This window comes from Paenibacillus sp. FSL R10-2782, from assembly GCF_038592985.1.
Classification (GTDB): domain Bacteria; phylum Bacillota; class Bacilli; order Paenibacillales; family Paenibacillaceae; genus Paenibacillus; species Paenibacillus terrae_C.
The window spans coordinates 980,072-1,037,742 of the sequence record NZ_CP151951.1; the positions used below are offsets into that span (position 1 = coordinate 980,072).

Below are 57,671 nucleotides of genomic sequence, written 5' to 3' on the forward strand. Positions count from 1 at the left end.
CTTATAATTTTTAAATATTTCTTTGCGGAATTCCGGTTTTATGTAGTGTAGGACACCACTTGAAAAGATAACGTCAAAATGCGTATCCAAACGATAATCTAAAATATCTGCCTTGAATACATTAACATGGACACCGATATTTTCAGCAAGTCTCTTGGTTTTCTCTATACCTGCGTCCGAAACATCAAATGCAGTAACATCATATCCATTTCTAGCAAAAAATACGGCGTCTTTTCCCTCACCACATCCAATATCCAATAATTTTATGTGTTTATTGGGGGGCATAAACTGCAAAACCTGATAACACACTTTATTAGGTTCAGTACCCCAGTAATATTCTTGTGTTTTATATTCTTCCTCGTAAATGGTAATCGGTTTATCCTGTGATACATACCCAAGAAGCTTGTCTATGCTTACTTCTAAAGTTCTTGATAACTGAGGTAATAACGAAATATCAGGCATTGTCTGAGCATTTTCCCACTTGGAAACGGCCTGAAATGAAAGTCCAAGTATTTTTGCGAGTTCTTCTTGTGTAAGTCCTCTTTCTTTGCGGTATATGCTTATGTTTCTTGCTAATTTTTCCTTCATGGATCCTCACGCTCCTTCATGTAATCCAATTCTATTGGAGTTTGTTGGCACGAACAATAACTTCATATTTGATTTTTTATAATATTCAACCACCAGTTGAGCAAAAAATTTATAACCAAGTTTATAACTTATTACTAATATGTTCTCTACGACTCCTTGTTTTTTTGTAGAACACGAATAGTCTCGGTCTTCTCTTAAATTAGAAGATGAAATGAGTTAGGCCCTTTGTATTATTTAAGGGCTTTTTTTGTTCCATATATCTCCATTAATATGCTATAGTGTATTGAATAAAGAATATTTATGCAGGATTTAGTAGAATAATGGGCGAGGTTGTTTCGTTAGTCGTGGGTATATCGTCCTTTGGTATAAGTTGAGATATCTCAATGAAGTGAAAGCGAGTGGCTAAAACGTATTATGCAGAAGGAAGGCAAGTTGGATTGTCAACAGTAAATCAGACAACTTTTTTAAGGGCTTCTTGGCGATACTGAACAGGCGTCATATAGTCTAAGGTTCCATGGATGCGATGCTTGTTGAACCCGTTGACGTAATCGTATAGTTCGAGTTCCAAGTGACGAAGGCCCTGGAAGTTCATCTGGTTCACAAACTCTGTTTTCATGATCTTGTAGGTGGCTTCAGCCACAGCGTTGTCGTACGGACAGCCTTTCATACTTAGCGATCGACCGATTTCAAACGTCTCCAGAAGCTCGTCCATCTTTTGATTTTTGAACTCACTGCCACGGTCGGTATGAAGCCATTGAATCTGATGTAGATCACCCTTAACGGTCGCGAAGGCACGGGTAATCAGAGCAGCGTCCTTGCTCGGGCCTGCACTATGACCCATGATTTCTCGATTAAACAGATCCACCAGCACACAAATGTAATGCCATCGGTTCTGGATTTTCACATACGTCAAATCACTGACGACGAAGCGTTTAGCTTCCGTTTGCTCAAACTCCCGCTTCAAAACATTCGCCGTCATTGCTTCGTTACATGCCGTTTTATGGGGCTTATATTGTGCCACCGTGTAGGTGGAAACGAGCCCTTGCTCTTTCATGATGCGGCCAATGCGGCGTCTGGAGACGATCAACCCACGCTCATGGAGCTTCACTTTGATCTTGCGTGTGCCGTAGGCTTTTGGATTCTTGTGAAAGATATCCACAATAGCTTCGGTGACATCGTCTTCAGTGGCTCGTTCTTGGGCGTCATAATAAAATGTACTTCTTGCGATTTGTAGGACGTCACACATGGCTGATACCGAGTATTTATCCCGATTATTCTGGATGATAGCTACTTTCGTCCCATGATCAGCGCGGCTTGCTTTAAAATATCCACTTCCATTTTCAGACGCTGGTTCTCTTTTTGCAAAGCGATCAGCTCATTTTCTTCTGATGAGCGATTGTCCTTCTCTTTGAAGGAACCTGTCGCCTGAGCTTGTTTGATCCAGCGGTCTAAAACTGAGGCTGTGAGGCCATATTCCTCCACAAGGGCTGCTCTGGATTTTCCATTTTCATAGAGTCCCACCATTTGTTTTTTGAATTCTGCTGTAAAGGTACGTCGTTGTTGTTTTGGCATTGTAGAGATTCGCTCCTTAACATGATAGGTTTATTCTACAAGCCCTTATTTTTTCTGTCCAACTTAGTGTTGCAGATCTATGTAATAAAGTTCATTTGAATGGGGATATTTAATTATATACGGAAAATAAAACTGACAAGTAATCAAATTTAATAAAACCGAATGTTGTTGCAAAATAGAATAGTAGTAGTTATACAAAACAAGATATTTATAAAATATTGAGGTTTAATGAAAGATGAGGGTTCATGTAATGCCAAAAAACGATAATATGCTGGCAATTCTATGGATGCTGAATTCGGGCGTAAAAATGACCGCAAAACAAATATCCGAAAAGTTAGAAATAAATATAAGGACAGTTTATCGGTATATTGATGCACTATGTGCCAGTGGAGTGCCTATAATATCCGACACAGGTCATAATGGCGGGTATAGCTTGCTGAATAACTTTATCAGAGCACCTCTGCTATTTGATATTGAGGAAAAAAAGGCACTCCTTCATGCTGCTGTTTTTGCAAAAGAAGCCGGATACCCTTTGAGTGAGGCATTAGGCAATGCGACATCAAAATTGAAAATGTATTCGAATCAAGAGCAGGAAAGTATACTTAGCCGTCATTTAGCCGGATTTGAAGTTATAAATCGTATGGGAGACCCTTCTGTTCAGCCGGTATTGGCGGAATTGGAGCAGGCTGTAGCAAACGAATTCTCTGTAGAAATTGATTATCGCACAAGCCGTGAAGAACAACCCAAGAATAGGGTGATAGACCCCTATGGAATGGTTTACTGGAACAATAAATGGTATACTGTTGCATTTTGCCAACTAAGGAATGAGATCCGCAGCTTTCGGGCAGATCGGATTCTACAAATCAAGCGTACTCAAATCATATTTAAGCGTCCCGAAGCTTTTTCGGCCCGTGAATTTTTTATGCAAAATCTGTTACCTGATTTAGTGGGCAAAGACGGGTTAATTTCTTTAATTATCGGAGGCAGGTCAGAGGCATTGGATGACTTATGCCTGCATTGGTTTTTGGGGCATCATCTGAAAGAGCGGACATCAAATCAAGCAATCTTTTTACTTGAAGAAAAATCAATTCATATATATGTCCCTTATTTTCTCCTATCCTACGGGAAATCCATTCAAGTAATCGAACCACAGAGTTTGAAGGAAAAACTTGTTGCGTTGCGTCGGAGCTAATGGAATATTATCAACTTTAATAGCTTCACTGACAGCAGATGTCAGTGAAGCTATTTTATAATGATGATAATCATTGATTACCGATGGATGGTTGGTATCACTTGATGAATTATAAAATAAGGAGAACTTGTAAATGAATAATACGGTATACCTTTATGTGTTTGACACAATGTCAGACTGGGAAATAGGTTACTTAACTGCCGAACTGAACTCGGGAAGATATTTTAAAAAGGGGGTGGCCCCATCAAAAATAGTTACCGTGGGAATTGAAAAGACTCCTGTAACTACAATGGGCGGATTAAAAATACTGCCTGACATCAAATTGGATGAGTGCAGCATTGAAAGCCCGGATACATTGATTTTACCCGGTGGAGATACATGGACAGAAACCATTCACCAACCCATCTTAAAAATCGTTGAGAGGTGTTTAAAGGAAGGTATATGGGTTGCAGCGATTTGTGGTGCTACAATAGGAATTGCCCAGACAGGATTGCTGAATTCACGTGGGCATACAAGCAATGATCTGGAATACCTTAAAATGATCTGTCCCACCTACACGGGCGAAAAGTATTACAAAATGGAGTCTGTTGTAACTGATGGAAAACTGATCACTTCATCTGGAATAGCTCCGTTGGAATTTTCCGTACACGTCTTAAAAGCTCTGGGTGTATTTTCTTCAAAAACATTAGATGCCTGGTATAGTCTTAATAAGACTCAGGATTCTAAATATTTCTATGAGTTGATGAATTCAATCCAATGAAGGTATAAGCATAAAATTGATATGTTATGATCATTTAAAGGAGGAGTAAAAATGACTGAAAGCAGAGAATATATGGGGGTATCAGGTAAATATACAAAGAATGGAACGCCCAACGGCTGTACATCTATTACCCCATTTATAACAGTGAAGAATCCTTCTGAGGCAATAGAGTTCTATAAAACTGTTTTCAATGTAAGGGTTAAAAATATTATTGAATATCCTGATGGAAATGGGGATAAAATGATTGCTCATGCGGAATTAGATTTTGGAAATGGTTTTTTGCAGCTAGGAGCAGCGAATCCGGCATATAAATTGGTCTTGCCGCCAGATGAAGACAATGCGTGTTATTCTTTAGGAATTTACGTAATGAATGTTGATCAGGTACTTGAAAATGCGGTAGCAAGAGGAGCAAAAGTAAGGGAACCGGTTATTAGCTTTGTTTCAGGTGATCGATTCGCAAGTATATTGGATCCTTTTGGAGTAAGATGGTCTATTATGACTAGGATTGAGGATTTGTCAGAAGAAGAAAGTAGTCAGAGGGTTGCTGAATGGGCCAAAAGCTTTAGTGGAGAATAAATGCAATAACTGTCTTAATAAAAAGTGTTAAATTTTGAAGGTTGAAAAAACAATCCTTCGAAAATATATCGTGTCGCCAAGGGGCTACCAGCTTCATACGGCATCATGATCACCGCCACAAGGAATGTGGAGAGCATCGCACGTTTGGTATATAAGGGTGTAGAGTGAGTAGAGGGGTTCGTTGGGGACGAAAAGAGGGCGTGAGCTATTCACGTCCTCTTTTTTATGTTTATAAGATGGTTCGAGATATGAAGAAGACCTGCAAGTATGTTATATTTAACAAACGGCAATCATGATGAACATCAAATGTTTAGTAAAGTCACAGAGTTGAAGAACAGGTGAACAAAGCGTTCTGATGGTGGAACCGTTATAGGATCGAATATAGATTGACTCAGATATAGAAAAGGATGAGATTAATTTGGAAAACAACGAAACTCAACAGGAATTTACAGAAGTATATGAGCAGCTTAAAGTAGCCGTAAACCGAACCTCCGATTGGAAAGCGCGTCTAGCTGCGGTGAATGATTTGAGTGCATGGAAGAACCAGCAGACGATTGACGTGCTGACCCACCGATTGAATAATGATACGGTATATGCTGTTCAGGAAGCCGCTTACCGCAAGCTTCAGGAATGGGGCGAGAATGTACAGCCGCCTGTTCGCAAAGAGGGTGAGCTTGTTAAGGGCTTGACGAAGATCCTGGTACGGATTAAAAAAAGCCTGCCAGCCGACCATACCTATACCGATTTTCGGGAGAAGCTGCACAAGATGAGAGTCGATATTTTTGACATCTATGAAGGTGACAAGGGTGCTGAGTTTGATCAGTGGCTGGAGCAAAAATGGGCTTCGTTATCCACAAGATAATGTCGGAATCCTACAACTGAATGTATTTTAAGGATTGTTACTGGTAATGCAGACAAAACCTTAACAGGGATAAGGGGGTATCTTTGTTAAGGTTTTTTTTACTTATGATATTGGGAGTTGGTATGTTTGTATCTTTTCCTCGTTTGTGTGATTTTTAATGTGTTACATCTTTTTTAATTGCCGAATTTCTTTGAAATATGGGTCACATTCATTGGAGAATTGCTCAAGTATGTGAAAGATACAAACCCATAAAATTTCTATTCTATAACGTTAAAGGAATACTTTTTGAGCAAGCTATGAAATACATATCAGGAATGCAAAGAAAGCAACTAAGAATTATCTGTAGATAAATTGTAGGAAATTGATCATTTTTGATGGGGCAATAGTGAAGTTTGTCGTTGATAAACACATTTTCGTGAAATATATTAACTCTAAGCGTGGTCATAGTGAATAAGCTGTTGCAACGACAAATTTGGTCCTCTATTTTTTACCATTATTATTTAACCATTGTCTAATTAACAAATGTTGATTTTCCGTTTTTTTTGTCATACAATTCTTTCATTGCTACAGGGTCGGACTCAGGAACAGCAAGGCTTGATTCATAATTGGACGTGATTTCCTTGTACGCACTCGGATGATAAGTATCAGTATATTGGCAAAATCAGCATCAAGGCAGCCTGATATCTCGATATCCTTTTTGGGATAGAGGCTGTTTTCCATATCTTTCAGTTTGATGATGAACATATACGAAGGGGAGCGTTTTTTTGGAATCGAAACAATTAACGAGAGGGCTAAAGCCACGGCATGTTGAGCTAATTGCGCTTGGGGGCACCATTGGCGTTGGCTTGTTTATGGGGTCGGCAAGTACGATAAAATGGGCGGGACCTTCTGTGCTGCTGGCCTATCTCTTAGCAGGGATTATTATGTTTTTTGTCATGCGGATCATGGGAGAAATGCTGATTCTCGAACCGGTGACAGGCTCATTCGCTACTTTTGCTCATAAATATATCAGCCCTTTGGCCGGTTTTTTGACCGCTTGGAGCTATTGGTTCTTATGGGTCACTGTAGGGATGGCGGAGGTTACTGCGATTGGAGTGTACGTAGGCTATTGGTTCCCTGACATTCCGCAATGGCTACCAGCCTTGGCAGGTGTCATCATTATTGCGTTAGCCAATTTGGCGGCTGTGAAATTTTATGGAGAATTTGAATTTTGGTTTGCCATGATTAAGATTGTTGCCATTATCTTTATGCTGATTGTTGGTACGGGCATGATCTTCTTTGGACTAGGTAACGGTGGGCAACCGATTGGTCTCTCCAATCTGTACAGCCATGGCGGTTTTTTTGCAGGTGGTTTAAAAGGGTTTCTATTTGCGCTCTGTATTGTAACGGCCGCTTATCAAGGTATAGAGATGGTTGGCATTACGGCGGGTGAAGCAGAAAATCCGAAAATGACGCTGCGGAAAGCTATTAAAAATATCATCTGGCGTATTCTGATTTTTTACGTGGGTGCGATCTTTGTTATTGTTACGATCTATCCTTGGAACCAAATTGGCGAGATCGGCAGTCCTTTCGTTCTAACCTTTGCCAAAGTTGGGATTGTGGCCGCTGCGGGTATCATCAATTTCGTTGTTCTCACAGCCGCGATGTCAGGTTGTAACAGCGGGATTTACAGTGCGGGAAGAATGCTATATACATTGTCTAAAAACGGACAGGCCCCCAAGTTTTTTGGGAAAGTATCCAAAAGCGGTGTTCCCAGAAATAGTATTATTGCGACCATTTCCTTGCTGCTAGTGGGTGTTCTGTTTAATTACTTAATCCCCGACTCCAAACTGTTCCTGTATATTTATAGCGCCAGTGTTCTTCCAGGCATGGTACCGTGGTTTGCAATGGCGATCAGCCAATTTAATTTCAGAAAAAAGTGGAAGAATGAAATGGAAGATCATCCCTTCAAGTCTCGTTTTTTCCCGATCAGCAACTACATCACCATTATCTTCTTGTCCCTGGTGATCGTTGGAATGTGGTTCAATCCAGACACACGTACGTCACTGATTGTCGGAGCATCATTCATGGCAATCGTCATTGTGGGCTATTTTGTCTTTGGCATAGGAAAGCGGCAGAGAATTGAAGAATCAGATGAGAAATAGAAGGCTTCTAAAATGCAGAGATCACGCCGAGCGAGATTCAGGGTACTCCCTGAGTTCGCTCGGTTTTTCTTTTGCCAAGGTAAAAGAAACTTATTCGGAAACGGAAAAACGGCTCAAGCTTTAACCCTATACCAATACGTATAAACTTCCGAGTATCCTAGTTTGTCATACAGCCGTTGTGCAGGTTTATTATCGGCTGCAACGGCTAAATAGCTGTGTTTGGCCCCATGCTCTTGTCCCCATTGGAGCAAATGTAATATCATTTGTTCCCCGAAGCCCTGATTTCTGTGATTTAAATCGGTCACAATATCGTACAGACCTAGATACTCTCTTTCGATAATTCCAAGACCGCAAGCAATAACTTGATTGTTGTCATAAAGCGAGATAAACCCTTTCTTCGTTATGATATTAGATAACATACGTTCCATGATACCCTTATGATGATCTTCCACACGATTAAGTCTGCAAAAATGCTCTACCCATTCTTCATTCATATGTTCATCTATTTTTACCGAATTTAGTTGGGGGCTGCTTAGGTTATCCAGCTTCAAGGTTTGAACACTCGTCGGGTCAATGAGGGAATAGCCCTTCTCCTCTAAAATGCGATCTAAATGCTCAGGATGGATAAAGGGAGTGACTTTATAGGTTGCGGGCAAGTTACGATCTGAAAATAAGTTCTCACACTCTTCAATTTTATGATCGAGGTCAAAGGTTGAATAATGAATCGGGTTAATCGAGTTGGCACGTTTGGTGTAACCATCTGCAAAGCGTAAAATCCATCCATCGTAAAGTAAAGTGGACAGGGGCTGCCAGTTGTTCAAGGATAGCTCTTCAATCATTTTAAGGTTCATAGGTATCCTCCATATAAATGAATAATAATACATACAAACGAATAATAAACCAAAGATAAATAGAAAGAAAGCACTAATTTTATTTAGGCCAAGCCAATATACAAAGGGCATAAATTATCTATATTTTCTTCTAAATTTTAACTGTTAATAGAATTTTAGAGAAGCTATAATTTTATTAAATAATTGGAGTGCAAATGGAGAGGGGTTAAGGGGAAGATGTTGAAAAAATGGTCATTGCTCTTGATGTTAGCCTTGCTAGTAGTAGCATCATTGGGCTGGAACGGCGGGGTATCTTACGCAGCTACCACAGAATATACTTGGGACAAGTACAAGGGTACTGAGGTGAAGACATATAGATTGACTGTAGTACCTGGAAGAATAGAGTATATGGATCAGGAAAGGTTTTTTGCCGCTTTAAGCCAAACCCCAAATGTGTATGGAGATTTTAGCGGCTATAAAACGGGGAAAACAACTGGAGTTGTAACCGAAAGCATAACGGATGCGGTTTACAAATTTACAGTTACTGATTTTCTTCGCGATCAAGAGCCTGAGGTTGTAGAGTATATCAATCCCAGAGGTGGAATTCCTCATAGATGGAATGGAACTAGTGATATTCGAATTTTTATGAGAGGGTCAGAAGCGACTTCTTTGTCTGAGTTGTTTTATGAGGGGACACCAAGTGAAGGACGCTTTCAATTTAATCCTGACGATATATATTTAGTTACATTCTGGTCCAGTACCGTAAGGCCTATCAGTGGTATGTCTGCTGAAGCGCTAATAGAGGAAGGACCTCACACGTTTATAAATCGGGAGCTTGTAGGTCAAGTAACAAGCGAAGATCCTGCAGCTTATCCACAAGATGGGATTTCAGAGAGTTACTATTATGTTTATCAAGGTGCTACTACAAAAGAATAACCCAGATGATATAGGATGGCTAATAAGTGATCTAAATAAGTAAGTGAGTGTGATCTGCAATAGTAGAGATAACATAGTGTATACCCATCCGGGACTATATACATGATGTTATCTTTTTTATTTCTACGCTGGCAATGAGAACATACATTGATGGAAGGAAAGGGTTGGAAATTTGATTTCCAATGAAAACCATTTTAAATGATCGGGATATATGGCTTTAAAATAATGACGATTTAACGGATAATACAACATACCAAAAGCGACTTTTTTTACTGTCTTTATTCAAACCTAGGGAGATTATTCCGATAATTCAAGTATATACAGTTTGGTGTCACTGGTTATGAAAATTCGTTTGAAAACAAAAGAGAAAATTTTCACAAATGAAAAGGAGTACAGGGGGAAGTGATCTGGTATTACTTCATAAAGGAGGGGAAATGCTCTAGAATCTTATGAAATGTAAAGAGGGATTACAACGAATAAGGCGGTACATGGCTGGTTTACTAGCTGTTTGGTTGTTCTGCGTACATACTGTACCTGTTTTTGCAGACAGGGCCTTTAACGATATTGAACATTCCTACGCTGCTGATGCGATTGAAGCCATGGCTGCTCAAGGGGTTGTTACTGGTTATCAGGATGGCAGCTTCCGGCCCATAGATTTTATTTCGCGGCAGGAGTGGGCGAGTATCTTTGCTAAAACCGTAAAACGAACGTCGAACACCAGAAGTGTTGTTCCTTTTACAGATGTGTCGCCGTGGGCTCTATCTTATGTGCGGACTCTGCAGGAAGAGAACATTACCAAAGGAATTAGTGATCAGTTATTCGGTGCAAAGCACAATATGACTCGCCAGGATATGGCAGTTTGGTATGCCAGATATTTCGGTGTTTCAGAAGATATCCGCGCTTCCGGTATATCCAGTTTTGTGGATCAGTCTGATGTATCAGACTATGCACAAACGAGCGTATGGCTGATGGAACGGTTGGAGCTGATGGTAGGGGATACAAATCACTATTTTCACCCCAAAGAGTCTGTGAGACGGCAGGATGCTACACTGGTTGCTTATCGGATATGGCTAGGCGGTGACGATCTGAGAGAACGTGCCAAGCGTTTGCTGGAGTCACTAGGAAGTGGAGCCGCAACGACGAATCAGCCGATCAGCCTACCAGAATTGAAGAAGGTAGTGGTCGACCTGGCGCCGGAAATTAGTCACCAGCGTGCGAATCCGGAAATCGAAGAGCCCCGAAGCCATAGTCCAAGGCCGGATCCACCGGTAGCTCCGGTAACACCAACAGAGCCGAAGCCGGAACCACCAGTTAAACTATCAGATCCTAGTCCTAGACCACCAGTAATACCACCAGTAACGCCGCCACTGCCACCAGGACCGAAGCCGAAACCACCAGTGATTCTACCGGATCATCCTTCGGATTTTGTAGCAGATGAGGTAATGATCAAGGCTCCGGAGCTGGTAAACCAACCGGAAACGTATCCTACGTATCAGCTGTCCTTTCAGCTATACAAGGAAGGACGATTGGTAAGTATTCCCAATCTCAGCGTTACAAGTGTCACTTACACATTTAGTGATGAATTAGGTGTCTTTGATGAACAAGGAAAAATCGCGCGTTCCGAAAATATTCCTGCTGCTGATGGTTTCATCCCTGTAGAGATAGAAGTCACAATTGCCAAACCCTATCGGGTGCTTAAAGCACAGACCAAGCTGATCGTGAAAGGGAAGACTCCTCCAGTAGAGGACCCGAGTGTAATCAGATCCGTATACTTGGCGACATACACCATTTCACAGGCCACTACTCTAGACCCTGCAGTCTGGAGTATGCCCTATGTATTTCAAAATGCAAAGGGAGAGGTCATACCGTCAGGTTTGTTGCCGTCAGACTTGAAGCTTCGGATAGAGGATTCCAGAGGGATATTTGATGAGGCTGGACATATTGCCAATCTGCATCTGATTCCTGCAGTGAACTCTGTCATTCCATTCAAGATCGAGGTTGAATCACCATCTCAGGGAATTCACTTCATATCCGATGCCGAGTTAACGGTAGTACCAGGAGAGCGCAAAAAGCAATATTTTGCTGTCTCGATGATGCTACAGGGACAAGATGCGGGCAGTACGACCACGGTAGACCAAATTGAGCAGGCTCGCCAATTGCTGATGGATCACTTTGGCCCCAACTTAAAAGTGACCTGGGCCATGGAAAACAGATTTATTTTTGTAGAAGCGAATCGCCCGCAGCTTAAAAAGGTTCTGGAATATGTGGATCAGTATGGTGATGAAGTCGGGATTTTGGACGGGTATCCGAATAATCTGTACGAGCTCTCTGAATGGGAAGCACGGATGAACGAGTGGTTATATATGTATCGTTATAATGCACTCAATGAGTTGCACCAATCCGGTTCGTTGGGATCACCTTCGGTGTTTGAAAGCATGGATACAGACCAATATCGGAAGTATCTGCCTAAATCATTGACCAGTTTTACGGTGAACCCTGAGCAGGCCCAATGGCTTAAAGATCATTTTAAGATCACTTCAGCGATGGGATGGTCGGCTACACAGTATAATGTGAATAGCATGTATGGTGAGGGTTCGCCTTTGATGCCTTACTGGTCCAATAAGGATAATCCGATTGTTCCGGCACAAGGGCCTACAAATAATAGCGGTATCGTGTTTATGAACTCGATTACAATTGATCCCATTGGATCACGCTATACAAAGGATTCCTCACGCTGGACTCTCCATCCAGGTGACCCATATATGACTGAAACGGATGCGGCACCACAACTGTATATAGCACAGCAATATTTAGATAACCCGTATCAACGTTTAAATACGGTAAACTACATGTCCATTATTTTGGACATCAACTGGCTTGCCAAGAACCATAACATGTCTCAAATATGGGAGAACTTTGTGAATCACTTCCCTGCTGACCGCGAGGTCGAGATTGTGGGAGTGGATGGGCTGAAACAGATTTATGAATCGTTAGCTGGATCGAATAATGATCATACGGAATTTTCGCTCATGTTTAGGGGTTCCGGCATTAAGGCAGTTATGGACTCCAATAATTCACCGGCCAATCTGCGTTACTTGTGGACTGAAAATGCTTCACAGCGGATCATTTTATCCAAGGAGGATGGAGATACGGCATGGTCCATTATTGATTTTACCGACTATACTCGAAATTCGGTTCCAAAGCTGCCATACAACCTGGACCGGAAGACGGATGTAAGCTATATCACGGGAAGGAACTTCAAGCTACATCCTACGGCTCCATTAACAGCAGAGGAAATTCAGCGCATAAAGGATCGTTTGAAGGAGATTTACTTCGCAGAAAAAGTGAACTATCAGTAGGAGTTTGGAGCAACAGCATATTTTAAAACCTGAGGTTTTATGAAAAATGGGGCGCCCGAAAGCTACGGAGATGGCTATGGGGCGCCCTTTATTTTAGAGAAAGATATGTTGGTTTAAGCGAAAAAAGGTTTTACACCCATTCAATAACCTCTTCTACAGATTGTCGGGTTTTCCCGCGCGGCTCATTCAGGCGGTACCCAAAAGCCACCATGCAGGAAATACCGAAATGCTCGGCATCCATGATGCCTTCTTCAGAGAGGATACGTTCGATCTTCTGTTTATTAAAACCTTCGATTGGACAGGAGTCAATTCCGATTTGAGCTGCCGCTGTCATCATATTGCCTAGTGCGATGTAGGTTTGCCGGCAGGCCCACTCGAACATAGCTCTTTCATTTTCTTCCAGTTCAAAATCTGATTTTAGGAAGGCGTCATATACTTTCTCTTTGCCTTGAATAACTTCAGCAGGCAATTGCTGCACGTTAACCATCATATCCTTGATGTAATCGGATGAGGCCACCATATCTTTAGGCAGCCTGGAGAGAATGAGTACGAAATGGCTTGCTGTTGGCAGCTGTTTTTTGGCCCCCCAAGAGTAAGGCAGCAGCTTCTCACGTATGGCTTTGCTTTGGACGACTAAGAACCTCCAGGGTTCAAAGCCGAACGAACTGGGGGATAAACGGCCTGTTTCGAGAATAAAATCGAAGTCCGAATCGCTGATTTTTTTATGGGTGTCAAATTCTTTGGTAGCATGTCTGAACTCATATGCAGATAAGATTTGATGTTTAGTGGTTGTTAAGTTTTCCATTGTTTTTACACTCCTTATGGATATGGATTAGAATTGACGCTTACCAAGTGGCATGCTTAATATTAGAATATACATGACTGTTTTTGAAGTACGCACATTAATGTGCTGTAGTATACAAAATGATACCAGGAGGAGAATTGCTTATGCGTAATCGGAAAGGCGGCTTTGGAGAATGTCCCGATGGAAAGGACCAGGCCTGTCCCGTGGAGTACACCTTGGATGTGATTGGAGGCAAATGGAAAGGAGTCCTTTTATATCATCTAATGTATGGAACCAAGCGTTTTAGCGAGTTTCGGCGGATCTGTCCGGGGATTACTCAGCGCATGCTCACGCTCCAGTTACGCGAGCTGGAAGAGGACGGTGTAGTTCACCGTGAAGTCTATCAGCAGGTTCCTCCCAAAGTCGAATATTCTCTAACCGAATTTGGAAAAACTCTGACTCCGATTATTAATTTAATGAAGGATTGGGGAGAAGAATATAAAGCCAAGCATCGTTCATCTGAAAGCTGCATGGAGCCATCCAAGCTCGACTTGTAGAGTAATGTTCATCTATAAGAACCTTCTCCAGTTCCCCTCTTTTTGAGGCTTCGATTTTAAGTTGACAGTAGAGAGGTTGCCTGATATATTTCATACGATATTGATAATCATTATCATTATTCGATGAATAGGTCATTTTTACAGTATAGGGGGCTAACATGTTGAAGAAAAAATCGTTTTTTATTTTGGCTGCTATGATGCTTGTATTGTCTGTATTCATTAGCGCTTGCGGCGGAAACAACAATGGAAGTAATTCTGCTTCATCTTCAGGAGATCAGCAAGAGTCAGCTTCCACTGGAGAGAAAAATGCTGATACGACAGACGGGCAGACGAGAATCTTTAAAACGGCCAAAGGGGATATTCAAATTCCAGTCAAACCGCAGCGCATTGTAACGGATTTTTATGGTGGAGAATTACTGTCCGTAGGAGCTAATGTGGTAGGTGTGGAGCCGACTGCCTTTCAAAATCCTTTTCTAACTGATTTGCTTAAGGAAAAGGGGACCAAAGAGGTGGGTGACCCAACCAATTTGGAGAAGACGTTGGTGCTCAAACCCGATCTGATCGTGGTGATGAAGGATACCAACTATGAGGCGCTGTCCAAAATTGCACCTACACTGTATATTCCATACGGAACGACTACGAATATTTACGATACGGTCAAGCTGTTTGGAGATATCACCGGGGAGAAAGAGAAGGCAGAGCAATTTATTGCTGCATTTGATAAAAAGGCTGCCGAAGGCCGCGAACGTCTTAAAGGCGTCATTGATCCCAAGGCTACCTTTGGTCTGTATGAGCTGACGGACAAAAACGCTCTTTGGATTTTCGGTGACAATGCAGGTCGGGGAGGACAAGCGGTATACAATGCACTCAAGCTGCACATGCCGAAAAAAACGACCAACTCCAAGGAACAAACCGTACAGCTTTCGCTGGAGGTATTGCCACAGTATGCAGCAGATTATATGTTCCTGACAACCTATGACCCGGAGAACAAGGGAGATGCGCTTAAGCAGCTGAAGTCGTCCGCTGTGTGGGGGAACCTGCCTGCGGTGAAGAACAATAGAGTATTCTTTAACGATTTTGATACGTACTATCGCTATGATCCGATCGCTATTACCGGACAGATTGATATGATCGTGGATATGCTGATTGAAAGAGAAGCAGAGAATAAAGCGAAAAAATAAGTATATGATCCACATTCGTAAGCACTTCACTACATGGACAGTATGGACGTGGGTGGGGTGCTTTTGTGTGAAGAAGTTTTTTCTTGCAATCGGTTACATTCTAAGATATACTCATTCCCAAAGCTTCCGAAACGTTTTGGAAGATGGGTTAGGAGCACAATGATGACGACAATTAAAGATATCGCGCGCGTTGCCGGGGTTTCCGTCACTACAGTCTCCAGGGCTCTCAACGGGTACGAAGATGTCAATGAAGGGACCCGCCGCAAAATTATGCAGGTGGCCAAAGATTTGAATTACAGCCCCAATATTCTAGCGAGAGGACTCGTCATGAATAAGTCCAAGACGATTGGACTGCTTGTATCCGGGTTGAATCGGCAAAGTGCCAAGGACCATTTTACATTCGAGGTCTTATCAGGGATTAACGAATGTGTGTCGGAAAAAGACTACGATCTGGTCCTGTTCAGTACCAACTCGACGAAGCAAAGAGAAAAGACGTATTCCCAGCTGTGCCGGGAGCGGAGAGTGGATGGAGTCATTTTATCGGGAATTAAAACGGATGACCCATATCTTCAGGAGGTGATAGATAGCGATATTCCCTGTATCCTGATTGATATCCCAATTTGGACGGATACGGTAGGTTATGTGACGACGGATAATGTGCTTGGTGCAAAAAAAGCAGTGGATTATTTGATAAGGCTCGGTCACAGCCATATTGGGATGATGAATGGGCATAATCAGGCTTTTGTAAGTGAGAGGCGGCTGGAAGGATACCGGGAGTCACTGGAATCGGCAGGATTAACGTTCAATCCGGAATGGGTTGTCAATGGGGCGTATGATGAAGACACCGCCAAAGAGGAAGCCGTTAAACTGTTAACACTTTACCCCGAAATGACGGCTATCTTTTGTGCGAGCGATCTGATGGCGCTGGGAGTTCTAAAAGCAGCGAAGCAGCTTGACAGGAAAGTGCCCGAACAGTTGTCGGTTGCCGGATATGATGACATTCAGCTTGCGTCTTACGCGAGCCCGCCTTTGACAACCGTATCACAGGATAAATTTCAGCTCGGCTATCAAGCGGCCACGATGCTGATTCAAATGCTGGAAGGCAGCGGACAGCCACATGCCATGACCCTGGAAACACAACTGGTTGAAAGAGAATCGACAATGAAACGATAAAAAAACAAAAAAACCACGATATGTGGTTTTTCAATTACATTTTTTCCGAAACGTTTCGGATAGAAAGAGGGACTTATGGAATACAGAGTAATTAAAGAAAATGACCTGTTTTTATTGACAGATACGAAAGGGAATATTCCCGAGGATCACCCCTATGGATTGGGATTGTATACGAAGGATACCCGATTTCTCAGCAGGCTGGATCTGAGAATTAACGGTCAGGAACCCGTTTTGCTATCCTCGGATGCAGCAGAAAATTACATGGCCACCATTTTGCTGACCAATGTGCAAACGGAAATCGATGGCAAGCTGGAGTTATGGCGTGAATCGGTTGAAGTAGAACGGACCCGTTTTATTTATGATGATGTACTGTATGAGCGCATTAAGCTGACGAATTATTACCCGAAGCAGATTACATTCGAGCTGAGTGTTCATATGGATGCCGATTTTGCAGATATGTTTGTCGTTCGTGGTTTTCAGAGCGGTGAGTTGGGGAAAAGAACCGGAACGAAGGCCGCGAATCAGTCTCTAATCTTTAGTTACCAGGGAGCTGATCAGGTTTGCCGGGCCACCGCTGTTACATGGGACCGGCCAGAACAAGCCGCTGATGCAAACGGAGATGTCTTTTTTCGAATTACTTTGGACCACGGAGCATCTGAAGTGATTACGTTCACAGTGCAACCACAGATTGGAGAAGCCGTCGTAACGAAGCCGATGAAGCCGGAGGATGCGTTAAAGCAGCTCAAGCAGGTTTATGAGGTATGGGATCAGCAAACCGCTAAAGTACAGACAGATCATGATCTGATTCAGCGGCTTGTGGACAGGGGCTTGAAGGACTTGAAGGTGCTGCTGACGGATTTGGGCTATGGCGCGTTTCCGGTCGCTGGACTTCCCTGGTTTGGTGTCCCATTTGGCAGAGACAGCCTCATCGCATCCTTGCAAATGCTTCCCTTTAATGCGCAGGTCGCGAAAGGTACTATTCGCACAATGGCTGCCCGGCAAGGGGAATCTGTAGATCCTTGGCGTGACGAGCAACCGGGGAAAATCATGCATGAAATCAGATACGGTGAGCTTGCGAACACGAATCAGATTCCGTTCACTCCATACTATGGCACCATTGATGCGACTCCGCTGTTTCTGATGCTGATTACAGAATACGCCAGATGGACTGGGGATTTGGAATTTGTGCAGGAGCTAGAACCCAATATTATCAGGGCGCTGGAGTGGATCGATCTCTATGGTGACCGGGACGATGATTTGTTTGTGGAATATCATCAGGAATCAAGCAAAGGCATAGCCAATCAGGGCTGGAAGGATTCCGGCGATTCCATTGTTCACCGCAATGGAGAGTATGCCAAAACGCCGATTGCTTTAAGCGAGGTGCAGGGCTACGTCTTTCAGGCCAAAATGGGCATTGCTGATTTGTATGAAGCTCTTGGCCGCAATGAAGAATCCAGTAGGCTCAGAGAGGAGGCCCGGCGCCTGAAAAACAAATTTGATGAGGCTTTTTGGATGGAGGAGCATCAATATTATGCTATCGCTCTGGATGAAAACAAGCATCAGGTGGGCACCATTACATCAAACCCTGGACACTTGCTGTTGTCGGGAATGCTGGACGACTCCAGGGCGGATGCGGTAGCCAACATGCTGGTCTCACGCAAAATGTTCTCCGGTTTTGGGATTCGGACGATGGGAGAAGGAGAAGCCGCCTACAATCCGATGAGCTATCATGATGGAAGCATTTGGCCGCACGATAACAGCATGATTATCCTTGGACTCAGCAAAACTGGTCGTCAGCAGCAGGCGAATCAGGTGATGAAAGGGCTGATTGACGCTGCTGCTCATTTTGAATATGAACGATTGCCTGAGTTGTTCTGCGGTTATGACAGCTCAATCGGGAAGGTCGTCCCTTATCCGGTGGCTTGTTCTCCACAAGCATGGGCGGCGGGAACGCCTCTCATATTTATCCAGTCCCTGCTTGGCCTGTTTCCAAACGGGATCAAAAAACAAATCCATCTCTCACCTGTCTTGCTTGACGGGATGAATGAGCTGACGGTTTCCAATATCGCTATCGGCAGCGGCGTGCTGTCCATCCGTGTAGAAAGAAGCGGTGAGCGTGAAATATCCTGGTCCGTGCTGGAGAATACAACGAATTATAAAGTTATTACTGACTAAGCCAGCAGAAAGGAAGGGGAGAACGAGGATGAAAGCGATCAGATGGTTCGTAATTGTGGCCGTGATGACCGCCCTGTCCGCCAGCTTGCTGGCGGGCTGTGGCAGCGGACAGAAGCAGGGTGCAGGCGGAAAGGTAGAAATTACTTTTGCAGGCTGGGGCTCTACCCCGGAAGAAACCAAACTGTTGGATCAGGTGCTCGCTGACTTTGAACAAAGCCATCCGAATATTAAGGTGAAACATGAAGTGATCGCCGATCAGTATATGGATGTGATCAAAACCCGTTTAATTGGCGGCAAAGGCCCGGACGTATTTTATTTGGACGCTATTGAAGCCCCGGGACTGATCGAAACTGGGGTTTTAGAACCGCTTAACCATTATGTAACCCCTGATTTTGATATGAATGATTTTGAAAAGCCAATGATTCAGGCATTCCAAAAGAACGGAAACATATACGGCTTTCCGAAGGGATATTCGACGCTTGCGCTCTTATACAATAAAAAGATGCTGAAAGAAGCGGGTGTGGAAGTTCCGACAACATGGGACGAGCTGCGGGCGGCTTCACGTAAATTAACGAAAGGAACCAAGGTGTACGGTTTCGGACAAAATCCGGAGCTTGCGCGCACATTTTTTATTGCCCAATCGTTAGGTGGACAGGTGGTTAAGAACGGCAGAGCCAACTTCACCACTCCGGAAGTGCTAAATGCTCTTCAGCCTTATGTGGATCAGCATCTGATCGACAAGACGGCAGCCCAGCCCAGTGATGTTGGCGCCGGGTGGACCGGCGAGATGCTTGGTCAAGGGAAAGCGGCCATGGTGCTGGAAGGGAACTGGGCGATCCCATTCTTGAAAAGCACCTTCCCGAACATTGATTTCGGGACAGCGGAAGTGCCGACGATTCATGGTAAAAAAGGGACAATGGCCTTTACGGTTGGATATGTGATGAATGCGGCTTCCACCAAAAAGCAGGCTTCCTGGGAGCTGATCTCCTATTTGACCGGCAAACAGGGGATGAAAACCTGGACGAGCAAAAGATTTGAGCTTCCGACCCGCAAATCAGTCGCCAAGGAGCTGGGATATGATAAAGACCCGATACTCGGACCGCTCGTTGCAGGTGCCCCTTATGCGACTGTCTGGTCAGAGGGTTCTACGCTTCCAACGATATTTAATAACTTTAACAACCAATTTGTAAGCGCTTATATCGGGGAAAGGCCGTTGAAGGAGGCGCTTCAGGAGGCACAGGACCAGGCCAATGGGGAAATTGGATTCCAGCTCTATGACTAAAACAGGAACGGAGGGTACTTATTATGAACCGGGGTGTTTCCAAAAGAGCGTTTAAAGAGGCGGCTCAAGGGTATTTGTTTCTACTACCGACCTTGTTCGTGCTGCTCTTTTTCATTATTGGACCGATTTTTTACGCCATTTATCTTGCATTTCATAAAGTGCAACTACTTGGCGTTTCCAGCTCGGAATTTACGGGTATGCGAAATTTCACCCGTATCATGGTGGATAACCGGGCTCATATAGCCATTTGGAATACGGTGAAATATGTCATTATCGTCGTTCCGATTCAGACTATTCTGTCGATGGTCATGGCCGCCGTTTTGAATGCGGGCCTGAAAGGACAGAAGATATTCCGGGTCATTTATTTCCTTCCCACATTAACATCATCCGCCGTACTAACGCTCATCTTTATGTGGATGTTCAATCAGAGTGGTCTCATTAATGAACTTTTGAGTGCAGTAGGGTTGCCAATATATAACTGGCTGGGTGATCCGAGGGTGGCGCTTAATGCCATTATGGGGATGAATATTTGGTCGACGGCTCCCTTTTTTATGGTTATTTACTTGGCGGCATTGCAGGATATTCCGAGCTCTTTATACGAGGCCGCCGAATTGGATGGGGCGAACGCTTTCCAAAAATTTTGGAACATTACGATGCCCAGTTTGAGGCCTGTGACCTCTTTTGTCGTCATTATGGGATTAATCGGAACATTCCAACTGTTCGACCAATCCTATATTTTCTCGGCGGGATCAGGCGGTCCGAACAACTCGACGCTTACCGTCGTTCTGCTAATCTATCAATATGCCTTTAAAAACCTGGGTACGATGGGGTACGCCGCTGCGCTGGCGATGACCTTGGCCGTGATCATTTTGCTGGCAACGCTAATCCAACGCAGATTTTCCAAGGAAGAATCTTTGAACTAAGGAGGGGCATCATGAATCGTCGAATAGGCATCGGGAAAATCATATTGTATTTGATTCTCATCGGTTACGCTGCCGTTACGCTTGTCCCGTTTTTTTGGGCGCTGTCGTCGTCATTCAAACCGTTGGAAGAAATCGTGAGTGGAAAAATCAGTTTTATTCCCAAGGTGTTTACCTTGGACAATTATAGAATGATATTTATCCAGCAGCCCTTATTCGGTCGCTGGCTGTTGAACAGCCTGATGATCGGTGTAGCGATTACTGCGCTGAATCTACTGTTTAATTCTATGGCCGGCTATGCGCTTGCCCGCCTGAATTTTCCGGGAAAAAATCTGTTGTTCATCATCATCCTGGGTGTACTAATGATTCCGGCTCAGGTTACGATGATACCGAATTTCTTGATTCTGAAAGGCTTTGGTTGGCTGGATACGTATCAAGGAATGATCATTCCCTCCATGATCAGCGCGACGTATATTTTTATGATGCGCCAGTTTTTTGTCAGCTTTCCGAAAGAACTCGAAGAGGCCGCCGAGATTGATGGTTTAGGGAGGTTTGGCGCTTTTTTTCGCATCGTTCTTCCGTTGGCTCGTCCAGCATTGGCTGCGCAGATCATCTTTGTGTTCATGGGGTCATGGAATGACTTTATGAAGCCGCTGATTGTGATGTCCAGTCCTGAAATGTTTACCTTGCCGCTTGGACTGAATACGTTCAAAGGCCAATATATCAGCTATTGGAATTACATTATGGCGGCTTCCATGATATCTACGCTGCCGATCCTTGTTATTTATGCATTCTTTAATCGTTACTTTATTAAGGGAATCACGTTTACGGGCGGCAAATAACGAAGGTAAGGGATATCGAACCCGAACAGGGCAGATATCCCTTTTTTGATAATCCAAGAGGTTAGCCAAATCTGCATGAAGAATGGAGATAAGTTAAGTGCAATCCTGGATTTTGACTGATCAGGTTATGACTATTCACAGTTGGACGTTTGGCTTTTTATTTACGATTTCGTCGTAATTACGATAGTATCTTCTTTTTGAATCCAATCTACTTTGGCCCCTAGCGTCTCGCTGATCAGCCGGAGCGGAAGATAGCCAATGCCGTTTACAGTGAAGGGAGGATTTGTGAGTTTCACAACTTTACCGTTCATCGTTGTCTGCCCGTTTTTAAGATTAATTTGCAGAGAGACGGGATTGGCTCCTGTTTTAGACTGATTAATTTCCGCTATTTTGCTGTTAAAATCATAAGTGACCTCGGCCCCCAGCTTGTCAAAAACAGAACGAAGGGGAATAAACGCCTGCTCGTTGCGGGTAATGACACCGTTACTTAGGGGGACAGGTGTATCATTGAGAAGGACGAGAATCGGCTTTTGTACAGGAACCGGCGTACTGTAGAGAAATTCATAATCCCCTATGCCAAGCTGCGCATGTTTGTTGACCCCCCAGCCCCATAGGGTGCCGTCTGTTTTTTGCATGATCACATGCCGTAATCCAGCCTGGATGCTTTGAATATTTTTGGCGAGTAATTTAAAAGGGACAGTGGACGATAATTTCTCACCTTCCAAGGACGCTTCATATACATTCCCGCCTGTCGTCAGTGCAAGGATAGAGCGTTCAACGATAAAGACGTCTTTAACATCCTTTATACCTGTTAACAATACAGGGTTATTTTCGTTGTGATAGGTTGTACTATCCGAGTAACCTGTGACCGTTTCACCCCAGAACCATAACCGTCCTTGTCGATCAATCGCGAGATTGGAACTCCCATTGGTCTTAATTATTTTGATGTCCGATAAGGCTTGAATCTGCGATGCAGATAAAGCTTCGGAGGGGGTAGCATTTTTTTCAAATACCTTGGGCCATGTCCATACAGTACCGTCTTTCTTTAAGGCTATGTTTTTGGAGATAGCAGTAGTATCCTTTAATGATGGAACAGGCTCGAAGCCCTGCAAGGACCTTGTATTTTTCCATACACTTCCGTCCTTCTTCAAGAAGAGCCAGCGTTCCTCATATTGCGGTCTTTCTTCATAGTAACTATCCAATTCTGTAACCTCGTCGATGCCGGATAGGGTTTGAAAAGGAGCAAAGTTGCTATCATTCTCGATTCGATCAGCAGATGATACGGTTCCTTCGGCGCTTAGGGCGAGTACATGATCATTCAAGCTACGCACATCTACGATGTTCTGTAGTCCTTCCAGAGAGTTGAATTTTACGGGTTCAGAAATATTATTTCTTGGCACATACCAGGCGGAATGATCCTGTAAGGTAAATACCAGATCGCCTTCATGGATTATATTCGAATATGTTCTGACGACGTTTGGCTTATCCTCTACACGAGTCGGTACGGATTGATTATAGCCCCATAACCACAAGCTCCCATCGGATTGAATCAGACTCCCGGAATCATAGGAGCGAATACGGGACGTCGATTCATCTTCGGCCGCCCATGCACTGGAACTGAACAATAACAACGCGATCATACTGATTAACAGAGTACGTCTTTTCATGCGTTTTCCTCATTTCTTCATCAATGTATATAAGGTGAAAATAACGCCTTGGGGAATATCTCTTTATCAATAGACGAAGAATATATAGAAAAGTTTTCCAAAACACATCTATTCGAATAAAATAACCTCCAGAAACCCACGCTTAGTGTGGATTTGGAGGTTGTTTTTTAGCCCGTTATTCGGCTGCGTACGATCAATAAGGTTTGCGCTTTGATTTGTCCAATTTCATGGATGAGCGCAGCCGTTTTCGCTTCATAGGCGAGTTTGGCATCCAAATCTTTCAGTGAAGCAAGGTTGATTTCAACGGTGAGCAGGGCGGATTGGGCGGCAGCCTCGAACAGAATCGCGCCTATGCCGAGATCAGAAATGACATTTTTGTTGGACAGTTCCACAATACTGTAGGCACGCTGCATTCCGTCCCGGCATACTTCCAGTAAACGCATCGGCACCTCAATGGCGGCGATCACCGCGGTCTGTAGGGAATGGGTACGATAGCGTTTTTCTTCGTCTGTTTCTTTGGGCAAGCGCAATACGGTCATGTATTGTTCAAAGGATTGAATATCTGCGGTCATCAGTTCCTCACAGCGCGCAGACAGATTTTCCATGCTATGAATCACTTCAGTGATTTGACCATGAACATGCGCGTACTTTTCTCCTTGGGTAAGGCTGGCGGTCATGGAGGTCATAGCCGCGCCCAGTGCCGCTGCCAGTGCGGATACACTTCCTCCGCCGGGAGTAGGTGCTGCACTTCCAGCCTCTCTTAGAAAATGTCCGATGGAATCGCTCCACGACAGTTCACTCATGAATAGGCCACCTCTCTGGAGTATTGTTGCAGATCTATTGCTTTGAGCAGATTCTTGTACAAAATCGCAGTTGTTAATGTGCCGACACCGCCGGGAACCGGAGAAATGGCATGTACCTTTTCCCCAACGTCTAAAGCAGCATCCCCCACTATTGTTCCCTCCAGCGTCTCGTTAATTCCCGCATCTACCAAAATCAAACCGGGATGAACCATATCCTGTGTAATCACATCAGGGCAACCGACTGCAACGAAGGCAATGTCTGCATGGCTCAAATGCTCCGCAATATCACGTGTGCCTGCATGACAGGCGGTAACGGTGGCATTTTCTCTTTGCAGCATGTGAAAAAGGGGAAGTCCCACCGTCTGTCCTATGCCGACAAGGGTGACATTTTTGCCTGCCAATGTGTGACCGTAATGTTTGAGCAGCTCAATGCAGGCTTGAGGCGTAGCGGGATACAATCCGCTTTCACCTGTAACGGTAGCCAGCTTGTTGCCTGGGGTAATTCCATCAATATCCTTGTACGGGGCGATGGATTGTTTAATCGCTGAGGCGGATAGATGCTGGGGAAGAGGCAATTCCAGCATAATACCATGAACATGAGAGGCTTCGTTCAGGCTGCCGATCAGGTGAAGGAGTTCAGCTTCGCTTACATGGCGGTCAAAGGTATGAAGATGAAAGGAGATGCCCAGCTTCTCCGCTATTTTTTGCTTGGTCCGGGCGTAGTAGGCAGAGGCCGGATCACCTTCTACCAACAGTGTTGCCAAATGAGGGCGATGCCCTTGCTGTTTCATTTGTTCTACTTTGTTACGGATCGATGCATACACTTGCTCAGCTGCTTCTTTGGATTTCATAATGATAGCCATAGTCTGAACCTCCTCTGAATTTATCGCATGATGGAATCAACAGGGTGTTTATGGTCTTGTAAAACGAAAAAAAGTATTTGCACAAGGTCGTCACGACAGACGAATCCTCTGCAAATACTTCTCCCAGGCGAACGGCACGCTTTCATTGTATGCTCCCTCGTGGTTGATTCCACTGACTTCGCCAGTCACATACAGCGTTATTTATCTTATATTTTAACAAATAATCTTCCGAAAAGAAACCCGTGAACATTTGGCAAAGAGGTCATGTTATTTGCCTATATGACAAATGTCATATTCCTGAACTGACGTTTATGACTACATCGAACACAGGTATCCCCTTATACTGAGGTTAGACCAACATGTACGCCTGACGAGATCAAGGTATGGGCGTCATTTTAAAGGAGGATCAACATTAAGTATGACACAACTCCCATTAGCCCAATTGAAAAAAAATATGGCTCCCTACGAGAAAATAAACACAAAATCCAGCGTTCTGCAACTCATTAACACTCTGGGTCCACTGATCCTGCTATGGTATGCCGCCTATCTCAGTCTGTCGGTATCGTATTGGCTGACCCTTCCGATTACGATTATTGCTTCCGGGTTTGTCGTACGGACGTTTATCATTTTTCATGATTGCGGTCATCAATCGTTCTTCAAAAGTCGCAAGCTGAATGGCATTGTGGGCACGATTACAGGTATTATTACGCTTTGTCCGTATGATCAATGGAAAAATAGCCACGCGATCCATCATGCAACCAGCAGTAATCTGGACAAACGAGGCACAGGTGATATGTGGGTGCTTACGGTGGAAGAATATGCAGAAGCTTCTGTATGGACACGGCTGGCTTATCGGATATACCGGAATCCATGGGTTATGTTCGTACTCGGTCCGATCTACACTTTTTTGATTTCCTATCGCTTTAATACAAAAACGGCGAAACGTAAGGAAAGAATAAATACGCATGTAACGAATATATCTCTAGTTATCTTGTACGCACTGTTGTGCTGGGCCATCGGCTGGCAAGCTTTTGTTTTGGTACAGGCACCTATCTTTTTTGTATCGGGTGCGCTCGGTATCTGGTTGTTCTATGTACAGCATCAGTTTGAGGATTCGTATTTTGAGCATGATGAAGACTGGAGCTATATTAACGCAGCCGTAGAAGGCAGCTCTTACTATAAGCTTCCTAAGGTATTACAATGGATTACGGGCAATATCGGCTTCCATCACGTTCATCACTTGAGCCCGAAGGTACCAAATTACAATTTGGAGAAGGCACATGAAGCGACACCGTTGCTGCAAAAAGCGACCACCATCACAGTGAGTAGCAGTCTGCAATCCCTGAAGTTTCGTCTTTGGGATGAAAGCACGAAAACCTTTTTGACCTTTAAACAGGTGAAGCCGTTGCTCAGCAAACGTGTTGCTGTTACGAAACCCGTCCCCACACCTGTTGTGAGTACGGAAAGAAAATAACTTTGTACGAAACACGGTATGATAAGATAAGGGATATAAGCTAAATAAGTGAAATGATAAAGGGTGGGCAGGATGCAAAAATGGTATCAGATTTTTCAAAGAAATACGGGACTTAACCCGTATGTATGGGTTGTCTTTTATATCCTGCCCTTCTATTATTTTAGCTCCTCATCTACAAGCCATATTGTGCTGGGTACCATCATTATTTTAGTGTTTTTTGCTTGTTATGTACTGGCTTTTGTCTCTCGGGGGTGGCTGATCTACTTCTGGACGAGTGTACAAATTGCGATATCCATTACCATGACGTTGCTATTCAGCTATATGTATTTCTCGATATTTATCGCTTTTCTGATCGGTAATATCAAAAGCAAGGCCGCATTCACTACACTGTATATTGTTCTGATGGTCTGTACCATTGGATTGATCAATTACGGCTTCGTAGCCCAAGATCCTGTTTTTATTAAGCAGCTTCCTTTTATTCTGCTGAATCTGCTTGGTGTAATCTTGATTCCGATAACCACTTTTAACCGAAATAAAAGTGATCGGCTTCAAGTGCAATTGGAGGATGCCAATAAGAAAATATCGGAATTGATTAAGCTGGAGGAGCGGCAAAGAATTGCGCGCGACCTGCATGATACTCTCGGTCAAAAGCTGTCACTCATCGGGCTGAAAAGTGATTTGGCTGGCAAGCTGATGGATCAGTACCCGGAGCGGGCTCACGCTGAAATTAACGATGTTCGTCTTACGGCGAGAAGTGCGTTAAAAGAAGTGCGGGAAATGGTCACACAGATGCGAGGTATGCGATTAGAGGATGAATTACTGCGTATTCGGCAGATTTTAAAGGCAGCTCACATTGAATTCACCTTGGAGGGCGATCCGAAGCTGGAGCATACGTCTTTAATGAACGAGAATGTGCTTAGTATGTGTATGAAAGAGGCGGTGACCAATGTGGTGAAGCACAGTGGCGCTACAGCCTGCTCCATTACCATTGAGCCCTCTCGTAAGGAGCTGACCCTTCGGATTCAGGACAATGGAGTCGGCGTTACGGGAGAAAGTGCAGCCTTTCGGGGGAATGGTTTGCAAGGGATGAAGGAAAGGCTCGAATTTGTGAACGGCTGTATGGAACTGCGTTCAGATCAGGGAACGGCCCTGATCATAAAAGTGCCGAATATCACTGAAAAGCCAAATGAGGAGGTGGGGCCATGATTCGAATCGTCATTGCGGAAGACCAGCGTATGCTGCTGGGTGCTTTGGCCTCCCTGCTGGACTTGGAAGAGGACATGAAAGTAGTCGGAAAAGCAAGCAACGGGGAAGAGGCTTTAGAGCTGGTCAAGCTGCATCAGCCGGATATATGCATCATGGATATCGAAATGCCAATCAAAAGCGGATTGGATGCGGCTGAGGAACTCAAAGGCTTGAATTGCAAGGTGCTGATTCTGACCACGTTTGCCCGTCCCGGATATTTTGAACGGGCTATCAAGGCAGGTACGCACGGTTATCTGCTCAAGGACAGTCCCAGTGAAGAACTGGCTTCCTCGATTCGAAGTATTATGGCAGGCCGTCGCATTTATGCTCCAGAGCTGGTCGATGATGCTTATGCCGAAGTTAACCCGCTGACTGAGCGTGAGAAGACCGTCTTGGCGCTCATTGCTGACGGGAAGAACACTAAAGAGATTGCCGGTGAGCTGTACCTGACGACAGGGACGGTGCGTAATTACATTTCAGTCATTCTGGATAAGCTGGGTGTCAGCAATCGAATTGAGGCGATTACGCGTTTTAATGAAAAAGGCTGGTTTAAATAAGCGTAAGGCATAAATGTTCAAGGAGAAACAGGGGAGCTATGAAGGAAGATATAGCGTCTCTGTTTTGTTGTTTTATCGGAGGATACATAAGAGAAAGTATATGCCTTTAGCCTACTTCCTTGTGATACAATAGGATAGCTATCCATGGGATGGACCGAAGTACAAGGAGGAACGGAACTACATGAAACAAGCCCCATTTATAGCTGTTGAAGGGCCGATCGGAGCAGGGAAAACGACGTTGGCTTCCATGCTTTCAACGGAGCTGCATATGCCGATTATTAAAGAGATTGTCGAGGAGAACCCGTTTCTCAATAAATTTTATCAAAATATAGATGAGTGGAGCTTCCAACTGGAAATGTTCTTTCTCTGCAATCGGTACAAGCAACTGGAGGATACCGGCCTGCAATATATCGAGAAGGCACAGCCTGTTATTTCCGACTATCATATTTATAAAAACCTCATTTTTGCTGAGCGGACCCTAAAGGGTGTGAAACTTGAAAAATATCGCCAAATCTATCATCTGCTCACCGACGATATGCCTAAGCCGGACGTGATCATATACATTAAAGCCGATTTGGATACGTTGCTGGGCAGAATCCGCAAACGGGCGCGCTCCTTTGAACAGGAGATGGACCCGGCATATCTGGAGCAGCTCATCACCGATTATGATAATGGCATACAATTTCTCGCCAAACAGGCTCCTTTTCCCAAGATATTGACCGTTAACGGGAATGAGATTGATTTTGTAGAAAACCGAGCACAATTTGAACAGATTGTTTCTGATGTAAAGGAGCTTATTCAATGAATAAATACAGCATTCCCGCGAATGCCCTGATTACGGTAGCGGGCACGGTAGGTGTGGGGAAATCCACACTAACGGCTGCTTTGGCTGAACGCCTGGGCTTTAAAACCTCCCTGGAGAAGGTAGATCATAATCCATATCTGGAGAAGTTTTATCACGATTTCGAAAGATGGAGCTTTCATCTGCAAATTTATTTTCTGGCCGAGCGCTTCAAGGAGCAAAAAAATATTTTCTTATCCGGTGGAGGCTTTGTGCAGGACCGTTCGATTTATGAGGACACAGGAATTTTTGCGAAAATGCATGCCGATCAGGGGACGATGAACCCTACGGATTATGAAACGTATACCAGTCTGTTTGAGGCGATGGTGATGACACCGTTTTTCCCGCACCCGGATGTGCTGGTCTACCTGGAAGGCAGCTTGCCATCCATACTGAGCCGGATCGAGGAGCGCGGTCGTGAAATGGAAATCCAGACCGAGCGATCTTATTGGGAGCAAATGTATCGCAGATACTCCAACTGGATCAACGAGTTCGATGCCTGTCCTGTGCTGCGTCTAAACATTGATGAATATGACGTGCATGATCCCGCTTCTATGGATGCCATTTTGGTAGAGGTAGGCAAGGTAATTTCTAAAAAATAAAAATTGTTGACCGTCCGTGAGGACGGTTTTTTTTGTGGTACACATTTCTAAAAGCCTTGCACATCTGTGCAGGTAAGCACGCTGAAAATGATCCATTAGGAATATGGATTGGCGGTCATGAAGCTGGTATATTTTGATTGATGGATATGAGAACGTATGTTCTTTATTGTACTTTCTTATTCATTGTCGTGGTATAATATGAGCAGATGGAGCTGATTCTAGTGGTAGAAATGCTGGACCCCCGCAATGACTTTTTGTTTAAGCGCATTTTCGGAAGCGAGGAAAATCGTGATGTGCTTTTAACTTTTCTAAATCGTACCTTTGAGGAAGCGGGGAAACCTCCATTAACGGAAATTGTACTTTTGAATCCGTATACGGATAAGGACGCACCGCGTGATAAGCAGTCTATTTTGGATATTCGGGCCAGAACGTCGGAAGGTCAGCTCATTAATGTGGAGATGCAGCTTTTCAATAAGTATGACATGGATAAACGAACTTTGTTTTATTGGAGTAAGCAGTATGCAGGACAATTGTACGAAGGCCAATCCTATAAGCTGCTGAGAAAGTGTGTAACGATCAACATTTTGAATTATTCCTTCCTACGGAACAGCCGTTATCATAATGTGTTTCATTTGGCAGAGGACCGTACGGGCATCCCGTTTAGTGATGATATGGAGTTGCATTTTTTGGAACTGCCCAAACTGGATGAGCACGAGATTCCGGCTGGTAGCGGTGGCTTGGTCAACTGGCTTCTGTTTCTAAAGGGAAGTAATCCATCTCAATGGGAGGTACTAGCCATGAATGAACCCGGTTTGAAAAAGGCGATGACTACGCTGGAGTTTCTAAGTCAGGATAAAGAGGCGCGTTTACAGTATGAAGCCCGACAAAAGTACCTGCATGATGAGGCTTCCATGATCGAAGGCGCAAGGGAGGAAGGCTTGAAACTAGGTAAGGCAGAGGGGAAGGCTGAAGGTAAAGCAGAAGGTAAAGTTGAAGGAGAGCGCCAGAAGGCAATTGAAATCGCACGAAATATGCTGAATATGGGGCTTGAAATTGAAGTGATTGTAAAAGCATCTGGCTTATCCGAGTCAGAGGTGCGTTCGCTGAAAGTATAAATCAGAAACAACATACAAGGACTGTGGTACAATCAGAATGAATTGGCTGATGACCGCAGTCTTTTTTTGTCGAATAGATTATCTCTAAGGACGAAGTATGCTTAACTGTATAGTGGACAAGCTTAGGCTAGAATGCGAGAATGGATACATATTTTAAATGTAAATTACTCACGGGGAAGGATGGGATACTGTGATACGTTTTGGTATTGTTGGAACCAACTGGATAACGGAGAGGTTTATTCAAGCCGCGGTAGAGACGGACGAATTTGCCCTGACGGCGGTATACTCACGAACAGAGGATAAAGGCAAAGCTTTTGCCGCCAAGAACAACAGCCATCCGGAGGTATTTACAGACTTAGCGCAAATGGCTGCAAGTGATCAGGTGGATGCCGTATACATTGCCAGTCCCAACTCCTTGCATGCGGAGCAGGCGATTGTGTGTATGAATCACGGAAAGCACGTACTGTGTGAGAAGCCGTTTGCCTCCAATGCAACGGAGGTGCAGAGCATGATTGAGGCTGCGCGCAACAATGATGTTTTGCTAATGGAGGCCATTAAATCTACGCTTATGCCAAACTTTAAAATTGTTAAAGACCATATGTATAAAATAGGCCGTGTTAGGCGTTATTTTGCAAGTTATTGTCAATATTCATCACGTTTTGATGCTTTTAAGCAAGGAAAAGTGTTGAATGCCTTTAATCCGGCTTTTTCGAATGGTTCATTGATGGACCTTGGGGTTTATTGCTTGTATCCTATGGTGGCATTGTTCGGCAAACCGGAGGAAGTTCGTGCGGTTGGCGTGCTCTTGTCTTCTGGTGTAGATGGGGAAGGCAGCATCGCTATGCGATATCCGGATATGGACGCCGTCGTCATGCACTCCAAGATTACCGATTCATATTTGCCTGCTGAAATTCAGGGTGAGAATGGAACGATGGTGATCGACAAAATAAGCCAGCCGTATGAGGTGAAAATTCATTATCGGGACGGCACGATTGAGGATCTGACGAAAGCACAGACCCGTGAACCGATGTATTATGAAATTCAGGAGTTTATTGATCTGATTAAAAGCGGAGAACGTAATAGCTCCATTAATTCACTGGAGTGTTCACTCGCAGTCGCCGAAGTGATGGAGGATGCAAGACAGCAGATTGGTCTTCGATTTGAAGCGGATTTGAAAAATACGTCTGCACATTAGTCTGTTAAATACTTCCACCTAAAAAAAGATATCCTACAGCCTTATTGGCTGCATGGATATCTTTTTCATTTTCTTACGGGACATCTGTTGCTGTGCTTGTAATACTTTCACCCTGTTCGAAAGCTGGTAAAACATACATAATGCTAATAACAAGTTCAACGTTTGAATATGAAGTTAAATACAGGAGGATGAAACGGTGGCTTATCAAGAAATCAATGGAGTACGAGTATGGGGAGCACCTGATGCAGGAGCATTATCTCAAGCCCGTATTTGTGCCGAGAACGGTAATGTGATTCAGGCGCTGCTGATGGCGGATCATCATAAAGGCTACAGTCAGCCGATTGGCGGCGTGATGGTATATGACGGACAAATTTCACCTTCAGGTGTCGGGTATGATATCGGATGCGGAAATAAGGCGGTTAGAACCAAGCTGTTCGCAGCAGATGTTTTGCCGCGTATTTCATTCATTATGGATGAAATTGCACGTCATATTTCCTTTGGCGTAGGCCGTATAAATGCGGTTCAGGTAGATCATGAGCTGTTCGATGACCCGGATTGGGCGGTATATGCTGCGATTGGGAAACGGGAGCATGACAAGCTGAAATCCTTGGCAAGAGACCAGTTGGGTACGGTGGGGAGTGGTAATCATTTTGTTGACGTATTCGTGGAGGAAGCGACAGGTCAGGTCTGGATTGCGAACCATTTTGGAAGCCGGGGCTTTGGACATAAAACAGCAAGCGGATTTCTAAACTTGGCGGCAGGACGGGAGTTTCTCGGAAAAGCGCCGGGAGAGCATATGGATCAACCGCCAGTGCTGCTGGACATGAATAGTGAGTTGGGGGATATGTACTACCGTGCGATGCGGCTTGCCGGACGTTATGCTTATGCGGGACGGGATTATGTGATAGATCAGGTGCTTGGTATAATGGGCACCGAAGCGGACTTTGCCGTGCATAATCACCATAATTACGCATGGAAAGAGCAGCATGATGGACGTGACACGATTGTAGTCCGCAAAGGTGCTACTCCCTCGGCTCCTGGCCAAACGGGTTTTATTGGTGGAAGCATGGGTGATATTTCAGTGATTGTACGCGGTAAGGATACGGTAGAAAATCGCGATTCCTACTATAGTACAGTTCATGGTGCAGGACGCATTATGAGCCGTACGCAGGCAGCCGGTAAAATGAACTGGAAAACCCGTACGCGCAGCGGCGGGCAGATTACGGACTTGCAGATGAAGGAGGCCGTACAGGACTATGGTGTCGAGCTGCGCGGAGCGGGTACGGATGAAAGCCCGTTCGTTTACCGCAGGCTGCGCGAGGTGCTGGACGCTCATGCTGAGACGGTGGAGGTTCTGCATGAGCTCAAGCCTATTGGAGTATGTATGGCGGGGGCGAATGAGTTCGATCCGTATAAGGACTAATGAAAAGATTTAGTAATAAAAAGAGACTATATCCGGCAGAAACGATCATTCGCCGGATATAGTCTCTTTTGAGTATTATAGTCTCTTTCATTCTTACAATTGGTCCGCAAACAGCTGTTCTTTGATATAAGAGACCGGCATTTCCTGGCCTGTCCACAGCTCGAAAGCAAGTGCGCCCTGCCACAGCATCATGCCCAGACCGTTAATGGCGGTTGCACCTACGGATTCGGCTTGTTCCATCAGCTTGGATTTAGCCGGGCTGTATACTACATCGGTCACGATCAGATCGGAACGAAGCATGGACACATCTTCAATCACACTTTTGCCTTCCAACGGTTTCATGCCGACGCCTGTACCGTTAGCGAAGATATGACTTGTGCGGATCTCTTCACGTAATTGTTCTTGATCCTCCAGAGGATATATATTTGCTTTGACTTGGGTGTGTTTCATATCTTCATTAATAATACGGACATTTTCTTCCGCACGGGCAAAGAACTGATCATTACGGGCAAAGATTGAAATTTCACCCAGACCTGCTTGAGCTGCTTCAATAGCAATGGGTGTAGCTGCACCGCCAGAGCCGACGAGTGTCATTTTTTTGCCTTTCAGATCAATACCGTGTTCACGCAGGTTGCGAACATAACCAGATCCGTCTGTGCTGTAGCCTTTCAGCTTGCCATCCGTGTTCACGACGGTGTTGACGGCACCTGTAAATTTAGCGCTGTCGTCCAGCTCGTCAAGGTACTGCACAATGGCTGTTTTGTTTGGCATGGACACGTTATAACCGCGTATGTTCAGAGCACGCAGACCGCGTACGACTTCTTCCAGCTGTTCATTTCCTACTTCAAAGGCCATATACGCGTTGTTCAGGCCCAGTTTTTCAAACGCGAGATTATGCATAGCCGGGGACAAAGAATGTCCGATCGGTGTAGCAAGCAATCCGATTAATTGTGTTCTTCCGTCAATACGTCCAGCATTTTTCATGATATAAGCCTCCAAGTAATCTTTGTAGTTTAATGAAACACTTTTTTATATCGATAAGCAACAAACACGGCCAGCAAAATACTGACTACGGCAATCGAAATATCCAGAATGAACACGGAAGTAATTCCGAGGCTCTTGGACATGCCCCCGGTAGCTAACGGCATCAGGATGAACGAAAGACTGGCTGCAATGTTCACGAGAGAAGTCGTAGTCCCTTTGTTTTTGCGGAAGAATTCCGTCATAACGGTGAGAGCAATTTGGAATATACCTGCGGTAGACAATCCGATTAAGAACGAACTGATTATCGTAGCGGCAGGATTGTGCCAAGTAATTAAAGCCAGCAAGGAAAGCAGGGCAATAAACGGATATACAATCATGACAGTAACCGGTTTAATGAATCTGCCAAGTACCACGGCTAACAGAATAACGGAAACCAGCGAACCTATACTATAGTAGCTCAGCAGTTTAATAGCATTGGCTTTCTCCATACCCAAAGCCTCTTGCCCAAAGGTAGGAAGCCATAGCTGCACGACCATGAACAATACAGTGGAAGTAAACCCGATAATGATCAGGGACAGACCCTCTTGCCAAAACTTAGGCTCGGTGCGGAATGTATCCACTGATTGGGCAACCTCGGTTGGAGCTTTTTGTTCCTCAGCCTTGTGATTAGGGAAGGCTGTCATCGACAAGAAGATACCGCTCAGCAGATAAATACCTGCCGGAATAAAGAAGGAGTAGCCATAGAACATATTGTGATCGATAAAGAATGCAATCATGAACGGAATAACAATGGCACCGATAGAAACGGATGCTTTGACCAAGACCGTTGCAGATCCGGCTTTTGTTCCGAACCCTTCAATTAATGCGGGATACGTTCCCGAATCCATCATGGAGTTACAAAGCCCTGCGATAATAGCAAATACGAAAGCCAACGTATAGTTGGGTGCAAGGGGAATACCGATCAGGAAAATTAAATAAGCAAATGATGCAATCACAACGAGCGGCTTTCTTCCATACTTGTCTGACATTTTCCCGGCTACCCCGAGCGCCAGCAGCTTACCGATCCCGATCGCTGACACCAGATAACCGATGGCAGCCTTATCCGTGTTCAATTGCACGGTCAGGAAGCTCATATTCGAGGAGAGAATAACATTGATCATACCCAGAAGAAAATAGTTGATGTAAAGCCCTGTTGCCATTCTGATGTAAGGATTTTTCATGAGTATAGCTCCCAACTTAAGTTTTAGATCCATCGTCTAATAGTGAAAAAATTCACATTGTTTCTATGTCTTTATTATATAAGGAGTGTTATTATAAATCCAATGCATATTTCTATTGCTTTTCATAGTTTAGGTCTATAATTTAAAATATAAATTAAAGAAGGGAACGGCATAATTATGAACCTGAAGCACTTACAATATTTTCGTGTACTTGCAAAGATGGAGCATTTTACCCAAGCAGCTTTACGACTATGTATTACTCAACCCAGTTTAAGCCATGCTATTTCAGAATTAGAAAAGGATCTGGGGGTTCATTTGTTTGAAAAGCAGGGGAGGAATATTCGGCTTAACAAATACGGACGATTTTTCCTGAAATATGTGGAGAATGCCATGAGTGAATTGGAGAAGGGAGAGCACAACTTGCGTGAACTGGTCAGTCCTAACCACGGTAATGTGGATCTGGCGTTCATTTACACGTTAGGCTCGCACTTCATTCCAGCGATTATTCAGGCCTTCTCCGCCTCGGATGCCCGCAAAGATATATCTTTTTCTTTTCATCAAGGGAACACGAACGATATTATCCAGGGCTTGAAGCAGGAGCATTACGATGTGGCTTTCTGTTCTCACATGGAAAATGAACCGGACGTTGAATTCATTCCGTTGGCTCAGCAGGAGCTGGTCGTTATTGTTTCACCAGATCATCCGCTGGCTTCGCTGGACCAAATCGATCTCAAGGATACGGCGACATATCCTTTTATCTTTTTTAACAAGAAAAGCGGTATACGTCCCATTATTGAAAATCTATTCGCCAGAGTAGGAGTTACTCCAGAGATTATTTGCGAGATTGAAGAGGACACGGCGATGGCAGGGCTGGTATCTGTGAATTACGGAATTGCGGTCATGCCCCGAATTTCATCGTTGGATTATTTTAACGTCAAAACATTGCCTATTGTTAATCCTGAATACGAGCGTTTTATCTATCTGGCGAGCATCAAAAACAGGTATTTATCCCCGGCTGTAGTGGACTTTCGGAACTTTTCGCTCAGCTACGGTGAGGAATTTTATTTAAAAACGCATCAGCGTGTCTAAATGTGTGTCTCGCAATATTTAAACTTGATAAATTTAAAAATGTGTTCTATACTTCATCATCGACACACATGATGTGAAATGATTCACATTAGTGGCATCACAAGACTTACTCACAAAAGTTGGTGAATTCACGATGAAACGTTCTTCTTTTCCAGTGGCGTCCGGCCTTTATGTAAACTATCTTCTGTTTGGTATGTTTAACATTATGCTGGCGTCACACATGTCCTTTTTAACCGAGCATTTGCATACAGATCAGGCGGGAATCAGTCTTCTGGTATCCGCAATGGGATTTGGCAGGCTGTTTACGCTGTACCTATCCGGGGTGCTTTCCGACCGTTATGGTCGCAAGCCGTTTATTGTGGTCGCAGGGCTATTAATGGCCGTTTTCCTGGTCGGTATACCGTTAAGCCCCAGCTTTGAAATGGCGATGGTGCTGGCTGTGCTGGCAGGCGTAGCGAATTCTTTTCTCGATTCAGGCACTTATCCAGCTCTGATCGAAGCTTTTCCCCAATCCTCAGGTTCGGCTACCGTGCTGGTGAGAGGTTTTATATCCATCGGAGCGGCGTTTTTACCGTTAATGATTATCTTTTTTATGAATCACGATATTTTTTACGGGTTCTCGTTCTTTTTACCAGCACTCATATTTGGTCTGAATGCGATTTACCTGTTCAAAATGAAGTTTCCAGACATGCGGGTTCAGGCGCCCAAGGAGCCAGTTCACGATACATCTGTATCTAACGTGGAACAAACGGTAGAGCTAACAGCAAATGACCGGAGCAAGCCGCGCTTCTGGCAGGAAGGGCTTTGCCTTATTGTTCTCGGCTTTACCGGGCCTACCTTGCTGTATATTGTTCAGTTGTGGCTACCTACTTTTGGACAGCAGTTTATCGGTATGACTGAATCAGAGTCCCTGAGATTATTAGTCTATTACAATGTTGGTTCTCTCGTCTCCGTATTTGTATTGGTGGTTGTGTTAAGAAAGTGGATCAAACCGGTTCACATTATTCTCATTTATCCATGCATTTCTTTGTTGGCCTTTGGAGCATTGCTCCTTTTCAAATCACAGGCTGCGGCCATTATTAGCTCATGTGTCATCGGATTTTCCATTTCGGGTGTGCTTCAACTGACCTTGACCGTAATGAGTGAGTTTTTCAGTCAACGAAAAGGACAGATCACCGGGTTCATTTACACAGCAACTTCAGTATCGTACACGGTCATCCCTGTGTTTACCGGCTTTCTTTTGAAGCATTCTCAAATATCCAGTGTTTTTATGCTGGCTCTGATTGTGAATGTGGTGGGTATTGTGCTGGCCGTGTTTGTTAATTTCCGGTACAGTACCGTTTTTCCATCAAGTCGCAAATTGTCCCCTAAAATCGCGCTTGATCCAGAGTAAGCCAACAATCGGGGACTAATCATCAGCTGGCTTATTCAGAATGCGTTATACTATGAAATATTGTAAATGCTCGACTTAAAACTATGATTTGGGAGTGAGTTTGATATGGCAAAAATCGTTAAAGTGAAAGATGTTCTGATCGGTGAAGGTGCGCCTAAAATCTGTGTTCCGATGGTGGGAGAAACGTTGAAGCAACTGAAGGAAGAAGCTGCCCATTTGCGTACACTCGATCTGGATATCGTGGAGTGGAGAGTCGATTTTTTCGAGCATGTAGAGGATTTGGAGAAGGTTAAGGCTGCCTTGATTGAAATCCGGTCCATCTTGGCGAATATTCCGCTCGTCTTTACGTTCCGCAGCGCTCGGGAGGGCGGGGAAAAGGAAATCAGTACGGCGAGTTATGTGGAGTTGAATCGTACGGCAGCCGAAACGGGACAGGTAGATATCATTGATGTGGAGCTTTTTAATGACGAAGCCGATGTGAAGGCGCTGGTGGAAGCTGCGCATAAGCATAACGTATCCGTAATTATATCCAATCACGATTTCCAGAAGACGCCGCCAAAGGAGGAAATCGTATCTCGTTTGCGCAAGGCGCAGGAGTTGGGAGGCGATTTGCCTAAAATAGCGGTTATGCCGACATGTACGGCCGATGTGCTGATCTTGCTGGATGCCACGCGTACCATGGCTGAGGAATACGCAGACCGGCCTATTATTACGATGTCGATGGCGGGAAAAGGTGTCGTGAGCCGTCTGACCGGAGAGCTGTTTGGTTCGGCTTTAACCTTTGGTGCCGCTAAGAAAGCTTCCGCGCCGGGGCAGATTCCTGTTACAGAACTGAGAGAGATATTGAATGTACTGCACAGTCATTCGTAAAAAGGTATGAATGCTGGCAACCCATGTGCCAGTATCCAAAAAAGGAAGGCCCGTATGCCATAAGCATGATGGAGCCTTCCTTTTTGCTAAGTGTTTGTGAGTTTGGGAGACGCAAATGGTCTTCCGATGTCATCCTGTCAAATGCTTAATTTAATCCCCGTGTAGGCTCATACAGTTCCCAACCGAGATTTAGAGTTTGGATAATATAGTCTGCGACTTCTTCCGCATCCAACTGATCCGTATCGATCTTGGAGTGATTCACCGCGTAAATGTCCTGTCTGGAACGGAAAAGAGCTTCGATTTCCTCCAAATTCTTGTTTTGCAGATTGGGACGGGTATCGATGAGCATCTTGAGTCGATCCTTCCAGGATTCCCAATTTAAATCTAAAAAGAAGACGATAGATGAAGCCAGACAAGCCTGTTTAACCTCTTCTTGTAAAAAAGCACCGCCGCCAACCGAAATGACTTTCAATCGAGTATTGCTGCATAGTTTGAGAATATGGTCTTTTTCAATCTCGCGGAAACCTTTTTCTCCATATGTTTTGAAAATTTCTGTTGTCGGCATGTTGTACTCTTGTTCAATCTCCTGATCAATATCCACAAAGTCCCGATACAGCTTGCGCGCGAGATGGGAACCGATCGTTGTTTTGCCTACACCCATAAATCCAATGAGCACAATATTCTGTTCTCTTAATGGGATCTCTCTCTTGTTTTGCACCATAACCACTCTCTTCTCACCAGTAATGTTGAGATGTAACGCTTCAAAGCACTAAATACATTATACGTTCATCAAACGTGTCATTCAATAGTATAGATCACATCAGAAGCGAGGTATAGGACGAAAGTGGCTTCTGATTGCCATTTTGGTGATGTAGAGCATATAACGAGACTAGATCATGAAGCCAATTGCTGCATAATTTGACGAAAAAACAAACTTATACAAGCATAAAAAGGCAATATTCTGTACTTAATTAAAAAAAAGGACATATTTTGCCGAAAAATATATTGAAATTACTGGAAGTAAGAATATAATAGAGTTATACAAATTGTAAATGTAATCGCTATATTTACAATTTGTGTTTATTTAAATTTATGGCATTGAGTTACTTTGAACCAAATACCAAGTGTACATATGTAAATAGTAATATACATTTTTGCAGACATGTACCGGTCAATGGGTTCCTTGTACGAAGGCGGTGATACGATCTACAGGTTCTAGTCAACTACGAATGGAGTGGCGGAAATAAAAAATATCTACGAGAGGGATGAATTGAAATGAACACAAGCACAGCCAAAGTATTGAAAAAGGGAATGAGTATCGCTTTATCAGGTATGCTGGTCGCTTTATTTGTCGGCAATTATTCTGCTCATGCAGCACCGGAAGTCGTTAGTAAAACGATTCTTGTAAAAGCCGGAGAAGTATATGATGGTAAGGGGAAGACGGTAGCCGCTGATCCAAAAACCTTGGGTGACGGAAGCCAGGCTGAGGCCCAAAAGCCTATTTTCAAGCTTGAAAATGGTGCAACTTTGAAAAATGTAATCATTGCTGCGCCTGCTGCGGATGGTGTGCATGTGTATGGCAACGGAACCATTTCCAACGTAACGTGGGAGGATGTAGGTGAAGATGCATTGACGCTTAAAGAAAAAGGTACGGTAAACATAACAGGCGGTGGAGCGTTCCATGCATATGATAAAGTCTTCCAAATCAATGCCGAGGGCACGATTAACATTAAAAACTTTAGAGCCGATGATATCGGAAAGCTGGTTCGCCAACTGGGCGGCTCAACTTTTAGAGTGAATATGACTTTGGATAACTCGGATATTTCCAACGTAAAGGATTCGATCCTGAGATCGGACGGCCCTAACAGCACAGCTAAAATTACGAATACTCGTTATCATAATGTGCCACAATTGTTCAAGGGCTTTAAATCCAGTAATACGAGCGAGTCCGGCAATACTAAATATTAATACGAAACAGGGTAGGAGCGGGGATGGGAATCAATAGATCTTGATTCTATCCTTGTATAGATTGAAAATAAGGGCTGTCCCACAGATCGTTTGGATCTGATGAGACAAGCCCTATTTAGCTTCTATTTGTTTTTCGTGCCGCCGGAAGATACCGTTGGAACGCTCAAAAGACTAGCCGGGCTTCGTTCAGGACGAGTACTGTGATATGATCTTGCTATTACATTTTATACAAAAAAGTTGGGAAGCTATGAATCTATTTCATCCATATGTGAATGTTGACGGTACTTTGAATGAGACGCAGGTGTGGAGACGGGAAGTTTTATATACAGGTACAAATGGTCGGCTTGTTCAACGTTTTTACGTGTCACCTTATGAGAGTTATGTGTTCAAGCCGTTAACCAATGATGAGCAAGCAGGCCGGGAGAGATGGGTATATGAGCATGTGCTTGCTTCGTTGCCACCCATCTATCCCCGAATGCTGGCCTGTTCTGGCGCAGGCATAGATGGCGGAGGGGAATGGATGATTTTTGAGGACCTTGGTCCTCTGCACCATCTACATGAAGAAGAAACAATGCTGCGAGCTGTTGGACTTGTAGCAGGGTGGCATTCTTTGCCGTCGGAGCGTTTTGCTGGAATGCCACTTCGAGGACCCAAGCCGCTTATTCAGGATATGGTTTCTGAGCTGTATGAACGCAAGTCCGATGTGCTGGAGCTTTGCAGTTCACTGGGATTCTCCAAACAGCAGGTGCAACGTATTTACGTACAACTGGAGTACCAGTCTTTTGCCCAGCAGCTTGTGCTGTCGCATGGTGACCTTCATCCGGGAAACTATGCGCTGAGTGGGGAGCGGCTGATGGTGCTGGATTGGGAGCATGCCCACTTGAACACACCGCTTTGGGATATGTATCATCTGATCGATATGTCCCATCCGTTGTTTCCCCGGCGTATGACGTCCGACTTGCGAATCCGCCTGCTGGACAGGTACTTGGCTCAAATGGAGCTGCTGGGAGCAGGACTGGAACGGGGCACATTTATGCAAGAATATAGCATGTTTGCCGTGGTATTTTCACTGTGGATGCTGTTGTTGATTGAAAGTGATTTGCGAAGGATCGAAATGAAAATGCATATAAACGGTGATAAATGGTCAAAAGAGCAATTAGAAGCCCAACAGGGCGAGGCGTTAGCCTGTTTGAGCCAATGCGCAGCGATGCTGGAATGGAGGCAAGTCAGAAGGTGTGAATAAAGAGTTGGAGCTACAGCGTGTGTACAGATTGTAAACAAAGGTGGAGACATATATGAAAAAAGTCGGTTTGGTCATGAGAAAAATTCAGTTTGCCGAAGCGCAGGGCCCGCGTATTTTTGCGGAACGTCTCAAGCAGATCGGACTGGAGCTGGGTGTGGATATCGTATTTGTGTCACCGGAGCGCCATGTCAGCAGCCATGACTGGCTTCCCGGCTATGAGCACGAAAAGGGTGATCTGGTCAATTATGACGTGGTACTCGACCAGCTTCATGAGCAGCAGATTGAGGATGTTATTTATACGGTATCCGGCTTTACATATTTGAAAATGTTTTTTAAAAACAGTGTGCTTTTTCCGCACAGTTTTCCTGATCCGGCGCTTACAGGCTATGAGATGATGAAGCCTTTTTATCAGATTGTGGACAAGGCTATTGTGCAGACTGATTTTCTCAGACAGGAGATGGCATCCAAGTTTGGTGTAACAGATGTGACAGTTATCCCGATTGGGTTTAATGAGCGACTGGTAGAAAAGCATTTTGATCCTTCGCAGGTCGTGGAGAATCGGGTGATGTGGATCGGAAGGGATGAGGAGAATCGGCGTCCTGATCTGGTGCTGGAGTATGCTCGGCATAATCCCGACAAGGAAGTTTACATGGTGTTTGGCGGGGAACGCTACAAGGAAAGCATGAAGAAGTACGATATCCCTGACAATGTGAAGCTTCAATTTGCGTTGACGCAGGATGAGGTATTCGCGCTTATGAATACGGCGAAAGTATACTGGAGCTGCTCCAAATTCGACACGTTTGCGATGCCGCTGACCGAAGCGCTGGCTATGGGTAAAATCGTCGTGAAGCCTGAGCATCCTTGCTATGGACATATCAGCTCCACGCACTCTTTTTCGGGCAATGAGAAAAACTGGTTCGAGCTGCTCAATATGGCTGCTGCCTCACCTCGTCGGGTTTCCAATGAAAATCAGGCGTATGCCATGGAGAAGTTTTCGAGTAAGGTGATGAAGCAGGGGTATCGGGACTTTTTTGAGAATTGGTTAAGCTGAGTGGCGAGGCAGAGTACTTCGGTTTCAACACGCGTTTAAGCGTCCAGAATTAGAGGATGATTTAAAAAGGGACTTTCGCTCAAGTGAACGAAAGTCCTTCCTTTTAGGAATGTATCTCCGCTGCGGCTTCAGAATGAGCCGTTCTGCGGTCAATAGCGTAGCTGACCAGCATGAGAAGCAGACCGCCAACGGTGATCAGAGATGCGACCCAAGGGATGGCGGCAAGTCCCATCTGATTAATGACGACCCCGCCGATAAAAGCGCCTCCTGCGTTACCCAGATTCAAAGCGGAATGGCTGGAGGTAGAGGCGAGCAAAGGGGCCTCATAGGCCAGATTCATGATGCGAACCTGAATGCCGGGCATAATGCCGAACGCGGCAATCCCCCAGATAAAGACGGTAATCACAGCCAGTACCCTGCTTTGAAGCGTAAACGTCAGAATGGCCAAAATAATGGCCAGTATAGCGTAGTTTGCTATTAAGGATGGCAGCAGCCTCCAATCCGCGAGCTTGCCGCCAACGATGTTGCCGATGGTTACACCAAGTCCGAACAGGACGAGAATCCACGTAATGCTATGCTCGGCAAAGCCGCTAATGTCGGTAAGTAAAGGCGTAATGTACGTAAAGACGCTGAACAGACTACCACAACCGACAGCACCTGTGAGTAGCATCAGCAATACCTTCGGATTAAACAGGCTTCGGACTTCTTGTTTGAGACTGGAGGGCTTGTCCTGATGCATAACCGGAATGTACCGGATGATGCCAAAGAGGGAAATCAGGCCGATCACAACGATGGCTCCAAAGGAAGCACGCCAGCCGAGCTGCTGTCCGATAAAGGTGCCAAAGGGCACGCCGATAATGTTGGCTACGGTCAGTCCGGTCAGCACCATAGAAATGGCACCAGCCCGCTTGTCAGGGCGAACCAGTCGGGCGGCGATCAGGGAGCCGGCTCCCAAAAAGGTTCCGTGTGATAACGCGGTAGCCATACGGGCTACAATCAGAAGCTCGTAGTTGGGAGCAATGACCGAAAAAAGATTGCCTAAAATGAATATAATCATCAGCAGGCATAACAGCTTTTTTTGCGGTACCTTGTGAGTTAATACGGTGAGCACAGGGGCGCCAATGGCCACACCAAGCGCGTAGCTGGTGATGAGCTGTCCGGCTTGCGGGATGGTAACATGAAGATCCTGGGCCACATTGGGCAGAAGACCCATAATGACGAATTCGGTCATGCCGATGGCAAAGGCACCGAGCGTCAACCATAGCAAGGAGGGGGGAAAGCGATTGGCTGTCAAATTTTCTTGAATACTCATGAGTGTCTTGTATCCTCCTGAAAAATAGTAATGCGAGTATATCATTAGAAACCACATCTGGCGACCCATTTTCAAGAATTTTACATACTAAGCAGATAAGATTTATCTATTTACAAAAGCGGCAGGTATGAGCGGGTTAAATATGTTATTTTTATAGTATGGATCTATCCAAGGAGGATACAATGATGACGCTTAAAGTGGTACATAGTATTACAGATTTAATTGGAGATACGCCTTGTGTGCGGCTTCAGCGATTAACCGGACCGCAGGATGCGGAAGTGTATGTGAAGCTGGAATACTATAATCCCAGCGGCAGTGTCAAGGATCGGGCGGCGGGTAATCTGATTGCCGAGGCGGAACGGGCCGGACATTTAAAACCGGGTGGAACTATTATTGAGCCGACCAGCGGGAATACGGGGATTGGCTTAGCGATGAATGCGGCAGCCCGAGGCTACCGTGCGATATTGGTGATGCCGTCGAATATGACGAGGGAACGAATCAATATTTTAAAAGCATACGGTGCTGAGGTTGTACTGACGCCAGCGGAAGAACGGATGTCAGGAGCAATTCGCAAGGCGCTGGAGCTGGGGGCTGAGATTGAAGGGAGCTTTATCCCGCAACAATTTGAAAACGAGGCCAACCCGGATATCCACCGTACGACGACTGCGCTTGAAATTTTGGAGCAGACGGAAGGCAAGCTGGACGTGTTCGTCGCTTCTTCTGGAACGGGTGGTACGATTACGGGAACGGGTGAGGTGCTGCGCCAGCATTTGCCGGATCTGCGTGTGGTCGTGGTAGAGCCGAAGGGCTCGCCAGTGCTGTCAGGGGGCAAGCCTGGTCCACATAAGCTGGTTGGTACTAGCCCGGGATTCGTTCCTGCCGTATTGAATACGGATATTTATGACGAAATCGTACAGGTTTCGGATGAGGATGCGATTGCAATGACACGGGCGATTGCTGCTCAGGAGGGAATTCTCGTCGGACCTTCCAGCGGAGCTACAATATGGACGGCAATTCAGGAAGCTCGGCGCTTGGGACCGGGCAAACGGGTGCTTTGTATTGCCCCGGATACAGGAGAGCGATATTTGAGCATGGGTATTTTCGGATAAAAAAAGTGAAGGAGGAGCAACATGAAAATTATGCCTTTACAGAAACGCAACATTTCGGATAGCCGCTTGGTGCTTGGTTGTATGCCTTTTGGCGGGGAATGGGATCGTACACCGTTTACACAGGAGCATGTGGTGGAAGCAGAAAGAGCGGTGGAAGCCGCACGTTCCATCGGCATTACGATGTTTGATCATGCAGACATCTATCGTATGGGGAAAGCAGAAGAAATTTTTGGCCGGATTTTGAAGGGGCAGCCCGATTTGCGCGAGCAGATCGTTATCCAGTCCAAATGCGGCATTTTCCTGCCGGATGGTACGCTCCCGGGTCGATTTGATTTTTCATATGCTCATATTATGGAGTCTGTGGATGGTATTCTGAAGCGTCTGGGCACCGAATATTTGGACATTCTGCTGCTGCACCGTCCCGATCCGCTGGTAGAGCCGGAAGAAGTGGCGGAGGCGTTCAGCAAGCTCAAGGCATCTGGCAAAGTACGGCATTTTGGTGTTTCCAATATGAATGTAAGCCAAATTCAGTTTCTGGAGCGCAGTTTAGCCGGCCCGCTGGTGGCTAATCAATTGGAGATGAGCCTGGCGCATCTACATTTTGTAGATCAGACGGTGCATGTGAATCAGCAGGCAGGGACGAATGTCCATTTTGGCGAAGGTTTGCTGGAATACTGCCAAATGGAGGATATTCAGCTTCAAGCGTGGGGGCCACTGGCACAGGGACGTTTTAGCGGTGGATCTTTGGAAGGAGAGCCGGAGCATATACGCCAAACAGCAGAGCTGGTGCAAAAGCTGGCTGCTGAAAAGGAAACGACACGCGAGGCCATCGTTCTTGGCTGGCTCATGAAGCATCCGGCGCGGATTCAGCCCGTTATTGGCAGCGCTAATCCTGAACGGATCAAGGCGTGTCAGGATGCGGAGCGACAGAGTGAGCTGATGACCCGTGAGGAATGGTATGAGCTATATGTGAGTGCACGGGGACAAGCTTTACCGTAACCTGGCGAGTGCTTTTCAGCTTGTTACAGCAGATACATTTTTGGGAAAAGTATGATTTCGTACTGCAAATCGTAATTGAATAGGCCCGCCTCTTGTCTTATGACAGTGTGCGGGCCTTTTTTCGTGGGGCCATTAAACATTTTTCCAGCGGCTAATCCTCTTCGTATCTGGCAAGTGCCCTGGCGGTTGTTTCCTTCATTCGGGAAATGAGCCGGGAGCCTTGGACGACCTTGACACGTTTGCCGAGAAAGCGGATTTTGGACAGTACGTATTCACTTTCGTCTGTCTGAAAAGTGAGTGTAATACGATAGCTATCCGCAGCCTGAACATACTCCACCTCTTTCTCAAAGCAGGAAAAGGCATATAAAATACGGGATAATTCCACGTTGTACATAGGTATAATTACGATGATGCCCTGTTCTTTGCGTGACTCCAGAATACCGAGTATACGTTGGGTGAATTTCTCGGTCTCTTCAGGTGGAATTTCCTCTTCGGTGATGGTTACGATGCTGGACAGCTTGGTGGACATCAGCGTACGGTGCCGGCGGTTGTACCAAAGCAGGCTCCATTCTTTTTTGACCATGGAAAATTCCAGCTTATACGGAAAGCCTGACATGCGTTCATGAACACGCCCATTGCGCATTCTGTAGCTCATACAGATACCTGAGCGGGACCGCAGGATGGAACGCAATATACGCAGGAGCGGGTGATAGACCGGGGAGGCAGGGATGCCGGCCTTTTCCCTCAAGCTGCCATCGATCTCCAGTGGATCGTCATCTGCGAGCATCAGCCGAAGCTTATCGAGCGTAGACGGGATAAAAGCTTCTGTCGCCGCCGGATCTGACAGCATGGACTGGAGCCAGATTCTTTCCTGCGATGTGGTAGCAAAAGCGCCCGATTCATCCAGCCGCGAGACGATCTGGTAGTTAAATATTTTCTCGAATAGGCTCATAATAGGCTTGAAGCTCCTTCCATTCCTGCTTGAATTCCTGACGAAGCCGCTTGGGTTCCAACACCTCACAGCTTGATCCAAAGCTGCGCAGCCACGGTTTAATCTCGGTGATGCCGTTCACTGTAATTTCATAGATAAAGGATTCACTTTCTTCCTCCGTGATCGTTCCCCATTGCCCCTGCAACAGCACACGCTCCCGAATAAAGTTGCGTTTGGCACCTTCGGGATTGAAAAAACGCACCCGCACCTTCACGGCACGCCCAGTATCCACAAGCCAGCTATACCGCGTTCTTTCTTCCAGCACGGCCAGCAGGTCAGCAAAACGCTTCTCAGACACGGGTTCGCCCTCCGCCAACTGTGTCATGCCCTCCATGCGGAACTTCATGATCCCTTTGCCGCCCGCGTGACCCAGCACATACCAGCGCCCGTATTGATGATCATAGATGACTTGCAAGGGAAGAATGGTGTGTTCACGTCCTTCGGTTTCTTTTTCAAACAGAGGATTCGTGTTCTGTGAACCGTATATGCTTTGTTTGGCCGCCGAAAAATACAAAAAAGTCACACAGCGACGTTGTCGAATGGCATGAAGAAGCGGATGAACATGTGCCTCATCCAGAATACGCGAGTAATAATGGTATTTGTATAAAAAAGGTTCTGCAATCTCCTGAGCCCCGGCTTGACGGCGCATGGCTTTTTTTAAATGATCTCGCAGCAAATATCCCTGTACAGAAGGAAGCTGCGTATTCGCCATAACGTCTACAAAGTCATACAGGTCCAGTAATTCCTCGTCCGTCAGTTCAGTGACCAGATCATTGCGGACAGCATAGCGATAAGGTCTGCCTCCAGGTTCCTTGCGAACCACGCCGACCTCGACGAGATATTTCAGGTCTGAACGGATCGTTTTTTCATCAGGCAATGCACTGTAAGCAGGCAATCCCTCGCAGCATGCATCCAGCAGCTCCATAGTGGTCAATGGTTGTGACTGTAGAGCTGTCAGCAGAAGGGCCAGGCGAACGCTTTCCGTTTCCTTGAGCGATTTGGCCCGAAACAGGAATAACAATAGCGGATCAGCCGATTCATAGTAGTTCAAGCGCAGCATTTCATTGAAGTCGTGTCCTTGTTCCGCTGGTAACTGCTGCTGCACAGATTGAACGATTTCTTTGAGACGCCGGATTGTTTTGTCAAAGGTATGTACCGAAATGCCCAGTCTGTCTGCAAATTGCTGCCGATTATAAGCGCCGCTCGTCAGTGTCAGCATGCGCAGAAATTGAATTTCTTTATCAAAGCTCTCTCTCGCCATGATGAATTCCCCGTTCTTGTTGCCGTTCTCCGAAAATAAGTATCCCTTTATTCTAACAGGGAAGAGATGCAGGAAAAAGGGAATTTATTTATCTTTGTAATACTTTCACCATGTTCACGACTTCCCAAATCATGGATCATAGGGATATAAGGTTGTCACAATGAGCAAAGAAGCAATACATAAGAGAAGGGTGATCCAACATCTAAGCTTTGTTTCCGCCTCTCAAAATTTGAAAGGCGGAGCAAGCGGTCAACAAATCAACGACGAAACGTTTATCCTTTGACTGGAGCATATAGGAAAAATTTGTAGCTTACAACCGCTGTTTGTTCCTGTATCCAGACTGCATATGGCTCCGTGCGTCGTGCTCAACACGAACCCGATCGCACACCACCATACGCTGAGCCGATACCTGCAGAGTGGCGTGGTGTGGACTATTGGACGCTTGTACTTCCTCAAAGAGCCCTTGATTGCGGATGCTCCGACTATTCTAAAACTTTTCTAGCCATGATAGGGCTATGTTAACTTGTGAGGCGGCTGAAGATACGGCGGATACGGTTAAACTGTCACCGGGGCTCAGTTCAATTTCGATCTCATTCAAAAGGAGCTGCCCTATATCACTCCTGCCTGCGGCAATGAAAAGTAATGTTTTCCCGTTTGAAACGGTTGTGCCGGAGGTATCAAACTCCATAACGCTTGTATTGGTAGAAACATCCGTAAAGGCCGGAGTTCCTCCCAAAATGGCGTTCTTCACTAAACGTATGGTTGTTGATTGGGTACTATCTACACTGAACGAAATATAATCTAGGAGTACTTGTACGCGATTTGTCTTTGACTGATATGAGGGCTTATTTTGTATCGTGATTATGGCCGATTCAGTCGTAATTGTATTCAAATTACTTACGGAATTACGAGTAACAACCGCGGTAGAATTTCCGTTGCCTTCGACAAATGACATAGCAGATGATGATTGCAGGGTGATATTCGTAGTATTGGTTGTGTTTATGACCTGAGCCATTACAGGAAGAGTTGGATTTAAGATAGACGGAATTGTATTTGCGTTGGGATATTGAATACTATGAACCAAAGTCTGCTTACCTGTAGTTGGGTTTTCAATTAGGAAGGAAATCACTCCGTATCCAAGCCATTGATATTGAATAGAGTATACATTTCCTTTCGTTGGGTCCAATGTCACGCGGCTGGGACCCGTTCCGTCAAACTTATCTGTATTCCATGTGGATTGGGGAATCCAGTTATCGGTTTGGTTAATTCTTCTCAATATACCAAATGAACTGCCATTAAAACCAAAGAAAAAACCATCCGAGCTATCGCCAATTCCAATGATTTGTGTGCTGTTGTCAACACCGGTTGTAAATAGTGCCGTAAACCGTACTAATCCACCTAAACCGGGAGTATACCTTAAGGACTTGATCGTTTCAATATTAGCCGAAGAGTCTTGGCTTGTACCTGTTTGAAGAACAACCATTCCATTGTTTTGAGTTACTGTGCCGCTGCCTGAAAATGATGGAGTAACTAAATCGGTATTAATATTGTAATTGAATGTCCATCCAGCTACTGGCATAAGTTCGATCGTGCGTAAATCCCCGAAAGACGATAGTGGAAATGTATCACTCAAGGGCAAAATAATACTCATTTGCTTCACCTCTCTAAATAAATATAATTTATGAATATGATAGAATTCATTGCATTGAAAGGTACAAATATCTTTTTTGATGTAAAAATACGCCAAAGCACTAAACGGATTAGCTGTTCATCCGACACTTGAACCAGCTTACATAAATGCCCCTTCATTTTTTAAATTCTGGCATCTAATAGTAGGGAGGAGGTGAAAAACATGCCGATAACCAAACCATTTACAGCCAACAGACGGTTTACATCCACAATAGGCGCTGGAACAGGTACAGGCGCGACTTTTTCTATTGTGGCTACAGCTTTCACTGATGACACCGGTGCAGCCGCTACTGCGTTTCCCGCTTCATTCACCTATTACAATCTATATATCAATGCAATGCTTCAAACAGGAGATATTTCCACGGTTACGACAACTGCAATCACGATTCCGGGTGGCGACGTGCTTGAGCAGGCAATGCCGCTTGTTGTTGAATTTGTTGTAACTTAACAGCATATTTAGGGTTAGATATCAGCGAAATACAAAGGTACTGGCAATATGTATAGTTTGGTAGAAGCTTATTTATGGAGTAGGGGATTTGTACGGACTCAAAGTGTCTGTACAAATCCCCTTGGTTCAGAAAGCTAATATGCGTGTCTGGATCGGCCTGTTAAATGTCTATTTTTCAAAATTTGAGAGGTGGGGGCAGACATCCAGTGAATCAACTAAATACATAGATGAATGTTAAAGAGCTTCAGAGGATGAACAGCTGATTCACAAGCTGGTGGCTTTTGCAGAAAAACACCTGCCCTTGGAAGAGATTGCTTCTGCCCTGCCGATTTGCCGGGCTTTGGACCAGAGTATGAAGCACATAGAGGAAACGCGAGAATCCATCCGGGAAAAGCTTCAGGAAAATCTATAAATGATTGGAGAGGGAATAGCATGACAGATCCAAAACATGAGCACGATTTAATTAAACCAGAAATGCGTGATACGATATTGGAGGAGCTACGCGCTTTGGAGCAGGAGGAGCAGGTGCGCATTATATATGCCTGCGAATCAGGCAGTCGGGCGTGGGGATTTCCTTCACAGGACAGTGACTATGACGTGCGTTTTATCTATGTGAGGCCCTTGGAGTGGTATTTGTCCATTTTTGATCAACGGGATGTGATTGAGCGCCCGATCAGCGATTTGCTGGATATCAACGGCTGGGATTTGAAAAAGGCGCTCAATCTGTTTCGCAAGTCCAATCCGCCTTTGCTGGAATGGCTGCAATCCCCGATCCCCTATCTGGAGCCATATTCAGTAGCAGAGCAGATTCGCGCTATATCGCCATTAACCTTCTCGCCGAAGTCCTGTATGTATCACTATCTGAATATGGCGCGGGGCAACTATCGGGATTATTTGCAAGGAGAACAGGTGAAGATTAAAAAGTATTTTTACGTACTTCGCCCGCTGCTGGCCTGTGGCTGGATCGAGCGTTACAACAGCATGCCTCCGATGACATTCGAAGACTTGCTGGAGGAATTCATTCCGGCAGATACAGAGCTTTATCAGGTGATCGGACATTTGCTGCAACGTAAAAAAGCGGGCGAGGAACTGGATATGGAGCCACAGCTTTCGGTGGTCAATGATTATATCCAGCAGCAATTGGCTTATTTTGAACAAAAGGCGCCCTTGCTCCAGCATATGGAGGGCGGACGTGATCAGCGATTGGATGATTTGTTTCGCGCTGCGGTGAAGGAAGTATGGCAAGCCGGATTGTAGGATTGTCAAAGCAATGGATGTGGTGTACATTATAGTGAATTAAAAAGCATTGTCGGGAGCTTGAGAAAGTCAGGCTGAGAGGGTGGCCCTTGCCATCGACCGTGAAATCTGATCTGGGTAATGCCAGCGTAGAGAAACCTAGAGCACTATACAGGATTGCCGCGTGTTTTGCGGTTGTCGGTAGATTCGGTTCATATCTTATAATCAAGCTAGGCGGCTGCGCTTAGGCTATTGATTGTATGAGGTATATCGACGAATGATGTTTTGTATGGTGATCCACCTTTTACTGCGCATAAAGCTTGCCTGGAGATTCAGCTCCAGACAAGCTTTTTTTCATGGCCACGAGGCCCATTTTAAGGGAAAAGGGGAGTACATCATTATGAATACTGCTGTAAAAGCGTCTAATGGATTGAAGCTGACGGATATTTTGGTCACAATTGTGATTGCCGTCGTGTTCGGTTTGGTTTATAAAATATGGGGGCCTGCGTATGATCTGGTGAAACCGCTTGGGCTGAACGCCGAGCAATGGGTGTATGGCATGTGGTTTATGGCGGGCACTTTCGCATACCTTATTATCCGCAAGCCGGGAGTTGCGATTTTGGCAGAGGTGGCAGCGGCAACGGTCAGTGCTTTTTTGGGAAGTGAATGGGGGATGTCCACCTTGTACTACGGCTTTCTGCAAGGTTTGGGAGCAGAGCTGTTCTTTGCGGCTTTTCTGTACCGGAATGCCAACCTGTGGGTCACTTCGCTGGCTGCGGCTGGATCGGCTATAGCCTCCCTGATTTTGGACTTCAGTTACGGGTATATTGATCAGCTTTCGACCTGGAACTATGTTTTGTATGTCGGATTCCGAATGATTGGCAGTATTGTGATCGCCGGGGTGTTCGCGTTCTATCTGGCTAAGGCGCTGGAAGTCACCGGGGTGACACGTACCTTAAGACCCGCAACGGAACAGGACTATAAGGGGCTGGACTAATGAGTGGGGTAGTCGAAGATGTGGTGGCGTCGGTCACTCGTCTTCGTTTGAAATTTCCCGGTGAGCAGGAGCTGCTTTTTCACAATATGTCTGTATCCGTCCGCAAGGGGGAAAAGCTGCTGCTGCTCGGACCGAGTGGATGCGGTAAATCAACACTGCTCCAGGTGCTTAGTGGTCTGATTCCGCGCACGATAGAAGTACCGATGAACTGTGATGCTGTCGTCATTCCAGCGCGTGCGGGTATCGTATTTCAAGATCCAGATACGCAGTTTTGTATGTCGTATGCGGACGAGGAACTGGCTTTTGTGCTAGAAAATAATCAGGTTCCCCGTGAGCAAATGCCGTCTCGTATCCGCAAGCTGCTGACGCAGGTCGGTCTTTCGACGGATGAGATACATATGCCGATTGGCAGCATGTCTCAGGGCATGAAGCAACGGCTGGCGATTGCGTCTGTGCTGGCGATGGAGCCGGAGGTGCTTTTTCTGGATGAGCCGACGGCTTTGCTGGATGAAGAAGGCACCGCACAGGTGTGGGATACGATTCGCCACATTTCAGCAGATCAGACGCTAGTGATTGTGGAGCATAAAATTAATGAAATTGTCCATGATGTGGACCGGATTGTGGTGCTTTCTGCTCAAGGGGAGATCATGGCAGACGGAACTGCGGAAGAGGTATTTCATGTGCATCGGCAGGCGTTGTCTGATTACGGTGTATGGTATCCGGGCGTATGGAATGAGGCATCTTCACCACGTTGGAGTGAACAAGAGGCAGAGGGACACATCTTCTGTGAACTGAATGAGTTAAACATTTCTCATCAGGTAGAAGAGGCGGCTGTGGGTACTCCTATACTGGAGCTGGAGCATTTTAGCGGCCTTCGGGGTTCGAGTCCGGTCATTCATGTGGAGAAAGCGCAGGTGAAGCCAGGTGACTGGATTGGCGTGATCGGTGAAAATGGAGCTGGTAAAAGCTCGCTGCTGCTCTCCATGATGCGCTTAATCCGAACGCAGGGAAGTTACAGCGTGGACGGAATAGAGGCTGGCGGTACGGAACAACTGGCAGAGCACATCGCGTTTGTGTTTCAAAATCCGGAGCTGCAATTCGTAGCGCACACCGTTCGAAAGGAACTGGAGTATTCGCTGCCGGAGAACTTGTTTACGGCTGAACAGCGCCGGGAGCGAGTGGATCGAATGCTCGTACAGTTTGGGCTGGAACGGCTGGATGAACGTCATCCATATCAGCTTTCGTTGGGGCAAAAAAGGCGGCTGAGCATTGCCACAGCTATGATCCGTGAGCCAGCCGTGCTGCTGCTGGATGAGCCGACCTTTGGGCAGGACGCACGCAATACCTTTGTCATGCTGGACATGCTGGAGCAGCTTAGAGCGGCGGGCACGGCGATTGTGATGGTCACGCATGACCCGGAAATTGTCCGTCGATATTGCACGGATATATGGCGGATACAGAAGGGGGAGCTGCGGCATGAACCTGTCTTTTCCCCATCATGAAACATGGCTTCACCGGGTTAATCCGGGATTAAAGCTTGTTATGTTTTCCTTGTTGTTCGTGGTCGTCATTCTGATTCACAATCTGAATGTGATGTTCAATGTGGCGTGTGCTATGCTGCTGTTGCTCGTCTGGACTGGCCATCCGTGGAAGCGACTGCTGCTGTATGGTTCTCCTTTTATACTGGTGTTTATCTCAACCTCCACAGGCATGATAATGTTCGGCAAAGGGGTGACAACCTGGTGGACATGGGGCCTGATCCATATTACGCAGGAAAGCTTTTATCGGGGCATGCATCTTGGATTTCGTGCACTGAGTATGGCAGCGGCAGGATTATTATTTGGTTTGACGACACGCCCGGTGAACCTATTTTATTCGCTGATGCAGCAATGGAGGCTTCCTCCGAAATATGCGTACAGCTTTTTGGCGGCCATGCGGATGATGCCGGTGCTGCTGGAGGAATTCCAAACGTTGAGACATGCCCACCGCATTCGGGGTGTGCATCAGCATGTGTCCAAATGGAATATGTATGCTACGCTTCGCAGATATGCGATTCCGCTGCTGGCTCAAAGCATCCGGCGCGCCCAGCGAATTGCTATTGCCATGGAGGCCAAGGGGTTTGCCAATGAAACCAGGCGCACATACTATTATGCAATCCATTATTCGGCTATAGATATTCTGTTTATTTGCTATTTTGTGGTGATGCTCACGCTGGCTTGGGGGCTCGGTATCGGCTTTCCTTATGTAGGCGTGTGGGATGTACGCTAATTTGCTGTCAAAAGGCTTTGCCCGATTTCTGCTCTGTGTTATATTAATGCAATGGGAAATGACGGCTCGTACAGACCTGACTGGGCTGGCGGGCTTATTACATTTTCCCTGAGAAATGGATCATCAGGAGGCCAGGGTTCATGATTACGCTGCATCAGGTAAGCAAGCATTATACGACCTCAAGCGGCCCATTTCAAGCGGTTCAATCCGTGTCCCTTCAAGTGGAGGAAGGGGAAATTCACGGTATCATAGGTGCCAGCGGTGCTGGTAAGTCAACGTTGCTCCGGCTGATGAATGTATTGGAACGGCCGGATGAGGGAAACGTGGTTGTGAATGGGGAAGAACTGACTCGCATGACGGAAAAACGTCTCCGTGAAGCGCGGCGATCCATCGGGATGATTTTTCAGCATTATCATCTCGTTCACAATCGGACGGTTAGTGGAAATGTGGCAATGCCACTGGAACTGGCAGGCGTCCCGAAAAAAGAGAGAGCGGAACGTGTGCGCGAATGCCTGCAATTTGTCGGTTTAGATGACAAAGCAGAGCAGTATCCAGCACAACTGAGCGGAGGTCAAAAGCAACGGGTGGCGATTGCCAGAGCGCTGGCGAATCGACCTGCCGTGCTGCTCTGTGATGAGCCGACCTCAGCGCTTGATCCGCAAACAACGGCCGATATTCTAGGTGTGTTGCGGGAGATCAATCGTGAGCTGGGGGTTACAATTGTGATCGTAACGCACGATATGGACGTGGTGCGGAGCATTTGTAGCCGCGTTTCGGAGATGCGGGATGGGCGACTGCTTTCAACGCAGCCTGTAGGCGATCCATCGGACGGTTCAAAGGCGGGAGAAGGTGAAGCCCGTGAATGAAACGCTGAGCATCATTGCGCAGTATCAGTCCGAGATATGGAAGGCTATCGGAGAGACGTTTATCATGGTAGGTATTTCTATCGCAGCAGCCGTGCTGCTGGGGCTTCCGGCAGGAACGATGTTGTATTTGTGCGGCAAGGGGCAAAAATATGAGAATCGGCTGGTATTCACCATATTGAACAGTCTGGTCAATGTGATTCGCTCGTTCCCGTTCTTGCTACTGGTCGTGTTTATGATTCCATTTACACGTCTCGTCGTGGGTACGGCACTGGGTACGATGGCAGCTACGGTTCCCATGTCAGTGGTAGCCATTGCCTACTATTCAAGGCTGGTGGAGCAGTCGCTGCTGGATGTGCCCAAGGGTGTAATCGAAGCTGCTACTTCTATGGGAGCGTCTACCCTTCAGCTTATTTTTAAATTTTTGTACGTAGAAGCCCGTTCGGGGCTTGTACTTGGCTTGACCACGTCCACCATCAGCTTCATTTCCTACTCCACGGTGATGGGCATTGTGGGCGGCGGCGGCGTGGGCGATTTCGCCATCCGCTACGGTTATCAGCGTTTTGAAACTGGATTGATGGCGTTCACCATCGTTGTCATGATTATTTTAGTGCAAACGATCCAGTTCACCGGAAGCACGATATCCCGCCGGATCGACAAGCGATAAGATAGGTTATAGCCTGCTATGTTGGAGCGGACGTTTATTGAACATCTTATATGTTCAAGCGTAACAGCAGCCTATGGCAAGAAGGTAAACTGAGGATGTAATCCCTCAGTACCGATAGATCGTAGGCAATACACTTGCACCACCCACTATGGAAAATGAGAATGACTTTACAGTGGCCCATTCGCGAAGCGGCTCCACTGTAACTCATTTTCCTCTTCCCAATCACAAATTTACTTGGAGGTTCTTCACCTAATGAGTCGGAAAAACAACTTGAAAACAAACTTGAAATTACTTGCACTATTCGCTGTCGTCATGCTGCTGGTTGCCGGATGCGGCGGTCAAAAGCAGGCGGCACAGCCTAAAGAAGCGACTTCCCAAAAAGAAGTGACTTTGAAAGTGGCGACACTGATTCCACCGATGACGGATGTGCTGGATATCGTAAAACCATTGCTCAAACAGGACGGAGTTAATCTGGAAATCGTCGTGCTGTCGGAC

51 protein-coding genes, 1 pseudogene and 2 riboswitches (2 of these 54 running past the window's edge) are annotated in these 57,671 nt (G+C 45.5%); of the genes and pseudogenes, 38 read left to right on the forward strand and 14 right to left on the reverse strand.

What is annotated here, in order from left to right; translation table 11 throughout:
* Both NST83_RS04460 and NST83_RS04465 read right to left on the reverse strand, forming a co-directional pair.
* Nucleotides 1–588, reverse strand: the 5' portion of a protein-coding gene (locus NST83_RS04460) for a methyltransferase domain-containing protein (protein ID WP_342416724.1). Its footprint begins 243 nt before the window's first position; 588 of the gene's 831 nt are visible here — the first part of the coding sequence; it begins with the start codon at nt 586–588; its stop codon lies off the left edge, out of view.
* 451 nt (nt 589–1,039) lie between these two features.
* Nucleotides 1,040–2,160, reverse strand: a protein-coding gene (locus NST83_RS04465; protein ID WP_342416725.1) for an IS3 family transposase whose coding sequence is annotated in 2 segments (ribosomal slippage) — nt 1,040–1,911 and nt 1,911–2,160 — 1,122 coding nt in all. Because the reading frame shifts where the segments join, the coding sequence is not laid out codon by codon here.
* A gap of 250 nt (nt 2,161–2,410) precedes the next feature.
* Between NST83_RS04465 and NST83_RS04470 the strand changes: the two are divergent.
* The 5 genes and pseudogenes from NST83_RS04470 to NST83_RS04490 all read left to right on the forward strand — a co-directional run bounded on the left by NST83_RS04470 (nt 2,411) and on the right by NST83_RS04490 (nt 7,694).
* Nucleotides 2,411–3,372 (forward strand): annotated as a pseudogene (locus tag NST83_RS04470) (YafY family protein).
* Between the two features lie 113 nt (nt 3,373–3,485).
* The gene (locus NST83_RS04475) at nt 3,486–4,112 is read left to right on the forward strand and encodes a type 1 glutamine amidotransferase family protein (protein ID WP_342416726.1); all 627 of its coding nucleotides are present in this window, start codon (nt 3,486–3,488) and stop codon (nt 4,110–4,112) included.
* 51 nt (nt 4,113–4,163) lie between these two features.
* Entirely contained in the window at nt 4,164–4,688 is a 525-nt protein-coding gene (locus NST83_RS04480; RefSeq protein WP_342416727.1) for a VOC family protein, read from the forward strand.
* Nucleotides 4,689–5,106: 418 nt separating this feature from the next.
* The gene (locus NST83_RS04485) at nt 5,107–5,550 is read left to right on the forward strand and encodes a HEAT repeat domain-containing protein (RefSeq protein ID WP_137061609.1); all 444 of its coding nucleotides are present in this window, start codon (nt 5,107–5,109) and stop codon (nt 5,548–5,550) included.
* A 764-nt stretch (nt 5,551–6,314) separates the two neighbouring features.
* Nucleotides 6,315–7,694 carry an amino acid permease gene (locus NST83_RS04490; RefSeq protein ID WP_342416728.1) on the forward strand — a complete coding sequence of 460 codons (1,380 nt, stop codon included), beginning with the start codon at nt 6,315–6,317 and terminating at the stop codon, nt 7,692–7,694.
* Between the two features lie 113 nt (nt 7,695–7,807).
* Here the strand turns inward: NST83_RS04490 and NST83_RS04495 are convergent, their stop codons facing one another.
* Nucleotides 7,808–8,545: a GNAT family N-acetyltransferase gene (locus NST83_RS04495; protein WP_342416729.1), complete on the reverse strand. Its 738-nt coding sequence runs from the start codon at nt 8,543–8,545 to the stop codon at nt 7,808–7,810.
* 216 nt (nt 8,546–8,761) lie between these two features.
* Between NST83_RS04495 and NST83_RS04500 the strand changes: the two genes are divergently transcribed.
* Both NST83_RS04500 and NST83_RS04505 read left to right on the forward strand, forming a co-directional pair.
* Nucleotides 8,762–9,460 carry a hypothetical protein gene (locus NST83_RS04500; RefSeq protein ID WP_342416730.1) on the forward strand — a complete coding sequence of 233 codons (699 nt, stop codon included), beginning with the start codon at nt 8,762–8,764 and terminating at the stop codon, nt 9,458–9,460.
* Nucleotides 9,461–9,909: 449 nt separating this feature from the next.
* Nucleotides 9,910–12,819, forward strand: a complete 2,910-nt coding sequence (locus tag NST83_RS04505) for an S-layer homology domain-containing protein (protein ID WP_342416731.1) — start codon at nt 9,910–9,912, stop codon at nt 12,817–12,819.
* A gap of 130 nt (nt 12,820–12,949) precedes the next feature.
* Here the strand turns inward: NST83_RS04505 and NST83_RS04510 are convergent, their stop codons facing one another.
* The gene (locus NST83_RS04510; RefSeq protein WP_342416732.1) at nt 12,950–13,624 is read right to left on the reverse strand and encodes an NAD(P)H-dependent oxidoreductase; all 675 of its coding nucleotides are present in this window, start codon (nt 13,622–13,624) and stop codon (nt 12,950–12,952) included.
* A 143-nt stretch (nt 13,625–13,767) separates the two neighbouring features.
* Here NST83_RS04510 and NST83_RS04515 point away from each other — a divergent pair, with 143 nt between their 5' ends.
* The 7 genes from NST83_RS04515 to NST83_RS04545 all read left to right on the forward strand — a co-directional run bounded on the left by NST83_RS04515 (nt 13,768) and on the right by NST83_RS04545 (nt 21,733).
* Entirely contained in the window at nt 13,768–14,160 is a 393-nt protein-coding gene (locus NST83_RS04515; RefSeq protein WP_342416733.1) for a winged helix-turn-helix transcriptional regulator, read from the forward strand.
* Nucleotides 14,161–14,318: 158 nt separating this feature from the next.
* Nucleotides 14,319–15,341 carry an ABC transporter substrate-binding protein gene (locus NST83_RS04520; protein WP_342416734.1) on the forward strand — a complete coding sequence of 341 codons (1,023 nt, stop codon included), beginning with the start codon at nt 14,319–14,321 and terminating at the stop codon, nt 15,339–15,341.
* A 162-nt stretch (nt 15,342–15,503) separates the two neighbouring features.
* Complete coding sequence (locus NST83_RS04525; RefSeq protein WP_342417871.1) at nt 15,504–16,514, forward strand: LacI family DNA-binding transcriptional regulator; 1,011 nt, start codon at nt 15,504–15,506, stop codon at nt 16,512–16,514.
* Nucleotides 16,515–16,589: 75 nt separating this feature from the next.
* Nucleotides 16,590–18,689, forward strand: a complete 2,100-nt coding sequence (locus tag NST83_RS04530; RefSeq protein WP_342416735.1) for an amylo-alpha-1,6-glucosidase — start codon at nt 16,590–16,592, stop codon at nt 18,687–18,689.
* A 28-nt stretch (nt 18,690–18,717) separates the two neighbouring features.
* A complete protein-coding gene (locus NST83_RS04535; protein WP_342416736.1) occupies nt 18,718–19,971 on the forward strand; it encodes an ABC transporter substrate-binding protein in 1,254 nt (417 codons plus the stop codon).
* Between the two features lie 23 nt (nt 19,972–19,994).
* On the forward strand, nt 19,995–20,894 hold the full coding sequence (locus tag NST83_RS04540) for a sugar ABC transporter permease (protein ID WP_342416737.1): 900 nt from the start codon (nt 19,995–19,997) through the stop codon (nt 20,892–20,894).
* Between the two features lie 11 nt (nt 20,895–20,905).
* The gene (locus NST83_RS04545; RefSeq protein WP_137061622.1) at nt 20,906–21,733 is read left to right on the forward strand and encodes a carbohydrate ABC transporter permease; all 828 of its coding nucleotides are present in this window, start codon (nt 20,906–20,908) and stop codon (nt 21,731–21,733) included.
* A 161-nt stretch (nt 21,734–21,894) separates the two neighbouring features.
* Here the strand turns inward: NST83_RS04545 and NST83_RS04550 are convergent, their stop codons facing one another.
* The 3 genes from NST83_RS04550 to NST83_RS04560 all read right to left on the reverse strand — a co-directional run bounded on the left by NST83_RS04550 (nt 21,895) and on the right by NST83_RS04560 (nt 25,066).
* Entirely contained in the window at nt 21,895–23,400 is a 1,506-nt protein-coding gene (locus NST83_RS04550) for a stalk domain-containing protein (RefSeq protein WP_342416738.1), read from the reverse strand.
* Nucleotides 23,401–23,567: 167 nt separating this feature from the next.
* The gene (locus tag NST83_RS04555; protein WP_342416739.1) at nt 23,568–24,203 is read right to left on the reverse strand and encodes a cyclodeaminase/cyclohydrolase family protein; all 636 of its coding nucleotides are present in this window, start codon (nt 24,201–24,203) and stop codon (nt 23,568–23,570) included.
* The gene (locus NST83_RS04560) at nt 24,200–25,066 is read right to left on the reverse strand and encodes a bifunctional 5,10-methylenetetrahydrofolate dehydrogenase/5,10-methenyltetrahydrofolate cyclohydrolase (protein ID WP_342416740.1); all 867 of its coding nucleotides are present in this window, start codon (nt 25,064–25,066) and stop codon (nt 24,200–24,202) included. Before NST83_RS04560 ends, NST83_RS04555 begins: the two co-directional genes overlap by 4 nt.
* Nucleotides 25,067–25,180: 114 nt before the next feature.
* Nucleotides 25,181–25,265: riboswitch (ZMP/ZTP riboswitch) on the reverse strand.
* A gap of 219 nt (nt 25,266–25,484) precedes the next feature.
* Between NST83_RS04560 and NST83_RS04565 the strand changes: the two genes are divergently transcribed.
* The 8 genes from NST83_RS04565 (at nt 25,485) to NST83_RS04600 (ending at nt 33,518) form a co-directional block, all read left to right on the forward strand.
* Nucleotides 25,485–26,540 carry a fatty acid desaturase gene (locus NST83_RS04565; RefSeq protein ID WP_342416741.1) on the forward strand — a complete coding sequence of 352 codons (1,056 nt, stop codon included), beginning with the start codon at nt 25,485–25,487 and terminating at the stop codon, nt 26,538–26,540.
* Between the two features lie 72 nt (nt 26,541–26,612).
* On the forward strand, nt 26,613–27,746 hold the full coding sequence (locus NST83_RS04570) for a sensor histidine kinase (RefSeq protein WP_342416742.1): 1,134 nt from the start codon (nt 26,613–26,615) through the stop codon (nt 27,744–27,746).
* Nucleotides 27,743–28,342, forward strand: coding sequence for a response regulator transcription factor (locus tag NST83_RS04575; RefSeq protein WP_025683815.1), 600 nt, complete (start codon nt 27,743–27,745; stop codon nt 28,340–28,342). The genes NST83_RS04570 and NST83_RS04575 overlap by 4 nt, the downstream gene beginning before the upstream one ends.
* Before the next feature lie 181 nt (nt 28,343–28,523).
* Nucleotides 28,524–29,147, forward strand: coding sequence for a deoxynucleoside kinase (locus NST83_RS04580; RefSeq protein WP_342416743.1), 624 nt, complete (start codon nt 28,524–28,526; stop codon nt 29,145–29,147).
* Nucleotides 29,144–29,785 (forward strand): deoxynucleoside kinase, encoded by a 642-nt coding sequence (locus NST83_RS04585; RefSeq protein ID WP_342416744.1) that lies wholly within the window; start codon nt 29,144–29,146, stop codon nt 29,783–29,785. The genes NST83_RS04580 and NST83_RS04585 overlap by 4 nt, the downstream gene beginning before the upstream one ends.
* Before the next feature lie 206 nt (nt 29,786–29,991).
* Complete coding sequence (locus NST83_RS04590; protein WP_342416745.1) at nt 29,992–30,900, forward strand: Rpn family recombination-promoting nuclease/putative transposase; 909 nt, start codon at nt 29,992–29,994, stop codon at nt 30,898–30,900.
* A gap of 193 nt (nt 30,901–31,093) precedes the next feature.
* Nucleotides 31,094–32,095: a Gfo/Idh/MocA family oxidoreductase gene (locus tag NST83_RS04595; RefSeq protein ID WP_137062228.1), complete on the forward strand. Its 1,002-nt coding sequence runs from the start codon at nt 31,094–31,096 to the stop codon at nt 32,093–32,095.
* Nucleotides 32,096–32,291: 196 nt separating this feature from the next.
* The gene (locus NST83_RS04600; protein ID WP_342416746.1) at nt 32,292–33,518 is read left to right on the forward strand and encodes an RtcB family protein; all 1,227 of its coding nucleotides are present in this window, start codon (nt 32,292–32,294) and stop codon (nt 33,516–33,518) included.
* A 93-nt stretch (nt 33,519–33,611) separates the two neighbouring features.
* On the opposite strand, the gene NST83_RS04605 is transcribed toward NST83_RS04600, so the two are convergent.
* Together NST83_RS04605 and NST83_RS04610 are read right to left on the reverse strand one after the other, a co-directional pair.
* The gene (locus NST83_RS04605) at nt 33,612–34,502 is read right to left on the reverse strand and encodes a shikimate dehydrogenase (protein WP_137061631.1); all 891 of its coding nucleotides are present in this window, start codon (nt 34,500–34,502) and stop codon (nt 33,612–33,614) included.
* A 29-nt stretch (nt 34,503–34,531) separates the two neighbouring features.
* Nucleotides 34,532–35,722, reverse strand: a complete 1,191-nt coding sequence (locus NST83_RS04610; protein ID WP_342416747.1) for an MFS transporter — start codon at nt 35,720–35,722, stop codon at nt 34,532–34,534.
* A gap of 177 nt (nt 35,723–35,899) precedes the next feature.
* On the opposite strand from NST83_RS04610, the gene NST83_RS04615 reads away from it, so the two are divergent.
* From NST83_RS04615 to aroD, 3 genes are all read left to right on the forward strand, one after another.
* Nucleotides 35,900–36,811 (forward strand): LysR family transcriptional regulator, encoded by a 912-nt coding sequence (locus NST83_RS04615; protein WP_342416748.1) that lies wholly within the window; start codon nt 35,900–35,902, stop codon nt 36,809–36,811.
* Nucleotides 36,812–36,944: 133 nt separating this feature from the next.
* The gene (locus NST83_RS04620; RefSeq protein ID WP_342416749.1) at nt 36,945–38,204 is read left to right on the forward strand and encodes an MFS transporter; all 1,260 of its coding nucleotides are present in this window, start codon (nt 36,945–36,947) and stop codon (nt 38,202–38,204) included.
* Nucleotides 38,205–38,309: 105 nt separating this feature from the next.
* A complete protein-coding gene (aroD, locus tag NST83_RS04625) occupies nt 38,310–39,074 on the forward strand; it encodes a type I 3-dehydroquinate dehydratase (protein ID WP_137061635.1) in 765 nt (254 codons plus the stop codon).
* Nucleotides 39,075–39,219: 145 nt separating this feature from the next.
* Here the strand turns inward: aroD and NST83_RS04630 are convergent, their stop codons facing one another.
* On the reverse strand, nt 39,220–39,792 hold the full coding sequence (locus NST83_RS04630) for a shikimate kinase (RefSeq protein WP_134914445.1): 573 nt from the start codon (nt 39,790–39,792) through the stop codon (nt 39,220–39,222).
* Between the two features lie 557 nt (nt 39,793–40,349).
* On the opposite strand from NST83_RS04630, the gene NST83_RS04635 reads away from it, so the two are divergent.
* From NST83_RS04635 to NST83_RS04645, 3 genes are all read left to right on the forward strand, one after another.
* Nucleotides 40,350–41,042 carry a pectate lyase gene (locus NST83_RS04635; protein ID WP_342416750.1) on the forward strand — a complete coding sequence of 231 codons (693 nt, stop codon included), beginning with the start codon at nt 40,350–40,352 and terminating at the stop codon, nt 41,040–41,042.
* 247 nt (nt 41,043–41,289) lie between these two features.
* Nucleotides 41,290–42,285, forward strand: a complete 996-nt coding sequence (locus NST83_RS04640; RefSeq protein ID WP_342416751.1) for an aminoglycoside phosphotransferase family protein — start codon at nt 41,290–41,292, stop codon at nt 42,283–42,285.
* A 52-nt stretch (nt 42,286–42,337) separates the two neighbouring features.
* Entirely contained in the window at nt 42,338–43,336 is a 999-nt protein-coding gene (locus NST83_RS04645; protein WP_342416752.1) for a glycosyltransferase, read from the forward strand.
* A 103-nt stretch (nt 43,337–43,439) separates the two neighbouring features.
* On the opposite strand, the gene NST83_RS04650 is transcribed toward NST83_RS04645, so the two are convergent.
* Nucleotides 43,440–44,648, reverse strand: coding sequence for an MFS transporter (locus NST83_RS04650; protein ID WP_342416753.1), 1,209 nt, complete (start codon nt 44,646–44,648; stop codon nt 43,440–43,442).
* A 185-nt stretch (nt 44,649–44,833) separates the two neighbouring features.
* Between NST83_RS04650 and cysK the strand changes: the two genes are divergently transcribed.
* Together cysK and NST83_RS04660 are read left to right on the forward strand one after the other, a co-directional pair.
* Nucleotides 44,834–45,757 carry a cysteine synthase A gene (gene cysK / locus NST83_RS04655; protein WP_342417872.1) on the forward strand — a complete coding sequence of 308 codons (924 nt, stop codon included), beginning with the start codon at nt 44,834–44,836 and terminating at the stop codon, nt 45,755–45,757.
* 21 nt (nt 45,758–45,778) lie between these two features.
* Nucleotides 45,779–46,756 carry an aldo/keto reductase gene (locus tag NST83_RS04660; protein ID WP_342416754.1) on the forward strand — a complete coding sequence of 326 codons (978 nt, stop codon included), beginning with the start codon at nt 45,779–45,781 and terminating at the stop codon, nt 46,754–46,756.
* 151 nt (nt 46,757–46,907) lie between these two features.
* On the opposite strand, the gene NST83_RS04665 is transcribed toward NST83_RS04660, so the two are convergent.
* The 3 genes from NST83_RS04665 to NST83_RS04675 form a co-directional block, all read right to left on the reverse strand.
* Nucleotides 46,908–47,708, reverse strand: coding sequence for a WYL domain-containing protein (locus NST83_RS04665; protein ID WP_342416755.1), 801 nt, complete (start codon nt 47,706–47,708; stop codon nt 46,908–46,910).
* Nucleotides 47,683–49,008: a WYL domain-containing protein gene (locus NST83_RS04670; RefSeq protein WP_342416756.1), complete on the reverse strand. Its 1,326-nt coding sequence runs from the start codon at nt 49,006–49,008 to the stop codon at nt 47,683–47,685. The genes NST83_RS04665 and NST83_RS04670 overlap by 26 nt, the downstream gene beginning before the upstream one ends.
* A gap of 487 nt (nt 49,009–49,495) precedes the next feature.
* Nucleotides 49,496–50,659 carry a hypothetical protein gene (locus NST83_RS04675; RefSeq protein WP_342416757.1) on the reverse strand — a complete coding sequence of 388 codons (1,164 nt, stop codon included), beginning with the start codon at nt 50,657–50,659 and terminating at the stop codon, nt 49,496–49,498.
* A gap of 201 nt (nt 50,660–50,860) precedes the next feature.
* Between NST83_RS04675 and NST83_RS04680 the strand changes: the two genes are divergently transcribed.
* The 8 genes from NST83_RS04680 to NST83_RS04715 all read left to right on the forward strand — a co-directional run.
* Nucleotides 50,861–51,145 carry a DUF4183 domain-containing protein gene (locus NST83_RS04680; protein WP_342416758.1) on the forward strand — a complete coding sequence of 95 codons (285 nt, stop codon included), beginning with the start codon at nt 50,861–50,863 and terminating at the stop codon, nt 51,143–51,145.
* Nucleotides 51,146–51,577: 432 nt separating this feature from the next.
* Entirely contained in the window at nt 51,578–52,402 is an 825-nt protein-coding gene (locus tag NST83_RS04685) for a nucleotidyltransferase domain-containing protein (RefSeq protein WP_342416759.1), read from the forward strand.
* Nucleotides 52,403–52,444: 42 nt separating this feature from the next.
* Nucleotides 52,445–52,556, forward strand: a riboswitch (TPP riboswitch).
* A 225-nt stretch (nt 52,557–52,781) separates the two neighbouring features.
* On the forward strand, nt 52,782–53,378 hold the full coding sequence (locus NST83_RS04690; RefSeq protein WP_342416760.1) for an ECF transporter S component: 597 nt from the start codon (nt 52,782–52,784) through the stop codon (nt 53,376–53,378).
* Nucleotides 53,378–54,880 carry an ABC transporter ATP-binding protein gene (locus tag NST83_RS04695; protein WP_342416761.1) on the forward strand — a complete coding sequence of 501 codons (1,503 nt, stop codon included), beginning with the start codon at nt 53,378–53,380 and terminating at the stop codon, nt 54,878–54,880. Before NST83_RS04690 ends, NST83_RS04695 begins: the two co-directional genes overlap by 1 nt.
* Nucleotides 54,855–55,646, forward strand: a complete 792-nt coding sequence (locus NST83_RS04700) for an energy-coupling factor transporter transmembrane component T (protein WP_342416762.1) — start codon at nt 54,855–54,857, stop codon at nt 55,644–55,646. Before NST83_RS04695 ends, NST83_RS04700 begins: the two co-directional genes overlap by 26 nt.
* Nucleotides 55,647–55,786: 140 nt before the next feature.
* On the forward strand, nt 55,787–56,512 hold the full coding sequence (locus NST83_RS04705) for an ATP-binding cassette domain-containing protein (protein ID WP_342416763.1): 726 nt from the start codon (nt 55,787–55,789) through the stop codon (nt 56,510–56,512).
* The gene (locus NST83_RS04710) at nt 56,505–57,176 is read left to right on the forward strand and encodes a methionine ABC transporter permease (protein ID WP_342416764.1); all 672 of its coding nucleotides are present in this window, start codon (nt 56,505–56,507) and stop codon (nt 57,174–57,176) included. The genes NST83_RS04705 and NST83_RS04710 overlap by 8 nt, the downstream gene beginning before the upstream one ends.
* Nucleotides 57,177–57,428: 252 nt before the next feature.
* Nucleotides 57,429–57,671, forward strand: the 5' portion of a protein-coding gene (locus NST83_RS04715; RefSeq protein ID WP_342416765.1) for a MetQ/NlpA family ABC transporter substrate-binding protein. 606 nt of this gene lie beyond the right edge of the window; only the first 243 of its 849 coding nucleotides appear in the window; the start codon lies at nt 57,429–57,431; its stop codon lies beyond the right edge, outside the window.

Excerpts from the sequence above, each read along its gene's own strand:
- NST83_RS04475 (WP_342416726.1), top strand. The coding sequence starts at position 3,486 with ATGAATAATACGGTATACCTTTATGTGTTTGACACAATGTCAGACTGG.
- NST83_RS04480 (WP_342416727.1), top strand. The coding sequence starts at position 4,164 with ATGACTGAAAGCAGAGAATATATGGGGGTATCAGGTAAATATACAAAG.
- NST83_RS04495 (WP_342416729.1), bottom strand. The coding sequence starts at position 8,545 with ATGAACCTTAAAATGATTGAAGAGCTATCCTTGAACAACTGGCAGCCC.
- NST83_RS04500 (WP_342416730.1), top strand. The coding sequence starts at position 8,762 with ATGTTGAAAAAATGGTCATTGCTCTTGATGTTAGCCTTGCTAGTAGTA.
- NST83_RS04505 (WP_342416731.1), top strand. The coding sequence starts at position 9,910 with ATGAAATGTAAAGAGGGATTACAACGAATAAGGCGGTACATGGCTGGT.
- NST83_RS04510 (WP_342416732.1), bottom strand. The coding sequence starts at position 13,624 with ATGGAAAACTTAACAACCACTAAACATCAAATCTTATCTGCATATGAG.
- NST83_RS04515 (WP_342416733.1), top strand. The coding sequence starts at position 13,768 with ATGCGTAATCGGAAAGGCGGCTTTGGAGAATGTCCCGATGGAAAGGAC.
- NST83_RS04520 (WP_342416734.1), top strand. The coding sequence starts at position 14,319 with ATGTTGAAGAAAAAATCGTTTTTTATTTTGGCTGCTATGATGCTTGTA.
- NST83_RS04525 (WP_342417871.1), top strand. The coding sequence starts at position 15,504 with ATGACGACAATTAAAGATATCGCGCGCGTTGCCGGGGTTTCCGTCACT.
- NST83_RS04530 (WP_342416735.1), top strand. The coding sequence starts at position 16,590 with ATGGAATACAGAGTAATTAAAGAAAATGACCTGTTTTTATTGACAGAT.
- NST83_RS04535 (WP_342416736.1), top strand. The coding sequence starts at position 18,718 with ATGAAAGCGATCAGATGGTTCGTAATTGTGGCCGTGATGACCGCCCTG.
- NST83_RS04540 (WP_342416737.1), top strand. The coding sequence starts at position 19,995 with ATGAACCGGGGTGTTTCCAAAAGAGCGTTTAAAGAGGCGGCTCAAGGG.
- NST83_RS04545 (WP_137061622.1), top strand. The coding sequence starts at position 20,906 with ATGAATCGTCGAATAGGCATCGGGAAAATCATATTGTATTTGATTCTC.
- NST83_RS04550 (WP_342416738.1), bottom strand. The coding sequence starts at position 23,400 with ATGAAAAGACGTACTCTGTTAATCAGTATGATCGCGTTGTTATTGTTC.
- NST83_RS04555 (WP_342416739.1), bottom strand. The coding sequence starts at position 24,203 with ATGAGTGAACTGTCGTGGAGCGATTCCATCGGACATTTTCTAAGAGAG.
- NST83_RS04560 (WP_342416740.1), bottom strand. The coding sequence starts at position 25,066 with ATGGCTATCATTATGAAATCCAAAGAAGCAGCTGAGCAAGTGTATGCA.
- NST83_RS04565 (WP_342416741.1), top strand. The coding sequence starts at position 25,485 with ATGACACAACTCCCATTAGCCCAATTGAAAAAAAATATGGCTCCCTAC.
- NST83_RS04570 (WP_342416742.1), top strand. The coding sequence starts at position 26,613 with ATGCAAAAATGGTATCAGATTTTTCAAAGAAATACGGGACTTAACCCG.
- NST83_RS04575 (WP_025683815.1), top strand. The coding sequence starts at position 27,743 with ATGATTCGAATCGTCATTGCGGAAGACCAGCGTATGCTGCTGGGTGCT.
- NST83_RS04580 (WP_342416743.1), top strand. The coding sequence starts at position 28,524 with ATGAAACAAGCCCCATTTATAGCTGTTGAAGGGCCGATCGGAGCAGGG.
- NST83_RS04585 (WP_342416744.1), top strand. The coding sequence starts at position 29,144 with ATGAATAAATACAGCATTCCCGCGAATGCCCTGATTACGGTAGCGGGC.
- NST83_RS04590 (WP_342416745.1), top strand. The coding sequence starts at position 29,992 with ATGGAGCTGATTCTAGTGGTAGAAATGCTGGACCCCCGCAATGACTTT.
- NST83_RS04605 (WP_137061631.1), bottom strand. The coding sequence starts at position 34,502 with ATGAAAAATGCTGGACGTATTGACGGAAGAACACAATTAATCGGATTG.
- NST83_RS04610 (WP_342416747.1), bottom strand. The coding sequence starts at position 35,722 with ATGAAAAATCCTTACATCAGAATGGCAACAGGGCTTTACATCAACTAT.
- NST83_RS04615 (WP_342416748.1), top strand. The coding sequence starts at position 35,900 with ATGAACCTGAAGCACTTACAATATTTTCGTGTACTTGCAAAGATGGAG.
- NST83_RS04620 (WP_342416749.1), top strand. The coding sequence starts at position 36,945 with ATGAAACGTTCTTCTTTTCCAGTGGCGTCCGGCCTTTATGTAAACTAT.
- aroD (WP_137061635.1), top strand. The coding sequence starts at position 38,310 with ATGGCAAAAATCGTTAAAGTGAAAGATGTTCTGATCGGTGAAGGTGCG.
- NST83_RS04635 (WP_342416750.1), top strand. The coding sequence starts at position 40,350 with ATGAACACAAGCACAGCCAAAGTATTGAAAAAGGGAATGAGTATCGCT.
- NST83_RS04640 (WP_342416751.1), top strand. The coding sequence starts at position 41,290 with ATGAATCTATTTCATCCATATGTGAATGTTGACGGTACTTTGAATGAG.
- NST83_RS04645 (WP_342416752.1), top strand. The coding sequence starts at position 42,338 with ATGAAAAAAGTCGGTTTGGTCATGAGAAAAATTCAGTTTGCCGAAGCG.
- NST83_RS04650 (WP_342416753.1), bottom strand. The coding sequence starts at position 44,648 with ATGAGTATTCAAGAAAATTTGACAGCCAATCGCTTTCCCCCCTCCTTG.
- cysK (WP_342417872.1), top strand. The coding sequence starts at position 44,834 with ATGACGCTTAAAGTGGTACATAGTATTACAGATTTAATTGGAGATACG.
- NST83_RS04660 (WP_342416754.1), top strand. The coding sequence starts at position 45,779 with ATGAAAATTATGCCTTTACAGAAACGCAACATTTCGGATAGCCGCTTG.
- NST83_RS04665 (WP_342416755.1), bottom strand. The coding sequence starts at position 47,708 with ATGAGCCTATTCGAGAAAATATTTAACTACCAGATCGTCTCGCGGCTG.
- NST83_RS04670 (WP_342416756.1), bottom strand. The coding sequence starts at position 49,008 with ATGGCGAGAGAGAGCTTTGATAAAGAAATTCAATTTCTGCGCATGCTG.
- NST83_RS04675 (WP_342416757.1), bottom strand. The coding sequence starts at position 50,659 with ATGAGTATTATTTTGCCCTTGAGTGATACATTTCCACTATCGTCTTTC.
- NST83_RS04680 (WP_342416758.1), top strand. The coding sequence starts at position 50,861 with ATGCCGATAACCAAACCATTTACAGCCAACAGACGGTTTACATCCACA.
- NST83_RS04685 (WP_342416759.1), top strand. The coding sequence starts at position 51,578 with ATGACAGATCCAAAACATGAGCACGATTTAATTAAACCAGAAATGCGT.
- NST83_RS04690 (WP_342416760.1), top strand. The coding sequence starts at position 52,782 with ATGAATACTGCTGTAAAAGCGTCTAATGGATTGAAGCTGACGGATATT.
- NST83_RS04695 (WP_342416761.1), top strand. The coding sequence starts at position 53,378 with ATGAGTGGGGTAGTCGAAGATGTGGTGGCGTCGGTCACTCGTCTTCGT.
- NST83_RS04700 (WP_342416762.1), top strand. The coding sequence starts at position 54,855 with ATGAACCTGTCTTTTCCCCATCATGAAACATGGCTTCACCGGGTTAAT.
- NST83_RS04705 (WP_342416763.1), top strand. The coding sequence starts at position 55,787 with ATGATTACGCTGCATCAGGTAAGCAAGCATTATACGACCTCAAGCGGC.